The sequence below is a fragment of the Streptomyces silvae genome, from assembly GCF_016745505.1.
Lineage (GTDB): Bacteria > Actinomycetota > Actinomycetes > Streptomycetales > Streptomycetaceae > Streptomyces > Streptomyces silvae.
Genome location: NZ_JAERUC010000027.1, coordinates 1 through 56724, shown reverse-complemented (window position 1 = coordinate 56724; position 56724 = coordinate 1). Strand labels below are relative to the sequence as shown.

The following is a 56724-nucleotide window of genomic DNA, read 5'->3' as shown; positions in this document are numbered from 1 at the left end:
AGCGTGCGCCGCGTCCCTCCGCTCGGCCAGATGGCGCAACCCTGCGACGAGCCCCCGTGCGGTCGTGCCGACCGCCTCGCGCAAGGGCACATGGTGCAGCCCTCGGTCCGGCCCGAGGAGCGTGCGGGGCAAGGTCAGGGAGGCGAGCGCCGAGAGAAGGTACAGGATCGCGCCCAGCAGGACCACGGCCGCGTCGGATCCGTCCGTCAGCAGCCGGATGCCCAGGGCCAGTCCGCCGCCCGCGGTCGCGGCCAGCGTGCCGGCCGTCGGGGAGAGGGAGTTGGCGAGGACGAGCTGCTCGGTCTCGACGACGCGAGGGAGGGCTGCTGAGAGCCCGGCCAGGACGAACCGGTTGACGGCGGTGACACAGAGCGCGGAGACGTAGAAGAGCCAGTCCGGAACGGAGCTCAGGAGCAGCAGGGCCGTGCAGCAGGCCAGCGCGGCCCGCAGCAGATTCCCGTACAGGAAGACCTGGCGGCGGGGCCAGCGGTCGAGCAGGACTCCCGCGAAGGGGCCGATCAGCGAGTACGGGAGCAGTAGCACGGCCATGGCCGAAGCGATGGCACCTGCCGTGGTCTGGTTCTCCGGGGAGAAGACGACGTACGTGGCGAGCGCGACCTGATAGACACCGTCGGCCGACTGGGAGAGCAGTCGTACGGCAAGCAGGCGACGGAAGTTCCGAAGGCGCAGGAGTACGCCCAGATCACGCACGACAGGCATGTGTGCAAGGGTCACACAAGTGGGGGGCCTCCGGGCGGATTGCCCGGGGACCCCCCACATGAACAAGCGTCAGCAGCGACCGCTGAGTCAGCGCTCGACGTCGCCGGCGATGAACTTCTCGACGTTCTCGCGGGCCTCGTCGTCGAAGTACTGGACCGGCGGGGACTTCATGAAGTACGAGGAGGCCGAGAGGATCGGGCCGCCGATGCCGCGGTCCTTGGCGATCTTCGCGGCGCGCACGGCGTCGATGATGACACCGGCGGAGTTCGGGGAGTCCCAGACCTCGAGCTTGTACTCCAGGTTCAGCGGAACGTCACCGAAGGCACGGCCCTCGAGGCGCACGTACGCCCACTTGCGGTCGTCCAGCCAGGCCACGTAGTCCGAGGGGCCGATGTGGACGTTGTCCGCACCGAGCTCACGGTCGCGGATCTGCGAGGTGACGGCCTGCGTCTTCGAGATCTTCTTGGACTCCAGGCGCTCACGCTCGAGCATGTTCTTGAAGTCCATGTTGCCGCCGACGTTCAGCTGCATGGTGCGGTCCAGGATGACACCCCGGTCCTCGAAGAGCTTCGCCATCACGCGGTGCGTGATGGTGGCGCCCACCTGGGACTTGATGTCGTCGCCGACGATCGGGACACCGGCCTCGGTGAACTTGTCGGCCCACTCCTTGGTGCCGGCGATGAAGACCGGGAGGGCGTTGACGAACGCGACCTTGGCGTCGATGGCGCACTGCGCGTAGAACTTCGCAGCCACCTCGGAACCCACGGGGAGGTAGCAGACGAGAACGTCGACCTGCTTGTCCTTGAGGACCTGGACGATGTCGACCGGGGCGTCGGCGGACTCCTCGATCGTCTCGCGGTAGTACTTGCCCAGGCCGTCGTGGGTGTGACCGCGCTGAACGGTCACGCCCGTGTTCGGCACGTCGGCGATCTTGATGGTGTTGTTCTCGCTGGCGCCGATGGCGTCCGCGAGGTCGAGGCCGACCTTCTTCGCGTCGACGTCGAAGGCCGCGACGAACTCGACGTCGCTCACGTGGTACTCGCCGAACTGGACGTGCATCAGACCGGGCACCTTGCCGGCCGGATCTGCGTCCTTGTAGTACTCGACGCCCTGCACCAGCGAGGCGGCGCAGTTGCCCACGCCGACGATGGCTACGCGAACCGAACCCATGCCGATTGCTCCCTGTGTGTTCTCGGTGTTCCCCGATGACGCCTTGCGGATCTGCGGGGATATCACTTGGTGTCGTCGGACGGATCCGGCCGGGTGTCGTCCCGGTGCCGGGGCAGGCCGCCCGTCTCTCCTGATGTGTCGTGCTGAGTGGAGCTCTCGGGCGAGGATCGTCGCTGATCCCGTCCCGACCGCTCGCTCTCGATGAGCTCGTTCAGCCAGCGCACTTCGCGCTCCACGGACTCCATGCCGTGTCGCTGCAGCTCAAGCGTGTAGTCGTCGAGTCGTTCACGGGTGCGGGCGAGAGAGGCGCGCATCTTTTCGAGGCGCTCCTCCAGCCTGCTGCGGCGGCCTTCGAGGACGCGCATCCGCACCTCGCGCTCCGTCTGCCCGAAGAAGGCGAAACGAGCGGCGAAATGCTCGTCCTCCCAGGAGTCCGGACCGGTGTGCGAGAGCAGCTCCTCGAAGTGCTCCTTACCTTCTGCCGTCAACCTGTAGACGATCTTGGCGCGGCGGCCGGCCAGGGAGGACGCGGGAGCGACCCCACGTCCCGTGGCAGGGGGCAGCGCCGGAACGCTTCCCGGTTCCTCGATCAACCAGCCGTTCGCGACCAGCGTCTTGAGGCAGGGGTAGAGGGTGCCGTAGCTGAAGGCGCGGAAGATCCCCAGCGAGGTGTTGAGGCGCTTGCGCAGCTCGTACCCGTGCATGGGGGACTCGCGGAGCAGTCCGAGGACGGCGAATTCGAGGATGCCGGAGCGTCTGCTCACCTTCGCCTCCTCTTCCGTCCGGTGCTTCCGTGGGCCGTTGGACCCACCTTATGCCGTGCTGATGTATCGACTCGATACATCAGCACGATAGATCGGCTCGCGATGTACGACAAGGGGAGGCTTAGTGAGCGGCGTCACATCCCGGATTCATAGGGAGTGACTTGCGTAATTTGGGGTGAAGTTCGGTCCCCGGAGGTTTTTGACCGTGCGTAGTCTGTGCGGCATGCAGACCACCGGGAACCGTGAGACGACGCCGAGCGTCCGTTATCGCGGACTGCCGGATGTACTGCGGGTGAGCCTTCCGCAGGGCTTGTCCGTAATTCGGGGGGACCGGATCTCAACTGCCGCTTCCAGGCGCTCTCGCCTGCCCGAGGAGTAGTCGTTCGATGAGCGAGCACCGTCGCAAAGCGCCGCAACCGCAAGGTGGCGGGCGCGCAGCGGCCAGACGAGCCGCCCAGCAGCCTTCTGGACGCCGCACCGATGCGTCACGCAGAGCAACGCAAGGATCACCTTCCGGAGCGCACGGCGAGGAGCCGTCGTACGGCGGCCGCGCCGAGGCCCGTCGAGCCGCCCAGCGGGGCGGCGGGGGCCGACGGCGGGGCGCCGGCGACGGCCCCGGTCACGAGGGCCGCGGCCGCGGCCGCGGCGACGCCGGCAAGAAGCGCTTCATCGACTACCCGCGGGCCGGTAAGTACGGCTTCCGCCGCTGGGTGCCGTCGTGGAAGCTGGTCTCCGGTCTGTGCCTGGGCTTCCTGGGTCTGATGATGGGTGCGGCCGGCATCGCGTACGCGCTGGTCGTGCCGCCCGAGGTCAACAAACTCGCCACCGCGCAGAACAACGTCTACTACTGGGCCGACAACACTCAGATGGTCGCCACGGGCGGTTCCGTCAACCGTCAGTCGATCGAGTACGCCCAGATCCCCGAAGCGATGCGGAACGCAGTCATCTCGGCCGAGAACAAGTCGTTCGAGCACGACCGGGGCATCGACCCCATGGGCATCGCCCGAGCCTTCTACAACATGGCCCGGGGCGGTGAGACCCAGGGCGGCTCCACGATCACCCAGCAGTACGTGAAGAACTCCATGCTGTCCCAGGACCAGACCCTGAGCCGTAAGTTCAAGGAACTCTTCATCACGCTCAAGGTCGGCGAGACGGTGGGCAAGAAGAAGGTCATGGAGGGGTACCTCAACGTCTCCTACTACGGCCGGGGGGCGTCGGGCCTCCAGGCTGCGGCGCGTGCCTACTACAACAAGGACGCCACCGACCTGGACGAGAGCGAGTGCGCCTTCCTGGCCACGCTGCTCAAGGGGGCGAGCTACTACGACCCCGCAGGAGCTCCCGACATCGACCCGGTGAAGGCCTCCGCCAAGGAGAACACCAGGCGGGCCAAGGAACGCTGGGCCTGGATCCTCGACGAGGAGGTCAAGGACGGGCGGCTGAGCGCGGCCAAGCGTGCCACGTTCACCGAGTTCCCCATGCCTCAGAAGCCGAAGAAGGACGCCAAGCTGGGGGGCCAGACCGGGTACCTGGTCGACCTCGCGACGAAGTACTTCCTGGCGCACAACGACCAAGGCGTCACCGAGAAGGAGCTCTCCCGGGGCGGCTACGAGATCCACACGACCTTCGACAAGAACAAGGTCACCCAGCTCGAGTACTCGATCAAGAAGGTCTACAAGGCCAAGATCGACGAGAAGAAGCGCCCCGACAAGGACACGCACGTCCAGTTCGGCGGCGCGTCGGTGGACACCAAGACGGGTGCCATCCTCGCCACGTACGGCGGTCAGGACGCGACCAAGCACTACACCAACAACGCCGACGCTACCGGTGCGCAGGTCGGTTCGACGTTCAAGCCGTTCGTGCTGGCGGCCGCCATGCAGTACGGGAAGCGTGACCCCGAAGGCGGCCCCGACCAGAGCGAGTCGGAGCGTACGCCGGTCTCCCCGAAGAGCATCTACAACGGCGACAACGAGCTGAAGATCAACCAGTACAACGGCGACGTCTGGATGAACGACGACGGCAAGGAGTGGCTCCAGACCAATGACGGAGACCACAGCTACGGAGACATCACCCTCCGGTACGCCATGCAGGAGTCGGCGAACTCCCCGTACGTCCAGCTCGGCATGGACGTCGGCACCGACAAGGTGAAGCAGGCCGCCATGGACGCGGGACTGCGCGACGACGACTACATGGCGAACGCGAAGGTCCCCTCGTTCTCCATCGGTACGTCCTCTCCGAGCGCCATCCGTATGGCCGGCGCGTACTCCACCTTCGCCACCAGCGGCAAGCAGCGGGAGCCCTTCTCGGTCACCGAGGTCAAGCACAAGGGCGACGTCATCTACCGGCACAAGACGGAGACCAAGTCCGCCTTCCCCAGTGTCGTCGCCGACAACGTCACCGACGTGCTGAAGAACGTCGTCGAGCACGGCACGGGTACGCCCGCACAGCTGCCGGGCCGCGATGCTGCCGGTAAGACGGGTACCACGGACGGCAACAAGTCGGCGTGGTTCGTCGGGTACACCCCGCAGATCTCGACCGCCGTCAGCATGTTCCGGATGGACGACGACGAGACGCAGAAGAACCGCAAGTTCCTGGAGATGTACGGCACGGGCGGGGAGAAGTCGATCCACGGTGCCTCGTTCCCGGCGCAGATCTGGCACGACTACATGTCCGATGCGATGAAGGGCATGAAGGTCGTCAACTTCCCGAAGCCGGAGCCGTACGGCGACACCGTCTTCGGCGGCGGCGCGGTCAGCCCCAGCCCGACGCCGAGCCCGACGCCTTCGCCCTCGGAGTCCAGCGAGGAGCCGACGCCGTCCGCCACCCCGTCGTCCCCGTCCCCCTCGCCGAGCGACACGTGTGCGCCGCTCGACTGGGAGTGCAAGAACAACCAGAACGGCGGGAACACCAGCGGTAACGACAACGGGGGGACAACGGACGGGACCACCGACGGTGGTGGCGGGACGGACGCCGGCGCCACGAACGGCGGTGCGGACACCGGGACGACCGACGGGACGACCGACGGAACGACCGAGGGCGAGGAGAACGGCCGCGGCGGGATCTTCGGCGGCGGCGGATAGCACCACCCGGGGCGCGTGAGTCGCACCACGCGCACCACGCGCACCACGCGCCCTCCGGACGCCCCCGAGGGGCCCGCCGGGCACGCGTACGAGGGCCGTCGGCACCTGACAGGTGCCGACGGCCCTTTCGTGTGTCCCGGACGCGGCCCACGCCCGCACACAGCGCCGTACGGCAGGATGTGCGGCATGCCAAGCGCAGAAGACACGAGCGTGCACCAGGAGCCGTCCGTCGTACCGCCCACGCGACAGGACGAGATCGCCGCGGCCGGCAGCGAACTGATCGGCGGGCCCGCGGGCCGTTGGGCGCGTTTCGGGACGGGGCCCCTCACGCCGGTGCGCGTCATCGCGCTGGTGGCCATCGGGATGTTCGCGCTCGGCATGGTGCAGAAGATCCCCTGCTACGACTGGGCCTGGTTCCGCGGAACGAGTTCGCAGTACACGCACGCGTGCTACTCCGACATCCCGCACCTCTACGTCGGGCGCGGCTTCGCCGACGGCCTCGTGCCGTACGTCGACCGGCTCACCGGGGACATGGCGTACCTGGAGTACCCCGTCCTGACCGGACTCTTCATGCAGATCGCGTCCTGGCTGACGCTGACCCCGTCCTCGGACCCGGCCCAGCAGCGCGAGCAGATGTACTGGATGGTCAACGCGGGCATGCTGATGATCTGCGCCGTGATCCTCGCGGTGTGTGTCGCCCGTACGCACCGGCGCCGCCCCTGGGACGGCCTGCTGGTGGCGCTCGCCCCCGCCCTCGCGCTCACCGCGACGATCAACTGGGATCTGCTCGCCGTCGCGCTGACGGCCGCGGCGATGCTCATGTGGTCGCGCGGCAGGAACCTCGCCTTCGGCATCCTCATCGGCCTCGCGACCGCCGCCAAGCTCTACCCCGTACTGCTCCTCGGGCCCCTGCTGGTGCTGTGCTGGCGGGCCGGGAAGTGGCGGGAGTACGGATCGGCGGTCCTCGGAGCGGCGGCGGCCTGGCTGGTGGTGAACCTGCCGGTGATGCTGTACGCCCCCGAGGGGTGGAAGAAGTTCTACACGTTCAGCCAGGAACGGCAGATCGACTACGGCTCGTTCTGGCTGATCATCACGCAGCGCACCGGCCGGCCCATCGACGTCTCCACGGTGAACACGGCCTCGGTGCTGCTGATGGTCGTGCTGTGCGCCGGGATCGCCGGGCTGGCCCTCACCGCCAGGCACCGGCCGCGCTTCGCCCAGCTGGCGTTCCTCGTGGTGGCCGCGTTCATCCTGACGAACAAGGTCTACTCACCGCAGTACGTGCTCTGGCTGATCCCTCTGGCCGCGCTGGCCAGGCCCCGGTGGCGGGACTTCCTCGTCTGGCAGGCCTGCGAGGTCATGTACTTCCTGGGGATCTGGTTCTACCTCGCGTACACGACGAGCGGCGACAAGCACCAGGGGCTGCCGCAGGAGGGCTACCAGGTCGCGATCGCCCTGCACCTCGCTGGAACGCTCTACCTGTGCGCCCTGATCGTCAGGGACATCCTGCGGCCGGACCGGGATCCCGTGCGGCAGGAAGGGTCGGACGATCCTTCGGGCGGAGTCCTGGACGGGGCGCCGGACCGTACGGCGCTCCTGCAGGTGCATCCCCATCCGGCCGGGCACGCGGCACCCGCGGTCGAAGGACCGCGGGTGGAGTGGGGAACCGCCGGACGAGCCGCCTCCGACTGAGGGGGACGGCGGCGCCCACCGGCCCGCGCCCACCGGCCCGTGAGGGCCCGCGAAGGCCCTCTGAAGGCCGGTCCTACCGGTCCACGAGGCGGTCGAACTGGGTGGTGGTGTGGCGCAGGTGGGCCACCAGTTCGTCGCCGACCCTCGGCTCCTGGGAGTCCGAGGGCACGAACAGGATCGACACCTGCATGTGCGGCGGCTCCGCGAACCAGCGCTGCTTCCCCGCCCAGACGAACGGCGACAGATTGCGGTTGACCGTGGCCAGCCCGGCGCGCGCGACGCCCTTGGCCCGCGGCATCACCCCGTGCAGGGCCTTCGGCGCCTCCAGCCCGACACCGTGGGAGGTCCCGCCGGCGACGACCACCAGCCATCCGTCCGACGCGGCCTTCTGCTGGCGGTAGCCGAACCGGTCGCCCTTGACCACGCGCGTGACGTCGAGCACCGCACCGCGGTACTCCGTCGCCTCGTGGTCGCCGAGCCAGAGCCGTGTGCCTATCCGCGCGCGGAACCGGGTCTGCGGGAACTGCTGCCGCAGTCGCGCCAGCTCCTCGGCCCGCAGATGGCTGACGAACATGGTGTGCAGCGGCAGCCGGGCGGCGCGCAGACGGTCCATCCAGGCGATGACCTCCTCCACAGCGTCCGACCCGTCCGTGCGGTCGAGCGGCAGGTGCAGTGCAAAACCTTCGAGGCGTACGTCCTCGATGGCGGCGTGCAGCTGGCCGAGCTCCTCCTCCTTCACGCCGTGGCGCTTCATCGAGCTCATGCACTCGATGACCACGCGCGCGCCCACCAGGGCGTGCACGCCGTCCACGGAGGACACGGAGCGGATGACGCGGTCGGGCAGCGGCACGGGCTCCTCGCCCCTGCGGAAGGGCGTGAGCACCAGCAGGTCGCCGCTGAACCAGTCCTTGATGCGGGCGGCCTCGTACGTGGTCCCGACGGCCAGGGTGTCGGACCCGAAACGGATCGCCTCGTCGGCCAGGCGCTCGTGTCCGAAGCCGTAGCCGTTGCCCTTGCAGACGGGGACAAGACCAGGGAACTGGTCCAGGACGGACTTCTGGTGCGCCCGCCAGCGCGCGGTGTCGACGTAGAGGGAGAGCGCCATGGCCGGCCCGGAACCTTTCTGGTGGCTGCGGTGTAAACGAGGGTGGAGAGCTGTCGGTCGGTGGTCGGGATGCGGTCAGCGGCGCGACATGTACATATCGAGCGCCTTGTGCAGCAGCTTGTTGAGGGGGAAGTCCCACTCGCCGACGTACTCGACGGCCTCGCCGCCGGTGCCGACCTTGAACTGGATCAGACCGAAGAGGTGGTCGGTCTCGTCCAGCGAGTCACTGATGCCGCGCAGGTCGTAGACGGTCGCGCCCATCGCGTACGAGTCGCGGAGCATCCGCCACTGCATGGCGTTGGAGGGGCGGACCTCGCGCCCGATGTTGTCCGAGGCGCCGTAGGAGTACCAGACGTGCCCGCCGACGACGAGCATCGTGGCGGCCGAGAGGTTCACCCCGTTGTGCCGCGCGAAGTACAACCGCATGCGGTTGGGGTCCTCGGAGTTGAGCACCGACCACATGCGCTGGAAGTACGAGAGGGGGCGCGGGCGGAAGTGGTCGCGCACGGCGGTGATCTCGTACAGACGCTGCCATTCGGCGAGGTCCTCGTAGCCGCCCTGGACGACCTCGACGCCGGCCTTGTCGGCCTTCTTGATGTTGCGGCGCCAGAGCTGGTTGAAGCCCTTGAGGACGTCTTCGAGGGAGCGGTTGGCCAGCGGGACCTGGAAGACGTAGCGCGGCTGGACGTCACCGAAGCCGGCGCCGCCGTCCTCGCCCTGCTGCCAGCCCATCTTCCGCAGCCGGTCCGAGACCTCGAAGGCACGCGGCTCGATGTGGCTGGCCTCGACGTCACGCAGCCGCTTCACGTCGGGGTCCTGGATCCCCGACTTGATGGCGGCCGAGTCCCAGCGGCGGATGACCACGGGAGGGCCCATCTTCACCGAGAAGGCGCCCTGCTGCTTCAGGTGGGCGAGCATCGGCTGGAGCCACTCGTCGAGATTCGGGGCGTACCAGTTGATGACCGGGCCCTCGGGGAGGTAGGCGAGGTAGCGCTTGATCTTGGGCAGCTGGCGGTAGAGCACCAGCCCGGCGCCGACCATCTCGCCGTTCTTGTCGAACCATCCCAGGTTCTCCGAGCGCCATTCGGTTTTCACATCAGCCCACGCCGGGACCTGGCAGTGACTGGCCGAGGGCAGACTCTGGATGTACGCCAGATGCTGTTCTCGGCTGATGGTCCTCAGGGTCAGGCTCATGCGGGGCGCTCCTCGGCAGGTGTGTCCCCATCGGTCAGGGGCTCCGGCTCTCGCGCCGAAGCCTACTGTGACCGAGGGGCGCCCGGTCCGGCCCGTCAGGACCGGACCGGGCGCCACCCGCGCGGGATTGCCCGGCCGTACGCCGTGCGGGCCGGCCGGCCGCGGCTCTGCCGGTCAGGTGATGACGCCGCCGAAGAGGCCGCCGTGCGCCATGCCGAGGTAGAAGCCGACGGCGGAGGCGCCGATCCCCATGATCAGGCCGAAACGCTCCCAGGTGGTCCTGGAGATGTACTGCCCGTACAGGCCGGTCAGGATCCCTGCCAGCCCGGCCCACGAGCTGATCAGATGCAGGCTGTGGAACATCGCCGTGACGAACGCGAGGACGCCGAGGACCCCCGTCACCACCATCAGCGCTTCCTGCAGCGGATGGGGCCTGCCGTCCGTGGCGAAGAGAGAACCGGTGGCCGGGCGGGGATGGGCCACGCGGCTGGGGGCGGGACGGCTTCCGGCAGATCGGACTGTCTGTGCCATGAAGTACCTCCTGGCGGGAAGGGCGGTGCGATGTAGCGCCTCTCACACCGCATCTGTCTTGATTGTGCGCCCTGAACACCGGATTTCAACCGGGAGCCCGTCTGCGGGTAGTCTGTACGGTCTGCACCGGTGTCTGCCTTGAGCCAGCACTGCAGCTCCCCTCGACTCTCGAAGACGGGCGTTGTCAGTGGCGGCTGTTTTACTCGGAGACACTGATGCTTACGCATCACGACCCTCCTGCCACGGAACGACCGTGGCCGCTGAGTCCAAAGGAGGTGGGTTCCACATGCGTCACTACGAGGTGATGGTCATCCTCGACCCCGATCTCGAGGAGCGAGCAGTCTCCCCGTTGATCGAGAACTTCCTTTCCGTCGTCCGTGAGGGCAACGGAAAGGTCGAGAAGGTCGACACCTGGGGCCGTCGTCGTCTCTCTTACGAGATCAAGAAGAAGCCTGAGGGCATCTACTCGGTCATCGACCTGCAGGCCGAGCCTGCAGTCGTCAAGGAGCTCGACCGACAGATGAACCTGAACGAGTCGGTCCTCCGGACCAAGGTCCTCCGTCCCGAGACCCACTGAGCATCTAGCTCAGCGGTCATCGGGTTCGAGTAGCAAGCAGCCAGAAGCAATCCCCGCCGAGAGGTTCACCCATGGCAGGCGAGACCGTCATCACGGTCGTCGGCAATCTCGTCGACGACCCCGAGCTGCGCTTCACCCCGTCCGGTGCGGCGGTCGCGAAGTTCCGTGTCGCGTCCACTCCCCGCATCTTCGACCGGCAGACCAATGAGTGGAAGGACGGCGAAGGCCTGTTCCTCACCTGCTCGGTCTGGCGTCAGGCGGCGGAGAACGTCGCGGAGTCGCTTCAGCGAGGCATGCGCGTCGTCGTGCAGGGCCGGCTGAAGCAGCGGTCCTACGAGGACCGTGAGGGCGTCAAGCGCACGGTCTACGAGCTGGACGTCGAGGAAGTCGGCCCCAGCCTGAAGAACGCCACGGCCAAGGTCACCAAGACCACGGGTCGCGGTGGCCAGGGCGGTGGCCAGGGTGGATACGGCGGCGGCCAGCAGGGCGGCGGCAACTGGGGCGGCGGTCCCGGTGCCGGTGGCCAGCAGGGCGGCGGCGGTGCTCCCGCCGACGACCCGTGGGCGACCAACGCTCCGGCCGGCGGCCAGCAGGGCGGGGGCCAGCAGGGCGGCGGGGGCGGCTGGGGCGGAAGCTCCGGTGGCTCCGGCGGTTCCGGCGGCGGCTACTCGGACGAGCCTCCCTTCTAGGGCTGCTCGTACCCCACTTCTTGATCACACAGGAGAAACACCATGGCGAAGCCGCCTGTGCGCAAGCCTAAGAAGAAGGTCTGCGCGTTCTGCAAGGACAAGACCCAGTACGTGGACTACAAGGACACGAACATGCTGCGGAAGTTCATTTCCGACCGTGGCAAGATCCGTGCCCGCCGCGTCACCGGCAACTGCACGCAGCACCAGCGTGACGTCGCCACGGCAGTCAAGAACAGCCGTGAGATGGCGCTGCTGCCCTACACGTCCACCGCGCGATAAGGGAAGGGTGACCGAATCATGAAGATCATCCTCACCCACGAGGTCACTGGCCTCGGTGCCGCCGGCGACGTCGTGGACGTCAAGGACGGGTACGCCCGTAACTACCTGGTTCCGCGTGGCTTCGCCATTCGCTGGACCAAGGGCGGCGAGAAGGACGTGGCGCAGATCCGCCGCGCCCGCAAGATCCACGAGATCGCGACGATCGAGCAGGCCAACGAGATCAAGGCCAAGCTCGAGGCCGTCAAGGTCCGTCTGGCTGTTCGCTCCGGCGACGCCGGCCGCCTTTTCGGTTCCGTCACCCCGGCTGACATCGCCTCGGCGATCAAGTCTGCCGGTGGTCCGGACGTCGACAAGCGTCGCGTCGAGCTCGGCTCGCCGATCAAGACGCTCGGCGGACACCAGGTGTCCGTCCGTCTGCACCCCGAGGTTGCCGCGAAGCTCGGTATCGAGGTCGTTGCTGCCTAAGGGCGCAGCTCAGCAGAGCTAGGTGAAGGGCCGCACCCCCTGGGTGCGGCCCTTCGTCGTTTCACGTGAAACCGAGCAGCGACCGGTCCTCGGACGGGTGGGCTTGCGCGTGCCTCAGCGCGTCGCTCCGGTCACGACCCATCGGCCGGACCGTGCGCGCAGCCACAGCGTCACCAGCCTGACGGTCATCATCAGCGTCATCGCTCCCCAGAGCGCAGTGAGCCCTCCGCCGAAGCTGGGGACGAGGAGCGCGACCGGGGCGAACACGGCGAGGGTCACGACCATCGCCCAGGCGAGATAGCGACCGTCCCCTGCTCCCATGAGTACGCCGTCGAGGACGAAGACCACTCCTGAGATCGGCTGGGAGAGCGCGACGACCAGAAGCGCCGGCAGCAGGGTGTCCTTGACGGATGCGTCGCTCGTGAACAGCGGGACGAACAGGGGCCTGGCGAGCAGGATGACCGCTCCGAGAACGACTCCCGACGCGATCCCCCACTGGACCATCCGACGGCATGCCTCGCGGGCCCCCTTGGCGTCGTTCGCCCCCAGGTAGCGGCCGATGATCGCCTGACCGGCGATGGCGATGGCGTCGAGTGCGAAGGCCGTAAGACTCCAGAGGGACAGGATGATCTGGTGCGCGGCGACATCCGTGTCGCCGAGCCTGGCGGCCACGGCGGTCGCGATCATCAGGACCGCCCTCAGTGAAAGCGTCCGGATCAGCAGAGGTACGCCCGCCTGCGCGCTGGCCCGGATACCGGCGGCGTCAGGCCGTAGGGAGGCCCCGTGCCGGCGGGCCCCGCGGACCACGACGATCAGGTAGACGAGAGCCATCCCCACCTGGGCGATGACGGTTCCCCAGGCGGATCCGGCGATGCCGAGCCCGGCGCCGTAGACCAGTCCGGCGTTGAGTGCGCCGTTGGCAGCGAATCCGCCGATGGCGACGTAGAGCGGAGTCCGGGTGTCCTGCAGTCCGCGCAGGACGCCCGTTGCCGCGAGCACCACGAGCATGGCGGGGATGCCGAGGCTGGAGATCCGCAGATACGTGGTGGCGTACGGCGCCGCGGTGTCGGAGGCCCCGAAGACGTCCACCAGCCACGGCGCCAAGGGGAGCGTGGCAGCGACGACGGCGGCACCGATCAGGAGGGCGAGCCAGATGCCGTCCATTCCCTGGCGGATGGCGGCGGCCAGGTCCCCCGCGCCGACCTGTCGGGCGACCGCGGCCGTGGTGGCGTAGGCGAGGAAGACGAAGACGCTCACCGCGGTCGTCAGCAAGGCGGCGGCGACCGCCAGGCCGGCCAGTTGCGGAGTGCCGAGATGGCCGACGATGGCACTGTCGACCATGACGAAGAGGGGCTCGGCAACGAGCGCGCCGAAGGCCGGGACGGCGAGCGCGATGATCTCGCGGTCGTGCCGGCGGCGGGAGGGCGGCTGTGCTGTGTGCGCCTGGGTCATGGGGGTCAATCTAATCTTCCACAGGTAAGAGATGCAATGCGCCTAGGGTCCTTACCTGGCGCGGGTTTCCCGCTCCACCGGAAGACCGTTTCCGGTGATCTTGGGCTGAGGGCAAAAGTTTTTCTCCCCCACAGCCGGTGGATTGAGAAGTGGCAGGTCAGAGGCCTCTTCGTAGGGGGCGTATGAGTTTGTCCACAGTGCTGTCCCCCGGTCCGTGCACAGGATCGGACGGGTTCTCCACAGCATCTGGTCCGTCGTCCACATGCCCTGTGGATAACCAGATTGGCTGACGGTGCGGACCGGCCTACCGTGGTGCGGCGCCCGCACTCCGTTCCGGCATGGAAGTCCGCAGAACTTGACGCGCCGGAAACGGAGTCGGGCGTCTTGTTTGTCGGTGCCGTGCCGTAAGAAAGAGTGGCACGGCTAGGTCCGCGAAGCGGACGGGAGGAGGTGGCCCGGTGAGCATTCCCGAGCCTTTGGACGATCCCTGGGCCGATGTCGGTCCCAGTGACCGTCTGCCCGTTTCCCGTCAGCGTCGCGGAGAGGGCAAGGGGCGCGAGGAACAGCACGAGAGGGGCAGGGAGAGCGGCTGGGACGGCGGCTCGTCCGGCTTCGAGCGGGTGCCTCCGCAGGACCTCGACGCCGAGCAGTCCGTCCTCGGCGGCATGCTGCTCTCCAAGGACGCCATCGCGGACGTCGTGGAGATCATCAAGGGCCACGACTTCTACCGCCCGGCCCACGAGACCGTCTATACGGCGATCCTCGACCTCTACGCCAAGGGGGAGCCGGCCGACCCGATCACGGTGGCGGCCGAGCTGGTCAAGCGCGGCGAGATCACCAAGGTCGGCGGAGCCCCGTATCTGCACACGCTGGTGCAGTCCGTGCCGACCGCGGCCAACGCCTCGTACTACGCGGAGATCGTCCACGAGCGGGCCGTGCTCCGGCGCCTCGTCGAGGCCGGCACGAAGATCACGCAGATGGGATACGCGGCCGACGGCGACGTCGACGAGATCGTCAACTCGGCGCAGGCCGAGATCTACGCCGTCACGGAGCAGCGCACCAGCGAGGACTACCTGCCGCTGGGCGACATCATGGAGGGCGCTCTCGACGAGATCGAGGCCATCGGGTCCCGCAGCGGCGAGATGACCGGTGTGCCGACCGGGTTCACCGACCTCGACGCGCTGACCAACGGGCTGCACCCCGGCCAGATGATCGTCATCGCGGCCCGCCCCGCCATGGGTAAGTCCACCCTCGCCCTGGACTTCGCCCGGGCCTGCTCGATCAAGAGCAATCTGCCGAGCGTGATCTTCTCCCTGGAGATGGGGCGCAACGAGATCGCGATGCGTCTGCTGTCCGCCGAGGCCCGGGTGGCCCTCCACCACATGCGCTCCGGCACCATGACCGACGAGGACTGGACGCGGCTCGCCCGCCGGATGCCCGACGTGTCGGCCGCGCCGCTCTACATCGACGATTCGCCGAACCTCTCGATGATGGAGATCCGGGCGAAGTGCCGGCGCCTCAAGCAGCGCAACGACCTGAAGCTCGTGGTCATCGACTATCTGCAGCTGATGCAGTCCGGTGGTGCCAAACGGGCCGAGAGCCGCCAGCAGGAGGTCTCGGACATGTCCCGAAACCTCAAGCTGCTCGCGAAGGAGCTGGAGCTCCCGGTCATCGCGCTGTCCCAGCTGAACCGTGGACCCGAACAGCGCACGGACAAGAAGCCGATGGTCTCCGACCTGCGTGAGTCCGGCTCCATCGAGCAGGACGCCGACATGGTGATCCTGCTGCACCGTGAGGACGCGTACGAGAAGGAGTCACCGCGCGCGGGCGAGGCGGACCTGATCGTGGCGAAGCACCGTAACGGTCCGACGGCGACGATCACCGTGGCGTTCCAGGGCCACTACTCCCGCTTCGTGGACATGGCTCAGACCTGACGTTCTGAGCTGCGGGGCCAACTGCGGGGGAGAGCCGCAGGAAACTTCGGCTCGCCGGGCCGTGCGGCCGTGCCGGGAGCGGGTCAGATCACCAGGACCCGGCGTCCCCGCGTGTGGCCTGCGTGGCTGTCGATGTGGGCCGCCGCGGCCTCGGCGAGCGTGTACGACTTCTCCACCGGGATGTGGAGCTCGCCCCGCGCGATGAGGCCGGCGGCTTCGGCGAGCGCGTCCGGCATGCTCCCGGCCACGCCGGAGAACCGGACGCCGAACTCCGGCGCGCCGAGATCGGCGATGGAGAGCACCTTCCGGGGGTCCCCGGTCAGTTCGACGAGTTCGCGGATCACGCCGGAGCCGGCCAGGTCGAGGGCCGCATCGACACGGCCGAGCTGCCGCACCCGCTCCGTCCAGCCCTCGCCGTAGGTCGTGGCGGTGGCGCCCAGGCCGCGCAGGTAGTCCTGGTTCGCGGCTCCGGCGGTACCGATCACCGCGATGCCCTGGTGGCGGGCGATCTGCAGCACCGCTGATCCGACCCCGCCGGACGCGCCGCTGACCAGGAGCGTCTGCCCGGGCCGCACCCCGACCTCGCGGATGACGCGCAGCGCCGTCTCCACCACCGAGGGGTACCCGGCCGCCTCTTCGAACGTCAGCCCCTCGGGCATGCGGGCCCAGGCCGACAGCACGGCGAACTCGGCGTACGTGGCCGCCCCTTCGCCGAAGACACGGTCGCCGGTCGCGACGCCTTCGACGTCTTCGCCGACCTCGTCCACCACCCCGGCCGCGTCCTGCCCGACGCCGGAAGGAAGGACGGTCGGATGGGCGCCGAGGATCTGGCCTTCGCGGATCCTCCAGTCGACAGGGTTCACGCCCGCTGCCCGCACCGTGATGCGTATCCGGCCGCGGCCCGCGTGGGGCTCCTCGGCGTCGACGAGGCGCAGGACGTCCGGACCGCCGAACTCGGCGAAGCTCACTTTTCTCATGCGGCGACGTTAACACTAGCGGTTAGTGTTTTGAAACGGTTGTGTTTTTGTATTTGATAGTCTCAGTGCATGACCGTGCCGACGACCGGGCGCCGTGAGCGCAAGAAGGCTGCGACCCGCCAGAAGATCGCTGACACCGCGCTGCGGCTCTTCCTGGAACACGGGTACGACGCGGTGGGCATCCGGGACGTGGCCGCCGAGGCCGACGTGGCCGTCACCACGCTCTTCTCCCACTTCGCCTCGAAAGAGGCCCTGGTCTTCGAGCGCGACGACGACTTCGAGCAGCGCCTCACCCGTGCGGTCACCGACCGGGCACCGGACGAGCCGCTCATCCCCGCCCTGCGCCGCGAGATCCACGCCCTGGTGCGCCATTGTGTGGCCGACGACGCCGCCCCGATCTGGGGGATGATCGTCGCGTCCCCCGCTCTGCGGGAGTACGAGGAGTCGATGCGGCTGCGCCACGCGCAGTCGTTGGCCGAGGCTCTCATCGCCGCCCCCGGCCTGTCCCGGAGCGCGACGGCCTGCCGCACGATCGCGAGGTTCGTGATCGACGCGTACGCACTGGCACGCGAGGCGGGCGACCCGCAGGCCGCGGTGGACGAGATCTTCGAGATGATCGAGGCGGCCTGGAAGGCCGCAGGCCAGGCCCCGAACGGTCCTCGGAACGGCCGGAGCGGGGCGGGCGGCTGAGCCGGCGCGGGGATCAGGGAGGGCCGTGCCGCCCACCTGCCTCGTGCGGCCGGGCGGACCCGGGGGTCAGCCCAGGTCCGCGGCCTTGTCCGCGCGTCGGGCGAAGACGTCTTCACGACGGGCTTCCATCTGCCGCAGCGCTTCCTTGCGGTCCCGCCCGGAGAGACGGTCCAGGTACGTGTGCCCCGCGAGGTGATCGGTTTCGTGCTGGAGGCACCGGGCGAAGTAGCCCTGTCCCTCGACGACGAGCGGCCGGCCGTCCTTGTCGAACCCGCGGACGACGGCGCGATCGGTACGGGGGACCGCCATCATGGCGCCGGGCACGGACAGGCAGCCCTCGGCGTCGTCGACGAGCCGGCGGCTGCCCGGGTCGGGCAGGTCCAGCACCGGATTGATGATGTGGCCCACGTGCCGGACCCCGTCGTCGTCCGGACAGTCGTACACGAACAGCCTCAGGCCGACGCCGACCTGATTGGCGGCCAGGCCGGCCCCGTCGGCCACGTACATCGTCAGGAACATGTCGTCGATCAGCGTGGACAGCTCGGCGGAGTCGAATGCGGTGACCTCCCGGCACGGGCGGCGCAGGACTTCCTCTCCCACGACCGTGACCCGGCGCACCGACCCCCGCCGGGCTTCGGGCGACAGATCCGGATACGAGTCGACGGGCCGGCCCTGCACATGGACCCGCCGGTCGACGGGACGGGACCGCTCGTGGCGCACGGACATGGCCATCTCCTCTTCTGCGTATGCCAGGGAGTGCTGCTTGCCGAGAAAGGGTGCGTGTCGAGAACTTCTGCTTGCCCAGAGCTTTGCAAAGTAGCAGACTTTGCAAAGTGACTGAAGATGACCTCACCACCCCGCACGGCCGGGCAGACCGCAGCGGCTCCGGTGCAGAGCTGCGCGAGCACGAGGTCCGTACGGCCCTCCTGGACCTGCTCGCCGAAGTCGGGACGCTCACGGCGACGGAAGCCGCTGCCCGCCTGGGCTACAGCTCCGGGCTCTGCTCCTTTCATCTGCGGCAGCTCGCGCGCCATGGACACATCGAGGAGGCGCCCCACAGCGGGGGCCGCGCCCGCCCCTGGCGTCTGAGCCGGCGTGACCCGGCTGCCGGTGAACCGGCCGCCGCTGGGGCTACGGAGGAGCAGTTCGGCGACCTGGCCCGAGGCCTGGAGGACGAGAGCTGGCAGCGATGGCTGGGGCAGCGGGACGAGGCGCCGCCGGAGTGGCGCCATGACGAAGCGTTCAGCGCTGTCGCCTACCTGACGCCCGAGGAGATGGGCCAGGTCGCGGAGGTGGTGCGACGGGCGCTCGCTCCCTACCAGGACCGCGAGCAGCGCCCCCTGGCCCGGCCCGACGGGGCCCGGCCGGTGGCTCTCATCACCCGGCTGTTCCCCCTGCTGCCCCATACGGCTGACGAGGCGGAACGCGACTGAGCAGCTTCGGCAGGCCTCCTGTGCGGCCAAATGGGTTCGTCAGGCCCCCGATACGGGAGTCATGCTGGGGCATGACTTCTTCCGACATCCTGCTCCCCGGTACCCGGCGCGCTCTGCTGCACCGTGTCGCCACCGCGCAGTCCGAAGGCCGGACCCCTTCCCTCGTCGCCTCGGTGCGGCGGGACGGGCAGATCGCCTGGAGCGGTGCCCGTAGCTGTGTGGACGGCCATGAGCCCGACGGTGATACGCAGTACAGGATCGGCTCCCTCACCAAGACGTTCACCGCCGTGCTGGTGATGCGCCTGCGTGACGAGGGCCTGCTGGATCTGGACGACCCTCTGGAGAAGCATCTTCCGGGGACCGACGCCGGGCAGGTGACCGTCTTCCAACTGTTGGGCCACAGCGGCGGCCTGGGGGCCGAGACCCCTGGTCCCTGGTGGGAGAGGACGCCCGGCACCACGCGCCCCGAGCTGTCGGATGTGCTCGGCGAGCGGCCCGCGATCCATCCGTCCGGCCACCGGCACCACTACTCGAACCCCGGTTACACACTGCTCGGTTCGCTCGTGGAGAAGCTGCGCGGCGACTCCTGGGCCGAGGTGCTGCGCCGGGAGATCCTCGAACCGCTGGGGATGGACCGTACGACTCCGCAGGCGAGCGCGCCACATGCGGGCGGCTGGGCCGTTCATCCGTGGGCGGACGTCATGCTGCCCGAGCCGGCCGAGGACCTCGGACTGATGGCACCGGCCGGTCAGCTCTGGTCGACGACCACCGACCTGCTCCGCTTCGCGGCCTTTCTGGCGCAGGGCGACGAGCGGGTGCTCCGCGCTTCCTCGGTCGAGGAGATGCGCGTTCCCGCTGCTCCGGCCGAAGCGGGTGACTGGGCCGGGACGTACGGCCTCGGCCTTCAGGCTGTCCGGCGCGGAAACCGTACGCTCCTCGGGCACACGGGATCGCTCCCCGGCTTCCTGGCCACGCTGTGGTTCAGCGTCGAGGACGATGTCGCGGCCGTGGTGCTCTCCAATGCCACCTCGGGCCCCCTGGTCGGTGCGGTCGCCGCCGATCTCCTCCAGATCGTCGCCGACGCCGAGCCGAGGATCCCGGAGCCCTGGCGCCCGCTGCCCGAGGTCGACGAGGAGCTGCTGGCGCTGACCGGGCCCTGGTACTGGGGCACGCAGGTCCACGCCCTGAAGCTGCTCGCGGGCGGGGGGCTGGAGCTCCAGCCGCTGCGGGGCGCCGGCCGCGCCGCACGGTTCCAGGCGCGCCCCGACGGAACCTGGACCGGCCTCAACGGCTACTACGCGGGGGAGACGCTCCGGGTCGTACGCGCCGATGACGGCACGGTGGACCATCTCGACCTGGGCTCGTTCGTCTTCACACGGGAGCCGTACGACCGGAGTGCGGCCATTCCGGGTGGCGTGGACGAGGACGGCTGGCGAGGACTCGCCCTTTGATGAGGGAGGGCCGGCGTTTCACGTGAAACACGCTCACGCCGTCAGCTCGCGCTCCAGAGGCGTACGGAAGCGTGGAGTGATCCGGGCGTCGCCCACCCAGGCCGACAGCCGGGCAGCCTCCGCCTCGATGAGCTGTGAGGCCTCCCTGCCCACATCGGACAGCAGCCGCCACACCGGCTCGCCGTCCGCGCGCTGAGCCCAGCCCCCGACGACCGTGCCGTTCCACCACACCGTCGGCCCGATGTTGCCGGCCCGGTCGAAAAGGGCGGCACGGTGATCGACGGGCAGGTGGAAGCCGCGGTCGGCCCAGCCCATGGCGCTCGGATCGAGACCGGGCAGCAGGGCCGCCCAGGGCTCCGGAGCGGGTTCGTCGGCGAGGTCGCCCGGGGCGACCCAGCCGACGGCCCCGCTGTCGAGGAGGACCTCCTCGGCACCGGCGGCGGCCAGGGCCGTACGCGTCTCCCGGACGCCCCAGCCCGTCCACCACTTCAGATCGCCCTCGGTGCCAGGGCCGTAGGACCGGAGCCAGCGTCCGGCCAGCTCCGCCCGCGCCTGGGCAGGGTCCGACGGGGGCCATGGCTCGGCTGCCGTCCAGCGGAACTGGCTGGAGGTCCATGAACCGCGCGGCCGGTCCCGCCGGATGCGCCCGTCGGCGGCCAGTACCCGGATCACCCGGGAGGCGATCCCCTGCACCGTCTCCTGCCTCGTCCCGGGGAAGACGGTGATCTTCGTGCGCAGCGCGGGTACGGCGGCCGACAGCTCGCTCCCCGTGGCCCGGCCCCGAGCGGTCAGAGCGGCGAGCGTCTGTGTCTCGGTATCGGCGAGCCAGTGCTCGTCCAGCCCCTGGCCGTCCTCCTTCAGATGCTTGAGGAGCTTCCTGCGCTCCTTGGCCGCCACGGCCCGCGCGCTCGACGCGTCGACGGCGGGTGCGACCTCCGTGGACACGGTGAACAGGGTGTTCCGCATGGAGAGCAGCCGCACCAGCGACACGTCCTCGTAGAGCGCCCGCTCCACCGCTCCGGCTCCGGGTTCGGTCAGCCGCGCGCAGACGGAGAGGAAGACCGTGGCGGCATCGGTCGCGTGCAGGGCGACGAGGGCGTCGGCCACCGTGACGGCGGACGCGGCCCGTGCGGACGGGGCCAGCAGATGGCGCCGGCCGAGTCTGACCCGGCGCTGCTCATCGTGGACGCGGTGCACGTGATGCCTCCCGGAGTGCGGAGTACGGGGCTGGGCGGAACGCGCGCGTTCAGAGAGCGAGCTTGAAGCCCACGTGGCTCGCGGTGAAGCCGAGGCGCTCGTAGAAGCGGTGGGCGTCCGTACGGGTGGCGTCCGACGTCAGCTGCACCAACTGGCAGCCCTGGCGCCGGGATTCGTCGACCGCCCACTGGATCAGCTGGGTCCCGAGGCCGCTGCCGCGCTCATCCGCGTGGACGCGGACGCCCTCGACGATGGAACGGGTCGCACCACGCCGGGACAGCCCCGGCACGATCGTCAGCTGGAGGGTGCCCACGACCTTGCCCTGGCGCACCGCCACGGTCAGATGCTGATTCGGGTCGTCGACGAGCCGCCGGAACGCGGCGAGGTACGGGTCGAGATCGTCCGGGGACTCACGCTGCGCGCCCAGCGGGTCGTCGGCGAGCATGGCCACGATGGCGGGGATGTCCGCGGAAACGGCGGGACGTATGTCGAGATCGCTCATGATCGGCAGACTACGCAACCCACCGGCTCAGGCGGGGACCTTCAGTGCCTCGACCGTCCGGACCAGCGGGGCGAGCTCCGGGTTCTCGGCGGCCTCGTCGAGAGCGGCGCGGAGCGCGGTGTCGTTGGTCGGCCTGGCCTCGCTCAGCAGCGTGAGACCCGCTTCGGTGACGTCCGTGTAGATGCCCCGCCGGTCCGTGTCACAGAGGTACCGGGTGAGCAGCCCGCGGTCCTCGAGCCGGGTGACCAGCCGGGTGGTGGCGCTCTGGCTCAGCACCACGGCGTCCGCCACCTGCTTCATCTGCAGGTGGCCGCCCGTGCCGCTGTGCTGGCGGCTGAGGACATCGAGCAGGGAGAACTCGCGCGCGCTGAGACTGTGGTGGGACTGCAGGGCCCGTTCGATGCGGGCCTCGATCTTCCCGTGGAGCAGGGAGAGGGCACACCAGCTCTGGGCGAGGGCCGTCAGTGCGGGGTCTGTCGCTGTCATGTTCTCTCCTCCGTACGGGAGCTGCTTCCCTCCAGGATAGGGCACGTGCGCAATAGCCCGCGCTTGCAATTAACAGGCGTCTGCAATTATTGTGGACGCTCGTAAGACGCAGGCGCACACTTCAGGGAAGGTGGCATCCATGCCGCTCGCGCTCCTCGCCCTCGCCATCGGGGCATTCGGTATCGGCACCACCGAGTTCGTGATCATGGGATTGCTTCCCGATGTCGCGGCTGACTTCCAGGTCTCGATCCCGACCGCAGGCTTTCTGGTCACGGGCTACGCCTTGGGCGTGGTTCTCGGTGCCCCGCTCATGACGATCCTCGGCACCCGCGTGACCAGGAAGCGGATGCTGATGCTCCTCATGGGGCTGTTCATCGTGGGGAACGTTGTCTCCGCGCTCGCCCCCGTCTTCGGCGTGATGCTGGCCGGACGGGTGATCGCCTCGCTCGCCCATGGCGCCTTCTTCGGCATCGGGTCGGTCGTGGCGGCGGACCTGGTCGCTCCGGAGAAGAAGGCCGGTGCCATCGCCATGATGTTCACCGGGCTCACCGTCGCCAACGTCGTGGGCGTTCCTCTGGGCACCTTCATCGGTCAGAGCCTCGGCTGGCGCGTGACGTTCTTCGTCGTCGCGGGGCTCGGCGTCCTGGGGCTCCTCGGCGTGGCGAAGCTCGTTCCTGAGCAGCCGAAGCCCCAGGGTGTGCGGATCCGCCACGAACTGGCCGCGTTCCGCAATGTCCAGGTGCTGCTCGCCATGGCCATGACGGTGCTGGGCTTTGGCGGCGTGTTCGCGGCGATCACCTACATCACCCCGATGATGACGGAGACGGCCGGCTTCGCGGCATCGTCCGTCACCTGGCTGCTGGTCCTCTTCGGACTCGGCATGGTCGGAGGGAATCTGCTCGGGGGGAAGTTCGCCGACCGTCATCTCATGCCGATGCTGTACGTGGCGCTCGGCGCCCTCGCCGTGGTCCTGGCCCTGTTCACGCTGACCGCGCACAACAAGATCGCCGCCGCTGTGACCATCGTCCTCATCGGGGCCCTCGGCTTCGCGACCGTACCGCCGCTCCAGAAGCGTGTGCTCGACCAGGCGGCGGGTGCGCCCACCCTGGCCTCGGCCGTCAACATCGGGGCTTTCAACCTCGGCAACGCGCTCTCGGCGTGGCTGGGCGGCCTCGTCATCGCGGCGGGCTTCGGCTACACCGCACCCAACTGGGTCGGCGCCGTACTCGCGGCCTCGGCGCTGGTGCTGGCGGTGCTCTCCGGCGCGATCGAGCGCCGGGCGGTCACGGCTGGGCGGCCGACTGCCGCACAGGCCGCTGAGCCTGCCGCAGCCGTCGGCCCCGGCGAGTCGGTCCCCACGGCTTCAGCACCGATATCGCGGTGATGAAGAGGTACGTGGCCGTGGCCACCGAGGGTGCGATCACCAGATCGATGTCGGTCGCACCCCGGGCCGCAGCTTCGTCGACGCCGGGGCGGAGCGAGAAGACCGACAGCCCTGTGGTGATCAGGGTCAGCCAGAACTTCGTCCAGACCCAGCGGTGCCGGGCCAGGCCCCATGAGGTGCCGAGCGCCAGCATCAGACCGCTGAGCAGCGAGAGCAGGGCGACCGGTACGACGAGCCAGTCCCCGAAGACCTTCATGGAGCGGGTGGCCGCCTGAGCCATCGAGGCGTCGTGGGTGAGGAACGCGGTGAGGCCGAGAGCCAGCAGCCCTACGGTGAGGCCCAGCCAGCTCACGGACACCGCCACATGGACGACGAGGATGCTGCGGCGCACAGGACGCTTGAGTGGTTTCACGTGAAACACGGTGCCAAGCGCGAGGCGGGCGGTCATCTGACAGCGGGAGTATCCCCGGCTACGCGCCTCGGCGTATCTCCCGCTCTCATGTCCGTGCGTTCTCCGGGCCCGGCTCCCCGGGGCTCAGCCCAGATCGGAGGCGTGCAGCGCGCGTACGCCCTCGATATTGGCGTCCAGATAGTGCCGCAGTGACAGGGGCACGAGATGCACGGCCGCGATTCCGACGCGGCTGAAGGGCACCCGGACGATCTCGTACTCCCCGCAGGGTTCGTCGATCTCGGGGCCGTGCCGGCGCGACGGGTCCATCGATGCCAGGTGGCAGACGAAGAAGTGCTGCACCTTCACGCCTTTGACGCCGCCGCCCGCGATGTGTTCGACGGTGTCGACGAAGCAGGGCACGATATCGACGATCTTGGCGCCGAGCTCCTCGTCGATCTCGCGGTGCAGCGCGTCGACGACGGTGGCGTCCTCCGGCTCGACGCCCCCACCGGGCGTGAGCCAGTACGGGTCGACACCGGGCTTGGTGCGCTTGATCAGGATGAGGTCGTCGCCGTCGAGCAGGACGGCGCGTGCTGTGCGCTTGACCACCGGGCGTTCGGTCATGGCAAGAGAGTGGCCCAGGAAAGCCGGTCTGAAACTCCTGTCGGCCGACCGGTCACCAGTCCACGGCAGCGCGCACCAGCCACTCGTGCGCCCGCGCGATGTGCGGAAGGCCGAGTGTGCCGGTCCTCGCGACCAGGAAATACGTGCGCAGCGGTGGGATCGGAGGGTCCAGGAGAGCCACGACCTCGCCCCGCTCCAGCGCGCCCTCGCAGAGATAGCGCGGCAGCACGGCCAGGCCGGCACCCGCTGCCGCGCACTCCAGAACCGCGCGGAGGTCCGGTGCGATCACGGCGGCGGACGCGGCGGGGCGGCTGTCGAAGACCGTCGCCCAGTAGCGGGCGACCAGCGGAAGGCTCTCGTGCACCTCGACCACCGGCAGCTGTTCCAGGAGGACCGAACCCTTGTGCCGCAGCGCCCCGGGGCCCAGTCGCCCCGCCCAGCGAGGTGCGGCGATCAGGACGTGCTCCTCGTCGCAGAGGGTGGTCGACGTCAGCAGCCCGCCCCGCGGGCGGGCGGTGGTGATGGCCAGATCATGATGTCCGGCGGACAGCCCGTCGAGGGCGTCCTCGGTCTTCGCGAGGAAGCTGCTGCGCAGCGCGAGCCCCTGGGAGATCAATGGGGTCAGTGCGGGCAACGCGCGCAGCGAGGTGAACTCCGGGGGACCGGCCAGGTGCAGTGTCCTCGTCCCCGACTCCTCGTCGAGCCCCACCTCGACGATGTCGACCAGTGCGTCCAGGTGGGGGGCGGCCCGGTGGGCGAGCTCGTCGCCGACGGTGGTCGGGGTCACCCCGCGGGCCCTGCGCAGGAAGAGCGGCCGGCCCAGTTGCCGCTCCAGGGTCCGTATCTGCGAGGTGACGGCGGGCTGGGACAGGCCGAGCAGGGCGGCGGCCCGGGTGAACGATCCGGCCCGGTGCACCGTGACGAACGTGCGCAGCAGGGCCAGGTCCATGGTTCGCCCCCTCCCCCTCGCGGACGCCGCGCCGTCCCGCACCGCCCCTCGCAACCGCCCCAACTATAAATATGTCGATAGGTCGCTGTCGCTACTGTGATTGGACACTGACGCACAGTCAACTAGCCTTGTCCAGGCGGTTCTCGGCGCAGGAACCGGGGCGGTCCGAGTCACGAGGGGGGAGGCTCGGGCCGCTCGTCCCGGGCGGGACCGGTCCGGTGGACGGGGACGCCCGTCCCGGACCGGTCCTGCCAGGACCGAAGGGGAGGGCTCAGCGGGCGGCGGCCGCGTCCAGTGCGCGTTCCACGTCCGCCAGCAGGTCCTCGGGGTCTTCGGCGCCGACGGAGAAGCGGACGAAGCCCTCCGGCACCGCGTCCCCGCCCCAGCGCGCCCGGCGCTCAGCGGTGGACCGCACGCCGCCGAAGCTCGTCGCGTCGTCGACCAGGCGCAGCCCGCCCAGGAAGCGCTCGGCGGTGTCCTTGTCCGCCAGCACGAACGACACCACGGAGCCGAAGCGCCGCATCTGCCGGACGGCCGTCGGGTACGAGGGGTCGCCGGGCAGCCCCGGGTACCGGAGCCCCGCCACGTCCGCCCGCTTGGACAGGGCCTCGGCCAGCGCCAGCGCGGTCGTGCACTGGCGGTCGATCCGGAGCTGCAGGGTCGCCAGCGAGCGGTGCGCGAGCCAGGCCTCCATGGGGCCGGGAATGGCACCGACCACCTTGCGCCAGCGGCGCACACCGGCGCCGAGCTCAGGATCCAGGCAGCTGACGTGGCCGAGCAGGATGTCCCCGTGCCCGGTCATGCCCTTGGTGTCGCTGGCCACCGAGAAGTCCGCTCCCAGTTCGAGGGGGCGCTGGCCGATCGGGGTGGCCAGGGTGTTGTCGACCGCGACCAGGACGCCCTTGGCGTGCGCCGCCTCCACGAGCCTGCGGATGTCACAGACGTCGAGGCCGGGGTTGGAGGGGGTCTCGATCCACAGCAGCTTCGCCCCGTCGAGCAGGGCGAGCTGGGCGTCCCCGCCGGTCGGGGCGGTCCGGACCTCGACGCCGTACGCCTCCAGCTGCTCCCGCACCAGAGGGAGGGCCTGGTAGCCGTCGTCGGGCAGGACCACGGCGTCGCCGGTGCGCGCCTGGGAGAGGAGTACGGCCGAGATGGCGGCCATCCCCGAGGCGAAGACCGTGGTCTCCACCTGCTCCCCCGGCGCCTCCAGCTCGCCGATGGCGCGCTCCAGGTGGGTCCAGGTCGGGTTGGTCTCCCGCCCGTACGTATAGGGGCCGACCGGCTCGCCGGACAGATGGAAGTGCGCGGCGAAGACCGGTCCGGGAAGGGTGGGCTCGTACTGCTCGGGTTCGGGCAGTCCCGCCCGTACGGCCCGTGTCCCGTCGCCCATGGTGCTCATGTCGTCTCCTCGTCTCTCCCCGGTGTGTACCGGTCCGCTCCGCACTGTGTCATCGAGGGACGGATCAGTCCTCGTCGGGGAGCACCACATTGAGCGCCCAGGACACGACGGAGATGATGAGGCCGCCCAGGACCGCCGTCCAGAAGCCCTCGACGTGGAAGCTCACATCGATGACGCCTGCCAGCCAGGAGGTCAGCATCAGCATCAGGGCGTTCACCACCAGGGTGATCAGCCCGAGCGTGAGGATGAACAGGGGGAGGGTGAGCAGCTTCACCACCGGCTTGACGATGAAGTTCACCAGACCGAACAGCAGCGCCACCACGATCAGCGTGAGCACCTTGCGCCCGGTGCTGTCACCGGTGAGCGTGATGTCCTGGAGCAACCAGATGGCCACCGCCAGCGCACCCGCGTTGGCGATCGTCTTGACTACGAAATTCTTCATGTGTCTGATCGTGGCAGACATGATCGGTGGGGAACACCGGCGGTACGGACGAGCACGGGTGCGAGGGGCGGACGGGCGATGAAGGCATTCAGACTGGACGAGCTGGAGGCGGAACGTGCCGCCAACGACGGTGCGTATCTGCAGTTCGTCCGGGAACGCAACATGTCCGTCGGCCTCTACGCCCTGGACGCCGGCGCTCTCGATCCCCAGCAGCCGCACCAGCAGGACGAGGTGTACTTCGTCGTGAGCGGCCGTGCCTCGATCACGGTCGGCACGGAGACCACCCAGGTCGGGCGGGGGAGCGTCGTCTACGTGCCGGCGGGGGCCGCCCACAAGTTCCACCACATCACCGAGGACCTCAGGGTGATGGTGGTCTTCTCCCCGCCGGAGGGCTGACCGGTCCCCGGGCAGGGTTTCCACCGGTATCGGGCTCCCTCGGGTCCCGGGGTTCCCTAGGGGATCGCTCAGGGGACTTCAAGGGCTCCCGGGCCCCCGTCGGCCTTCCCGCGCCTCTAGCATCGAAGCAGGTACTCACAGAGACGAGGTAACGGCGATGGCGGTGCGGGAGATTTTCGCGGGGATGCCCTGGTGGGTGAAGTGGGTCGCGGTGCCGCTCATCGCGATCGTCGTGTTCGGCGGCCTGATCGCGAGCGTGGTCGGGTTCGTCATCGGACTGCTGTTCAAGGCGCTGGTGTTCGTCGTCCTCGTGGGTGGCCTGATCTTCGTCGTACGGAAGTTCATGTCGTCGTCCGAGCGCAGCGACTGGTAGCGCAACCGGGCGGACGCCAGGGCCCGTGGTGCCCGGAGTCCGCTCGACGGGCCGCCGATCCGGCGGTTAGCCCAGCTGAGCTAAGTCGCGGTCGAAACCTCACTCGTGACAGAACGTGCCGATACAGTGGCGTACCGCTGCCGCCAGCTGGGAAATGACGGTCCGTCACCATCCTGCCCAGTGGTTTGTGCGACCGTCCGGTCTCCGGACCCCAGGCTCGCGGCGGGCCCGTGGGGGCGGCCCCCGCGGGAGGGCTGAAAGCCCGTCACCATGCCTGGGGGTGACCTGTGACCACGGCATCGAGTACCGCTGTCCCGACGTTGATCGGTTCGGTTCAGCGGGCGTTGAGACTTATGGAGGCTGTGGGCACCCATCGGGACGGGGCGCCGGCCAAGCAGCTCGCCCGGGAGGCCGGACTTCCCCTTCCCACCGCCTATCACCTGTTGCGGACCCTGACCCATGAGGGATATCTCCGCAGGGAGAACGGCGTCTTCCTCTTCGGGGCCGCGGCCGAGCGCCTGGGCGGAGGCCCCGCGACGCCGCGTCCCGGTGTGATCGTCGAATCGCTCGCCCACTGGGCCGACGTCATCGGCGCCCCCGTGTACTGCGCCCTGTACAAGGACGGCGAGATCGAGATGGTCGCCGTCGCCGACACCCCCGCCATTCCCGCGGTCCGCGAGTGGGCCTCCTTCCGTGAGACGGGCCATGCCCACGCGCTCGGACAGTGCCTCCTCGGGCAGCTCGATGAGCGTGCCCGCGAGGATCACCTGGACCGGCATCCCGTCCGTCCGCTGACGCGTTACTCCGTGAGGGACCGTCAGGCACTGCTCAACCGGCTGAGAGCGATGAAGCGTACGGAACCCGTCGTCGAACGGCAGGAGTACGCCCTGGGGACGGTCTGCGCGGCCATTCCGATCACTGTCGGTTCCGCCGTCGCGGCGATGGCCGTATCCCTCCCCCTGCACCAAGAAGAACGGTTGCTCCCCGCAGTCGAACAACTACGCTGTGAAGTGACCGCTCTCTTGCGCTCGTTCGTGTTCTCTATCAGTATCTGAAAAATCACTCCTTGTGATCTGCTATCGCGTGCATCACGATGGCGTCAATAGGGCCATGGGGGATCATTCCTGGCCAGTTTCATCTACTGCGGGGTTGAACGATGCGCGAGTCGGTTCAAGCAGAGGTCATGATGAGCTTCCTCGTCTCCGAGGAGCTCTCCTTCCGTATTCCGGTGGAGCTCCGGTACGAGGTCAGTGATCCGTATGCGATCCGGATGACCTTCCACCTGCCGGGTGACGCCCCCGTCACCTGGGCATTCGGCCGTGAGCTGCTGCTCGACGGCCTCAACAGCCCCAGCGGTGACGGCGATGTGCACATCGGCCCGATCGAGCCCGAGGGGCTGTCGGACGTGCACATCCGGCTCCAGGTCGGCGCGGACCGTGCGCTCTTCAGGGCCGGCACCGCGCCTCTTGTGGCCTTTCTCGACCGGACGGACAAGCTGGTTCCGCTGGGGCAGGAGCACACGCTGGGTGACTTCGACGGCAATCTGGAAGAGGCGCTGGGCCGCATCCTCGCCAAGGAACAGAACGCCGGCTGAAGAGGAAGCTCCGGCTGAACACCGATCACCGGGAGCCCGGGTCCATGTGTCCGGTGCCCCGGTTCACGCCTTGCGGCGGCGTCCCCTCCCGGTCCGTGCGGGTGCAGGAGCTCCGGCTTCCGCGCCGAGCCCCGTGCGGTCCGCGGAGACCACCAGGGCCGCGAGCGCCGTCGTCACCGGCACCGAGGCGACCAGCCCGATCGATCCGACCAGCGTGCGGACGATCTCCTCGGCCACCAGCTCGCTGTTGGCCACCGTGCCCACGCTGCTCTGTGCGATCGAGAACAGCAGCAGCAGGGGAAGCGCCGCGCCCGCGTAGGCGAGGACGAGGGTGTTGACGACCGAGGCGATGTGGTCGCGCCCGATGCGGATACCCGCCCGGTAGAGCTGTCGTGCGCTCATCGTCGGGTCGGCCTGGTGCAGCTCCCAGACCGCTGACGTCTGGGTCACGGTCACATCGTCGAGCACACCCAGCGAACCGATGATCACACCGGCCAGCAACAGGCCGCTCATGTCGATGTCCGGGTACAGCCCATGGATCAGGCCGGTGTTGTCGTCCGTGTTCCCCGACAGGCTGGCCCAGCCGATGAAGAGCGAGCCCAGCAGCCCGATCAGCAGGAGCGAGATCAGTGTGCCGATGACGGCCACGGAGGTGCGGGCCGTCAGCCCGTGGCAGGTGTAGAGAGCGATCAGCATGATGGCGCTTGCCCCGATCACCGCCACGACCAGGGGATTCGATCCCTGAAGGATCGCCGGCAGGATGAACAACGTCAGTACGGCGAAGGAGACGGCGAGAGCGATCAGCGCCATCAGCCCGCGCAGCCTTCCCACCACGACGACCGCGAGGGCGAAGATCCCGGCGAGCAGTGCCATCGGGAACGAGCGGTCCACGTCGGTCACCGAATACTGCAGGTCCCGGGGTGCGTCGGGGGCGTACGCCACGACCACGCCCTGCCCCTCGCGCAGTTGCCGCGGGGCGTCCGGCTGGACGACCTCGACGAACGTACGGCCCTTGTCGTCGCCCGTGGTCACCTCGACCGTGGCCTTCTTGCACTGCCCCGTCTGCTCGTTGACGGCCTCCCGACCCGACGGCGTCGAGGTGTCACCGGTCGGCGGCACCTGCGAGGCGTTGACATCCGCGCAGTCGACCGACACGACCTTCGTGACCCGTCCGTCCTGGGTCTGCCGGTCGAAGCCGACACCGGTCCGCTCGTGGGCGGGGGCGCCGCCGGGCCAGAACGCCACGAGGCCCACCAGGACCGCGGTGGCGAAGGGGATCAGGACGGCCGCGATGACCTTGCGGAGATGCTTCGACACGGGCGCGGCCGGCCCGTGGCTGTGGGTGTGGCCGTGCGCATGGCTCTGCGTGCTGCCTGATGCGGGGCCGTGGGGTTCGGGGGCGCTTCCGGGGGACGTCACCCGCCGATCATCCCAAGAACGGGGGAGGCCCTCTGGCCAGCACGCCAGAACGGGGGTTAGCGTGGAGCCACATCTGTACACGCGGGAGCTCGGAGCACCGGGCTGAGAGGGCGCTGACCTCCGTACATCCGTACGGGAAACGCTGCGCCGACCGCCGAACCTGTTACCGGGTAATGCCGGCGTAGGGAGTAGGTCTCATGACCACAGCGGACGCACGCACGCCTGCCTCGAAGCGGAATGCGCGGAATGCGCACCTCGCGACGGACGCCTCGGACACCGCCGCCACCGGCGGCGCGGGGAACGACGAGGCCGGGAAGTCCATCGGCTGGCACAAGGGGTACGTCCAGGGCTCGCGCCCGGATCTCCGGGTGCCGGTCCGTCAGGTGCACCTCACCAACGGCAAGGACGTGACGCTGTACGACACGTCCGGGCCGTACACCGACCCCACCACCGACACCGACGTACGCCGGGGGCTCGCCCCGCTCCGCGAGAACTGGATCATCGCCCGCGGGGACACCGAGGAGTACGCGGGCCGTCCCGCGCGCCCCGAGGACGACGGGCTCAAGCACACCTCGCCCCGGGGCGGTCTGCGCAATCTGGACGCGGTCTTCCCGGGGCGCCCGCGGCAGCCCCGCCGCAGCCGCGACGGCCGGCCCGTCACCCAGCTCGCGTACGCCCGCCGCGGCGAGATCACCCCGGAGATGGAGTACGTCGCGATCCGGGAGAACGTCGCACCCGAGGTCGTGCGCGAGGAGATCGCCGCGGGCAGGGCCGTCCTGCCGGCCAACGTCAACCACCCGGAGATCGAGCCGATGATCATCGGCAAGCGTTTCCTGGTGAAGGTCAACGCCAACATCGGCAACTCCGCGGTCACCTCCTCCATCGAGGAGGAGGTGGACAAGATGACCTGGGCCACCAAGTGGGGCGCCGACACGGTCATGGACCTCTCCACCGGCCGCAACATCCACACCACCCGCGAGTGGGTCCTGCGCAACTCCCCCGTGCCGATCGGCACCGTCCCGCTCTACCAGGCCCTGGAGAAGGTCGACGGCCGGGCTGAGGAGCTGACCTGGGAGATCTACAAGGACACGGTCGTCGAGCAGGCCGAGCAGGGCGTCGACTACATGACGGTGCACGCCGGGGTCAGGCTGCCGTACGTCCCGCTGACGGCCCGTCGCAAGACCGGGATCGTCTCGCGGGGCGGTTCCATCATGGCGGCCTGGTGCCTGGCCCACCACAAGGAGTCGTTCCTGTACGAGCACTTCGAGGAGCTCTGCGAGATCCTCGCGGCGTACGACGTGACGTACTCGCTCGGTGACGGGCTGCGCCCCGGATCCATCGCCGACGCCAACGACGAGGCGCAGTTCGCCGAGCTCAGGACGCTCGGCGAGCTCAACACCGTCGCCAAGCGGTTCGGTGTGCAGACGATGATCGAGGGCCCGGGGCATGTCCCGATGCACAAGATCAAGGAGAACATCGACCTCCAGCAGGAGATCTGCGAGGAGGCGCCGTTCTACACGCTGGGCCCCCTGACCACGGACGTCGCGCCCGCGTACGACCACATCACCTCGGGCATCGGCGCGGCGATGATCGCCTGGTGGGGGACGGCGATGCTCTGCTACGTCACGCCCAAGGAGCACCTGGGGCTGCCCAACCGCGACGACGTGAAGACCGGGGTCATCACGTACAAGATCGCGGCGCACGCGGCGGACCTCGCCAAGGGACACCCCGGGGCGCAGGAGTGGGACGACGCCCTGTCGGACGCCCGGTTCGAGTTCCGCTGGGAGGACCAGTTCAACCTGGCGCTCGACCCCGACACCGCGCGGGAGTTCCATGACGAGACGCTGCCGGCCGAGCCGGCGAAGACGGCGCACTTCTGCTCGATGTGCGGGCCCAAGTTCTGCTCGATGAAGATCAGCCACGACATCCGGCGTGAGCACGGGGCCGAACAGGCCGAGATCGAGGCGGGGATGGCCGAGAAGTCCAGGGAGTTCGCGGCGAGCGGCAACCGCGTGTATCTGCCTCTGGCGGACTGACGGGGCGGCCGTGGCGGGGGCCCCAGGAGTCTCCCGCCACGGCCGGGTCCTCGCCACGGGGCCGGTGTGGTCCTCGACCCGGCGTCGTCCGGTCAGGTCTGTCCGGTCGCCATATCGTGCTGATGAAGCATGAGGAGTACCGCCCCGATCACTCCGGCTGATGCTCCGGGCCGCCGAAGTCCGGACTGGTGAAGTCGGGGCTGGTGAAAGTCGGGCGGGGACCGGCCGAGGGGCCGTCCTCCGGGCCGGAGAAGTCCGGCCTGCTGTAGCCGATCTTCGGGATGCGGTTGGCCGACCGGTGCGGCGTGCGTGAGGCGGGGCCCGCGGTCGGGTCGGCCAGCGCGTCGCGGAGGAAGGGCAGGATGCCGCGCTCCAGCAGGGCGTGGCGCCAGGCCTCCCGGGCGCGTGCCACGTCCTCCGGCAGCTCCTCCTCCTCGTCCACGGCCGGGAGCGCGGTGGCTCCGTTGCGCAGGGCGGTGACGAGGAGTCCCACCGCGGCGACGAGGATGGCCGCGGCCGCGACGGCCGCGAAGAACCACCCGGCGGCGACCATGGTCCCGGCGAAGGCCGGGGCGGGGCTGAGCGCCTTCAGGGGGTAGCCGACCACCAGGAATATCAGCGCGGCCGTGCCCGCCAGGACGGGTGCCAGCACGGCGATCACCGCGAGGGTGCCCGCGCCCGTGGGATCGGCCTCGTCCGTGGTGGACCCGAGGACGGATGTCTCGGCGTCCGGTTCCCCCGGTCCGCGCAGCTCGCCGCGGACCTTGACGTAGTGGTCGTACTCGGTGGCCGCCGCGGCGGTGATCAGGGGCGTGGCGTTGAGGGCCATCGTCCGCAGCTGTTCCGCGTTGAGACGGTCGCCGACCCCGTCCAGATCCGGTCGTTCGTGAGCATGACGCAGCGCGTCGGCAAGGATCCGCTCGTACTCGGGGCGGTCCTCGGCCAGCAGGTGCGGAGCGCTTTTCATGTGCATCCCCCGATGCTCCGTAGGGCCTGACCGACCGTACGGGCCGGGCGATCGGGCGGAAACGGAGGAGAGCCTGCGACTGGTACGCCGATGGTAGAGCGCCTACGGCACGGGGTGACAGGGTGTTTCCGGAAATAGGCCCAGCCGCTGACGGTGTCGGGTCGTGATGCGTCTTCCCCGTCGACCGTCAGTCATGCAGGGGGAGTTGCACCACCAACAGCTTTCCGGCCATGGTCACCCCGCCGTCCATGGCGATGGCGAGCCCCTCGGCGTAGACGTGCGGACCGTCCACCACGGGCCGTGCCACGTCCTCACCCTCCTCGGAGCCGACCTCGCCGAGCAGGTACGGAATGGGGCTGTGACCGTGGACGACGCGCTGTCCGCCGTACGTCGCCATCAGGTCCCGGACGGCCTGGGCGCCGCCCTCGTCACGGAAGGCGAACCGCTTGGTGAGCTTGCGGAAGAGGTCCCAGCACTCGTCGGCGTCGTTCCGCGTCAGAATGGCGTGCACCGTGTCGTTGACGTCCTCGATGGTCGAGCCGTAGTCGAGGTAGGCGGTCGTGTCGGAGTGCATCAGCAGATGCCCGTCCTCCTCGACGACCGCGTCGAGCCGGGCCATCCACTGGAGATGGACGTCCTGGAGCCGCTCCATGTCCGTCTTCTGGCCGCCGTTGAGCAGCCAGGCGGCCTGGAAGGTCGCGGTTCCCGCACCGGAGTTCACCGGGGTGTCGCCGAACCTCTTGGCACCGAGCAGCAGCAGCTCGTGGTTGCCCATGAGCGCCTTGCAGTACCCGCCGGCGGCCGCGGCCTCGGCGGAGAGGCGCATGACGAGGTCGATGACGCCGATGCCGTCAGGACCGCGGTCGGTGAAGTCGCCGAGGAACCAGAGCCTGGCGTTGCCGGCCGCCCACCGGCCGTCGGCGTCGACGAGGCCCTGCTCGCGCAGGGCGGCCAGGAGCTCGTCCAGGTAGCCGTGGACGTCGCCGACGACGTACAGCGGGCCGCGGCCCGTCCCGGCGGCGGGCCGGGGCTCCGGTACGGCCTCCACCTGGACGGTGTCGCCGCGGTTGATCACGGGAAGATCGCGCTCGGTGGGGGTGTACCCCTCCGGCGGTTCGCCGCCCGGTGCGACGTTGCCGGGGTGCGGCAAGGGCGCGGGCATCGGCACCTGCGCATACGGCGGTACGCGGAAGTCACGCAACGTCGCTGTCCGCACCACGGGTTCCTGACCGGCCCCCTGAGTCATCGACCCCTCCACCACCGTCGCGCCTCCGTACACCTGACGGGCCCTGCCTGGTAGAGGTGGTCCGCGGTGTCGTGCGCCCATCATAGGAATGCGGATCGTGCTGTGTGACGCACCAGGGGTGGTGAATCCGTGCGAGCATCCGGTTCATCGGCCGTTTGGTCCGGATTAATCCGATCAGTCCCCGGCCGGTGATCGCGGAGCGCTGACCGTGGTGCGTGGCGGACGCCGTTGCGAGGACGTCCGGACGATGAGCTCCGTCGGTATCACCTGCTCCACCGGGCCGTCGTGTTCGACCCCTTCGATGGCGTCGATGAGGAGCTGGACGACCGCCGTGCCGATTCTGCGCGGCTTCAGCGAGAGCGTGGTGATGGGCGGCTCGGTGGACGCGTACACCGTGGACTCGCTGCAGCAGACCAGCAGGAGGTCCTCGGGGACCCGCAGGCCGTAGCGCCGGGCGGCGGCGAGCAGATCCGTGCCGTTGGGGTCGAAGAGCCCGTAGACGGCGTCGGGGCGGTCGGGACGGGCCAGGAGGCGGTCGGCCGCGACCGCGCCCGCACAGGGATCGTGGGCCGGGTAGGACTCGTAGACCGGATCCTGGCCGACCCGCTCGCACCAGTGGAGGTAGGCGGTGGTCGAGAGCCGTGTGTACGTGTCGGTGGTGGTGCCGGTGAGCAGCCCGATCCGGCGTGCTCCGGCGGCCGCGAGGTGGTCCAGGAGGTCGAGGACGGCCGCCCGGTGATCGTTGTCGACCCAGGCCGTGACCGGGAGCGTGCCGGCCGGGCGCCCGTCGGAGACGACGGGCAGACCCTGGCGCACGAGTTCGGTGACCACCGGGTCCTGGTCGGAGGGGTCGATGACGACCGTTCCGTCCAGCGCGACGTTGGACCACACGTCGTGCCGGGAGGTGGCCGGGAGGATCACGAGGGCGTAGCCACGGGCGAGCGCGGCCGAGGTGGCGGCTCTCGCCATCTCCGCGAAGTACGCGAACTCGGTGAAGGTGAAAGGTTCATCCCCGTACGTGGTCACGGTCAGGCCGATGAGCCCCGACTTGCCGGTACGGAGGGTTCGGGCCGCCGCGGACGGGCGGTAACCCAGCCGTTCGGCGACCTCGCGGACATGGCGGCGGGTGGCATCCGGGAGCCTGCCCTTGCCGTTGAGGGCGTCGGACACGGTCGTGATGGAGACCCCGGCCGCCGCGGCGACGTCCCGGATCCCCGCCCGTCCTGGCCGGCCCTTGCGGCGGGGCGTCTCTGTCCGGCTTACCTGGTGCTTCCCTGCTGCTGTCATGGCGAGCCGATAGTAGGGCTCTGACGCATGGTCAGGCCGGTCGCATATGCCTACGTTGACAGGCACGTTTCTGCATGATCATAAACTGTTAAATGCCTTGTGATGCAAGGGCGTTGAGCCTTCTGAGGATGATGTGTCATGCATGGGCGCGCAGGAACCTGCTGAATGGTCCATGTCTCGAAGAGGTCTCAACTCACCTGTTCGAGGGATGCGCGCCACGGAGTGAGCGACCGGCGCGCGGCGGAATGCGCGGCGCTCCCCCTCTCGGAGCCTCCCGGAGCCGTGCGCGGCGGGCGTTTCCCGTCGGGGCGGGCGATTTCGGGGGCCTGGCCGTTCGCACAGGTGCCCAATCCTCATAAGGTGAGCAGTATTGAACTGTACGGACGGTCGAGGAGGACCTGCGGTGAGCGAGACGAGCCCCAAGCTGCGCGCCGAGCTGGACGGCGTCCCTGCGTATGTGCCGGGCAAGCCGGCGTCCGCGGACGGACCGGTGGCCTTCAAGCTGTCCTCCAACGAGAACCCGTATCCCCCGCTGCCCGGTGTCATGGAGTCCGCGCTGGCCGCGGCCGCGAGCTTCAACAGGTACCCGGACATGGCCTGCACCGGCCTGATGAACGAGCTGGCGGAGCGGTTCGCCGTGCCGGTCTCCCACCTGGCCACCGGTACGGGCTCGGTCGGTGTCGCCCAGCAGCTGCTCCAGGCCACCTCGGGCCCGGGTGACGAGGTCATCTACGCCTGGCGCTCGTTCGAGGCGTACCCGATCATCACGCAGGTCAGCGGCGCCACGTCGGTCAAGGTCCCGCTGACCGCCGGCGAGGTGCACGACCTCGACGCCATGGCCGGGGCGGTGACCGACCGGACGCGGATGATCTTCGTCTGCAATCCCAACAACCCGACCGGCACGGTGGTGCGCCGGGCCGAGCTCGAGCGGTTCCTCGACCGCGTCCCGAGCGATGTCCTGGTCGTGCTCGACGAGGCGTACAAGGAGTTCATCCGGGACGCCGACGTGCCGGACGGCATCGAGATCTACCGTGAGCGGCCCAATGTCGCGGTGCTGCGGACCTTCTCCAAGGCGTACGGCCTCGCGGGTCTGCGGGTCGGTTTCGCGGTGGCGCACGAGCCCGTGGCGGCGGCGCTGCGCAAGACGGCCGTGCCGTTCGGGGTCAGCCAGGTCGCACAGGACGCCGCGGTCGCCTCGCTGCGCGCCGAGGACGAGCTGCTGGGCCGGGTCGGATCGCTGGTCGGCGAGCGGTCCCGGGTGTACGACGGGCTCGTGCGGCAGGGCTGGACCGTTCCGGAGTCCCAGGCGAACTTCGTCTGGCTGCGGCTCGGGGACCGTACGCTCGAATTCGCCGGGGTCTGCGAGCGGGCGGGTGTGGTCGTCCGGCCGTTCGCCGGCGAGGGGGTGCGGGTCACGATCGGGGAGTCCGAGGCCAATGATGTGTTCCTGAAGGTGGCGGAGTCCTTCCGCCAGGAGCTGTAGCGGCGCGGCTGCTCCCGGACCTCCGGCGGCCCCGGACCTCGACGACCGAGGTCCGGGGCCGCCGTGTGTCCCGCGCGGCGGGCTCGCCGCCCGGGGCCGCTGTGTGTTCCGCGCGGCGGGCTCGCCGCGACCTGCTCGGCCACCGCGTTTTCCGTGCTCCGTGGGCTGCCGGCCGTGCCCGGTGACCTGTCCGTTTTCGGGTGGCTCCGGCCGGGTCGGCCGGAAAGCACCCCCCACTCGATGGCCTCGAAGACATGTGCGCCATAATTGCTTGTGAATGTGAACGCGTTCACAAGCGCATCCCGTTTCCTCCCGTGATCGGGTGGTTCGACGGGCGGCCCGTGGGTGTGATCGCGGCGACGTAAGGAGAAGAGTCGTGGACCTGGCTCTGGCACCAGAGACCCTGGCGCGCTGGCAGTTCGGCATCACCACCGTCTACCACTTCCTGTTCGTCCCCCTGACGATCTCGCTTGCCGCGCTCACCGCCGGCCTGCAGACCGCCTGGGTGCGCACGGACAACGAGAAGTACCTCAGGGCCACCAAGTTCTGGGGCAAGCTTTTCCTGATCAACATCGCCATGGGTGTGGTCACCGGCATCGTCCAGGAGTTCCAGTTCGGCATGAACTGGTCCGACTACTCGCGGTTCGTCGGTGACGTCTTCGGCGCCCCGCTCGCCTTCGAGGCGCTGATCGCGTTCTTCTTCGAGTCCACCTTCATCGGCCTGTGGATCTTCGGCTGGGACAAGCTGCCGAAGAAGATCCACCTCGCCTGCATCTGGATGGTGTCCATCGGCACCATCCTCTCGACGTTCTTCATCCTGGCCGCCAACTCCTGGATGCAGCACCCGGTCGGCTACCGGATCAACGAGGAACGCGGCCGTGCCGAGCTGACCGACTTCTGGCACGTGCTCACGCAGAACACCGCGCTCGCCCAGTTCTTTCACACGATCACCGCGGCCTTCCTCGTGGGCGGCGCCTTCATGGTCGGTATCGCCGCCTTCCACCTGGCGCGCAAGAAGCACATCCGGGTGATGCGGACCTCACTGCGGCTCGGACTGGTCACCGTGGTGATCGCCGGTCTGCTGACCGCCGTCAGCGGTGACGTCCTCGGCAAGGTGATGTTCAAGCAGCAGCCCATGAAGATGGCGGCGGCCGAGGCCCTGTGGGAGGGCGAGGACGGAGCGCCCTTCTCGCTCTTCGCGGTCGGCGACGTCGCCAAGGGGCACAACACCGTGGAGATCTCGATCCCCGGCGTGCTGTCCTTCCTCGCGGACGACACCTTCACCTCGTACATCCCCGGCATCAACGACATCAACAAGGCGGAGCAGGAGAAGTACGGCCCGGGCGACTACCGGCCCAACATCCCGGTCGCGTTCTGGAGCTTCCGCTGGATGATCGGCTTCGGCATGGCCTCCTTCGGCCTCGGCATCCTGGGGCTCTGGCTGACCCGGAGAAAGTTCATGCTCCCGGAGTCGATGCGCACCGGCGAGGACGACGTACCGAACCTGGTGCTCTTCAAGAACAAGGCCCTGAGCCCGAAGCTGGCCAAGCTCTACTGGATCACCGCGCTCTGGACCATGCTCTTCCCCCTGATCGCCAACTCCTGGGGCTGGATCTTCACCGAGATGGGGCGACAGCCCTGGGTGGTGTACGGCGTCTTCCAGACCCGCGACGCGGTATCCCCGGGGGTCTCGCAGGGGGAGGTCCTCACCTCCATGATCGGCTTCACGGCGCTCTACGCGGTGCTCGCCGTCATCGAGGTCAAGCTCCTCCTGAAGTACGTCAAGGCCGGGCCGCCCGAGCTCACCGAGGCCGACCTCAACCCGCCCACCCGGATCGGCGGTCACGACCAGGACGCCGACCGGCCGATGGCCTTCTCCTACTGAGATCAAGCGGAGCTGAGAGATGGAACTCCACGACGTCTGGTTCGTGCTCATCGCCGTCCTGTGGACCGGCTACTTCTTCCTGGAGGGATTCGACTTCGGTATCGGGGTCCTCACCAAGCTGCTGGCCCGCGACCGCAAGGAGCGCCGGGTCCTGATCAACACGATCGGGCCGGTCTGGGACGGGAACGAGGTGTGGCTGCTCAGTGCGGGCGGCGCGACCTTCGCGGCCTTCCCGGAGTGGTACGCCACCTTGTTCTCCGGGTTCTACCTGCCCCTGCTGCTCATCCTGATCTGCCTGATCGTGCGCGGGGTGGCCTTCGAGTACCGGGCGAAGCGGCCCGAGGAGCGGTGGCAGACCAACTGGGAGCACGCGATCTTCTGGACCTCGCTGATCCCGGCCGTCCTCTGGGGCGTGGCCTTCGGGAACATCGTCCGCGGCGTGAAGATCGACGCCGACATGGAGTACGTCGGCAACCTCTGGGACCTGCTGAACCCGTACGCCATTCTGGGCGGGCTGGTCACGCTGTTCCTCTTCACCTTCCACGGCTCGGTGTTCGCCGCGCTGAAGACCGTCGGGGACATCAGGGCGCGTGCCCGGTGGCTGGCCCTCAAGCTCGGTCTGGCCACCGCCGTGCTCGCACTGGGCTTCCTGGCCTGGACCCAGGCGGACAACGGCAACGGCTGGAGCCTGGCGGCGATGATCACGGCCGTGGTGTCGCTGGTCGTGGCCATCGGTGCCATCGCCGCCGGACGCGAGGGCTGGTCGTTCGCGTTCTCCGGGGTGACCATCACGGCGGCCGTCGCCATGCTCTTCCTGACGCTCTTCCCGAACGTGATGCCGTCCTCGCTGAACGACGCCTGGAACCTGACGGTCTCCAACGCCTCGTCCAGCCCGTACACCCTCAAGATCATGACCTGGTGCGCCGGGATCGTGACCCCCGTGGTGCTGCTCTACCAGGGCTGGACGTACTGGGTGTTCCGTAAGCGCATCGGTACGCACCACATCGCCGACGCGCACTGAACGAGCGAATGACATGAGTTCACTGGGGAGCTGTTTCACGTGAAACCGATCGACCCGCGCCTGCTCCGGTACGCCAGGGCCACCCGGTTCTTCCTTGCGGCCGTGGTGGCGCTGGGCCTGGTCGGGGCGGGCCTGGTCATCGCCCAGGCCATGCTCGTCGCCGAAGTGGTGGTGGGCGGGTTCGAGGACGGCCTGACCGTTTCCGGGCTCCGCACACCGCTGCTCCTGCTCGCCGCTGTCGCGCTGGGACGGGCGCTCGTGGCGTGGCTGACCGAACTGGCCGCGTACCGGGCGAGTTCCGCGGTCAAGTCCGAGCTGCGTGGCCAGCTCATGGAACGGGCCTCGGACCTGGGGCCGGACTGGCTGAGCGGGCAGCGCACCGGTTCGCTGATCGCTCTGGCCACCCGGGGCGTCGACGCCCTCGACGACTACTTCTCGCGCTATCTCCCGCAGCTCGGCCTCGCGGTCGTCGTACCGGTGGCGGTGCTGGCCCGGATCGTCACCGAGGACTGGGTCTCGGCGGCGATCATCGTGGTGACGCTGCCGCTGATCCCGCTCTTCATGATCCTGATCGGCTGGGCCACCCAGTCCCGGATGGACCGTCAGTGGAAGCTGCTGTCCCGCCTCTCCGGGCACTTCCTGGACGTGGTCGCCGGACTGCCGACGCTGAAGGTCTTCGGGCGGGCCAAGGCGCAGGCGGAGTCGATCCGCGCCATCACCTCGCAGTACCGCCGGGCCACGCTGAAGACGCTCCGGATCGCCTTCCTCTCCTCCTTCGCCCTGGAACTGCTGGCGACCCTCTCGGTGGCCCTGGTCGCGGTGACGATCGGGATGCGGCTCGTCCACGGCGAGCTCGATCTCTACACCGGCCTGGTGGTTCTCATCCTGGCGCCGGAGGCCTATCTGCCGATCCGCCAGGTCGGCGCGCAGTACCACGCGGCCGCGGAAGGACTCTCGGCCGCGGAGGAGATCTTCGCGGTGCTGGAGACCGAGCCTCCGGCCGGCGGATCCCAGGACGTACCGCCGTCCCTCCGGCTGGAGCTGGACGGGGTGACGGTCCGGCACGAGGGCAGGACCGAGCCTTCGCTGGACGCTGCCTCGCTCGTGGTCGAGCAGGGGGAGACCGTCGCCCTGGTCGGCCCCAGCGGGATCGGCAAGTCCACGCTCCTCGGTGTGGTGCTGGGGTTCACCGCGCCCGACGAGGGGCGGGTCAGGGTCGGCGGGGCGGATCTGTCCTCCCTCTCCCCCGAACGCTGGCGTGAGCAGATCGCCTGGGTGCCCCAGCGCCCCCATCTCTTCGCCGGGACGATCGCGGAGAACGTGCGCCTGGCCCGCCCGGACGCGGACGACGCGGCGGTCATGGCAGCGCTGCGCGAGGCAGGCGCGTACGACTTCGTGGCCGCGCTGCCGGACGGCACGGGTACGGAGCTGGGTGAGGACGGCGCCGGACTCTCCGCCGGGCAGCGTCAGCGGCTGGCGCTGGCGCGTGCCTTCCTCGCCGACCGGCCTCTGCTGCTGCTCGACGAGCCGACGGCGAGCCTGGACGGCGAGACGGAGGCGGGCATCGTCGACGCGGTCCGGAGGCTGGCGGCGGGGCGCACGGTGCTGCTGGTCGTGCACCGGCCGGCGCTGCTCACGGTCGCCGACCGGGTGGTGACGCTGGAACCCGCACCGACCGGGCGGCAGGGTGCGGACGACGGGGCGGCCCAGGGCACGCCGGTGGGGACCGAGTCCGGTGCTCGGGACGATGACGGGCGTCCGCCCGTGGGGGAGCCCGTGCTGTCCCCCGTGCTCTTCAGGGACACGGCCCCCAGGGCCGGGGGCCGGGTGCTGGCCCGGGTGCGGGAGGCCGCGGGGTCCCAGCACGGGAAGCTCGGCCTGGCACTGCTGCTGGGCAGCCTCGCCGTGGGGTCGTCGGTCGGCCTGATGGCCGTCTCCGGCTGGCTGATCTCGCGCGCCTCCGAGCAGCCCCCGATCCTGTATCTGATGGTCGCGGTCACCGCGACCCGGGCCTTCGGCATGGGCCGGGCCGTCTTCCGCTACGCCGAGCGGCTGGTGTCCCACGACGCCGTGCTCAGGATGCTCGCCGATCTCAGGGTGGCGGTCTACCGCGGCCTGGAGCGGATCGCGCCCGCCGGTCTCCGGAACGCACGGCGCGGCGACCTGCTGTCCCGGCTGGTCTCCGACGTGGACGCCTTGCAGGACTACTGGCTGCGCTGGCTGCTGCCTGCCGCGACCGCGCTCCTGGTCGGGACCGGGGCTGCCGCCTTCACCGGCTGGTTGCTGCCGGAGGCGGGCGCGGTCCTGGCCGCGGGGCTGCTCCTCGCGGGGGTGGGCGTGCCGTGGCTGAGCGGGGTCTGCGCACGTCGGGCCGAGCGCCGGCTGGCACCCGCCCGGGCCGCCCTGGCCGTACGTGTCGCCGATCTGCTCGGCGGGACCGCCGAGCTGGCCGTCGCGGGTGCACTGCCGGCCCGCAAGGAGGAGGTGCGTGCGGCGGACGGCGTCCTGACGCGGATCGCCTCGCGCGCGGCGACCGCGACCGCGCTGGGCGGCGGGCTGACCGCCCTGGTCTGCGGGCTGACCGTCGTGGGCGCTGCGATCGTGGCACTGCCCGCCGTGGCGGACGGGAGGCTGGCCGGGGTCGAACTCGCCGTGGTCGTCCTCACGCCCCTGGCGGCGTTCGAGGCCGTGACGGGACTCCCGCTCGCGGTGCAGTACCGCCAACGGGTCCGGCGGAGCGCGGAGCGGGTCTACGAGGTGCTGGACGCCCCGGTACCGGTCGTGGAGCCGGTGGAGCCCGCCGAGGCGCCCGCGTCGCCCTTCCCGCTCGACGTACGAGGGCTGTCGGCCCGGTACGAGGGCGCGGACCGCGATGCTCTGCACTCCGTCGACCTGACGCTCCACCCCGGGAAGCGGGTCGCCGTCGTCGGCCCGTCCGGTTCGGGAAAGACCACGCTCGCCCAGGTCCTGCTCTGCTTCCTGGACGCCCGGGAGGGGACGTACGGTCTCGGCGGTGTCGAAGCGGCGTCGCTGGACGGCGACACGGTCCGGACCTTCGTGGGACTGTGCGCCCAGGACGCCCACGTCTTCGACAGCTCCATCCGCGAGAACCTGCGGCTCGCCCGCACGGACGCGACGGACGGACAGCTGCGGGACGCCCTGGCCGCCGCCCGGCTGCTGGACTGGGCCGAGGCGCTGCCCGACGGTCTCGACACGCTGGTGGGTGAACACGGGGCGCGGCTGTCGGGCGGCCAGCGACAGCGGCTGGCGCTGGCCCGCGCGCTGCTCGCCGACTTCCCCGTACTCGTGCTCGACGAGCCCGCGGAACACCTGGACCTGGCGACGGCGGACGCGCTGACCGAGGATCTGCTGGCCGCCACCCAGGGACGTACGACCGTGCTGATCACCCATCGGCTGGCGGGGATCGAGGCGGTCGACGAGGTCCTGGTACTGGACGGGGGCCGGGTGGTGCAGCAGGGGCCGTACGCCGCCCTGGCCACGGAGGACGGGCCGCTGCGCAGGATGCTCGCACGCGAACAGGAGCCGGTGGGCTCGGAGCCGGAGCGGATGCGGCGGGTGGAGGCGGTGGCGGCAGGGGCCTGAGCGCGGCGAGGCGGCACCGATCCCGACTTTCCGGACCATTCCGTACTTACTACGCTCAGGTCATGGCAGAGCAGGAGCCGAAGGACCCGGAAAGCTCTCCCGGCGACGCGCAGCAGCGCAACGGGCCCCTGCGGGGGCTCTCGGCGGAGCTGACCGCACGGGTTCCGCAGCTGCTGGAGGCGACCAGGTCCGTCGGCACGGGGCTCGGACTGCACTCCACCCTGGAGCGCATCTGCGAGACCGCGGCCGAACTCGCCCACGCCCGCTACGCGGCCATCGGCGTCGTCGAGCGGCCCGGTGAGAGCCTCTGCGACTTCATCACCCATGGAGTGCCCGACGACGTCGCCCGGGCCATCGGCCGGCCGCCCGACGGGCACACGGGTCTGCTGGGCGCGCTGATCGAGGACGGTGTGCCCATCAGCCTGGAGGATCTGGCGGCGGATCCCCGCTTCGCCGGATTCCCGGCCGCCCACCCGAAGATGCGCACGTTCCTGGGGGTCCCGATCCGGGTCCAGGGCAAGATCTTCGGCAACCTCTATGTGGCGGAGAAGCGCGGCGGGGATGCGTTCGGCGACGACGAACTGCACATGCTGCGCGTGCTGGCCACGGAGGCGGGGATCGCCATCGGTCACGCGCGGACGTACGACGCCGCGCGACAGCGCGAACAGTGGATCGACGGATCGGTGGCCGTCACCACCGCCCTGCTCTCCGCCGGGGACGCCGACGAGGCGCTCGGCGTCGTCGCCGAGCAGGCGCGCCGCCTCGCCGACGCGGCCGCCGGGATCGTGCTGCTGCCGGCCGCCGAGGGAGGTCTGGAGATCGTCGCCATCGCAGGGGACAAGCCGTCCGCGTCGCTCGGGGTGATCATCCCGCCGCAGAGCCCCGTGGTGGCGGCGCTCCTGAGGGGTGAGGAGGTCTTTCTGGAGGACTCCGCGACCGACCCCCGCATGCTGACCAGGCTGGCCGACCGGTTCGGCCCGCACATGCTGCTCCCCCTGCGCAGCGGCGGCCGGGTGCTCGGGGCGCTGTCCATCCCGCGGGTCCGGGGCGGCCGGCCGTTCACACGGGCGGAGCGGACGCTGGCCACCCACTTCGCCGCGCAGGCCGCCCTGGCGCTGAAGCTGGCCGAGGCCCAGCGCGACCGGGAGAGGCTCGCCGTCTACGAGGACCGCGACCGTATCGCCCGGGACCTCCACGACCTCGTCATCCAGCGGCTCTTCGCCACGGGGATCATGCTGGAGGGCGCTCAGCGGCGCTCCCCGGTCCCTGCCGTCCAGGCCGGGATCGGGCGGGCCGTGGACGAACTGGACGTGACCATCCAGGAGATCCGTACGGCCATCTTCGCGCTCCAGCAGGAACCGGCCGAGGCGCCGTCGGGCCTGCGGACCCGGGTGATGCGGGAGATCAACATGGCCGCGGTGCCCCTGGGGTTCATGCCCTCGCACCGGTTCCTGGGCCCCGTCGACTCGCTGGTGGGGGAGCTCGCGGGCAAGAACCTCATCGCGGCCCTGCGTGAGGCCCTGTCCAACACGTTCCGTCACGCGAGGGCCTCGCGCGTCGAGGTGACGGTGGACGCGACCGCCGTGCTGCCGGACGGGCGTGACGCGGTACGGCTGACGGTCGCGGACGACGGGGTGGGGATCCCGGACGGCGGCAGGCGCAGCGGCCTGCGCAACCTGGCGCGGCGCGCGGAGTCGCTGGGCGGTGCGAGCTGGTTCGGGCCGGGGGCCGGTGAGGGGGACAGCGGCACGACGGTGACCTGGCAGGTCCCGCTCTGACGTACGTTCCGGCGAGGATCCGGCTCTCGGTCCGGCTCAGCGTGCTGCGAGGATCCGCTCTCGGTCCGGCTCAGCGTGCTGCGAGGATCCGCTCGATGACGACCGCGACGCCGTCCTCGTCGTTGGTGAGGGTCACACCGGACGCGGCGGCGACGGCGGCCGGGTGGGCGTTGCCCATGGCGAACGAGGCGCCGGCCCAGCTCAGCATCTCCACATCGTTGGGCATGTCCCCGAACGCGACCACCTCGCCCGCGGCGATGCCGCGTTCCGCACAGCAGGCGGCGAGCGTACGGGCCTTGGAGACGCCGAGCCCGCTGATCTCCAGCAGCGCGGTGGGGCTGGACCGGGTGAACGACGCCCGGTCCCCCGCCAGCTCGCGCGCCAGTGTGAGGAAGGCGTCCGGGGCCAGTTCGGGGTGGTGGGCGAGGACCTTCAGGACCGGCGTGCCGGTGCCCGGGACCTCCTCGTGGAGCAGCTTCTCCGCGATGGCGACCGTGGCGCCCGGGTCCATGTGGAACGGGGGGTAGGCCGGTTCGTAGTGGATGCCGGTGGCGAGCTCGACGGCGAACGACACCCCTGGGGCGGACTCACGCAGGATGTCGACCACGGCCAGGGCGATCCCCCGGTCCAGCGGGTGGACGTCGATCAGCGTCCCGTCGTGGAGATCGACGACCGCGGCCCCGTTCGCGCAGATCGCCATGCCGTGGCCCTGCACATGGGGGCTGACGACCTCCATCCAGCGGGCGGGCCTCCCGGTGACGAAGAAGACCTCGATCCCCGCCTCCTCGGCGGCTGCCAGGGCGGCGGTCGTACGGTCGGACAGGGTCTTGTCGTCCCGTAGGAGGGTGCCGTCCAGATCGGTGGCGATCAGCCGGGTCACGGCAGGCAGAGGCGAGTCGGTAGCTGAGGTCACCCGCCCATTCTCCCGTACGGAGTCGCACGGGCGTGCAGAGGGGCGCACATCTGAGAGCGCGAGTCCGTGAGCTGCGGAACATGACTCCGGCATATGCCATCGGCTCGCAAAGGGTGATCTCCCAGGCCGGAGGGCCGGAGCCCCCTTCCCTCCGGCTCTGCGGCGGGGCCGAGCGGTCAGCCGAGCTGTGCCAGAGCCTCGGTGGCGATCCGCTCGAACAGCTCGGTCTCCATGGCGAAGTCGGAGTCCGGCACCGGCCAGTGGACGACGATCTCGGTGAATCCGAGGTCGAAGTGCGTGCCCGCGAAGTCCACGAACGCGTCGAGGGACCTCAGCGGCCGGCCCGGGGTGAAGCCGGTCAGCAGGATCTTGTCCAGCTCCGAGACGTCCCGGCCGGTCTCCCCGCAGGCCGCACCGAGCCGGCTGATCTGCCCGCGCACGGCTGCGACGGACTGCTCGGGGGTGCCGGTCTCGTACAGCTTCGGATCACCGGTGGTCACCCACGCCTGGCCGTACCGTGCCGCGAGCCTCAGCCCGCGCGGGCCGGTGGCGGCGACCGCGAAGGGCAGCCGGGGGCGCTGCACGCAGCCGGGAATGTTCCGGGCCTCGTTCGCGGCGTAGAAACGGCCCTCCTGCGTGACGGAGGGCTCCCGGAGCAGCCGGTCGAGCAGGGGGACGAACTCGTCGAAGTGGTCGGCGCGTTCACGCGGTGTCCACGGCTCCTCGTCGCTCCCGCGCAGCGTGGTCGCGTCGAAGCCGTTGCCACCGGCGCCGATGCCGAGGGTGATCCGGCCGTCGGAGACGTCGTCGAGGGTGATGAGGTCCTTGGCGAGGGTCACCGGATGCCGGAAGTTGGGGGAGGTGACGAGCGTGCCCAGGCGCAGCCGCTCGGTGGCCGCGGCGGCCGCCGTCAGGGTCGGGACGGCGCCGAACCACGGGCCGTCGCGGAAGGTCCGCCAGGACAGGTGGTCGTAGGTGTACGCCGCGTGGAATCCCAGCTCCTCGGCGCGTACCCAGAGGGAGCGCCCGCCGTCGTTCCAGCGGCGGATGGGCAGGATCACGGTGCTCAGTCGACGGGAGGAGGTCATGGCCACGACTCTACGGCGATGGCTACGGGGCTCCGTAGGACGCCGTTGGCGGGGCGACCGCGGAGGAGCTTCAGGGGGCGGGGCCGCCGTGCGTGGCGCCTCACTCCCGCAGGCGCAGGAAGGCCGGCGGTACGGCGTCCGTGAGCCACACCCCGTTCGCGCTGACGTGGAAGAGGTGGCCGGCCCGGTGCATCGCTCCCGCGTCCACGGCGAGGACGACCGGGGTGCCGCGCCGCGCGCCGACACGGACCGCGGTCTCACGGTCGGGCGAGAGGTGGACATGGTGGCGGTCCATGGGCCGGAGCCCTTCGGCGCGGATGGCGTCGAGCACCCGCGCAACCGTGCCGTGGTAGAGGTACGCCGGTGGCTCGGCCGGTGGCAGGCCGAGATCGACGGTGACGGAGTGGCCCTGATTCGCGCGGATGCGATCGCCGTCCAGAGTGAACCGCTGCTTGTCGTTGACCGTGACGACGTGGTCGAGGTCGTCGCGGGTGAGGGTGAAACCGTGCCGGGTGCAGGCCCGCAGCAGTTCGTCGACGGCCACCCAGCCGTGCTCGTCGAGGCTGATTCCGATCCGGTCCGGCTCATGCCGCAGATGCTTCGACAGGTACTTGGACACCGTGACGGTGCGTCGTTCGTCCATCCCGTCAGAGTGCCTTCGCCCTTCCACCCGACGCACCTCGATTTCACCCGGCGTTCGCTGCGTCCATTGGTGTGAACAGGTTTGATCCACAGCCAACTCGGGTTATCCACAGGCAGTTTGGCGTTTCTGTGGACAAGTGCTGTCCCTTATAAGGCATTTGCTCAACTTGTCTGAGTTTGCTTGGGTTTTACATCCACAGGGCATGTCAAGGCTTGTCAATCGAGCGCGAATCCAACAGACATGGGCAACTGCCCTGTCACTTAGCGCATGTTGGGGTAACCAGCTGCCACACCAACGGCGTTGCAACTCCGGCGGTCCGAACTCGCCCCACCCGTCACAGCGGTGGCTTCACCCGCGCGAGACCCCTAAGGAGCCGAGGACTGACCAATGACAGCAGCCGGGCCCCACGTGCTTCCGGTGTCACCGGCACCACGGCCTTGTTGTGCACCACCGCGCCGAGAATCGCCCGAGCCACCTTCTCCGCAGGGTAGTTGCGCAGGGAGTAGAGCCGCGCCGTCCGCTTCCGGAGGCGGGATTCCTCCGCCTCGTCGACCCCGGCGAAGTGCGCGGAGCCGGTGATGCCGGTGTTGACGACTCCCGGGCAGATGGCGCTGACCCCGATCGACTTCTCGGCCAGTTCGGCGCGGAGGCATTCGCTGAGCATCAGCACCGCCGCCTTGGAGGTGCTGTACGCGGGCAGCACACGTGAGGGCTGATAAGCCGCCGCCGAGGCGACGTTGACGATGTGGCCGCCCTGCCCGCGCTCGGCCATCTGCCTGCCGAAGATCCGGCAGCCGTGGATGACACCCCAGAGATTCACGTCGAGGACCTTCTTCCAGTCCTCGCTCGTGGTGTCGAGAAAAGCACCGGAGAGTCCGATGCCCGCATTGTTCACCAGGACGTCCACGACGCCGTGTTCGGCTGCGACCTTCTCCCCGAGCTTCTCCATCGCCTGCTCGTCCCCGACATCCACCACCTCTCCCCACGCGGCCGGCGCTCCGGCGCGCAGGGCGGCCTCCGCCGTCCGGGCAACGCCCTCGGCGTCCCGGTCCACGGCGATCACCCGTGCTCCGGCCTCGGCGAAGGCGAGCGCTGTCGCGCGCCCGATGCCCGAGGCGGCGCCTGTCACCAGGACCAACTGCCCTCCGAAACGGTCCGCATGGGCGCCCGACGCCGCCGACGGCACTGCGGAGCCGAGCGCACCAGCCGAGCCGACGGACCCGTTCGCGCCGCCGGACTCCAAGCCGCCGGGCTCCACGCTTCCGGACTGCACCCTGTCGGCGAACTCGCCGATCCAGGAGGCCAGCTGGTCCGGCCTGGTGCGCGGGACCCAGTGCTTCGCGGGCAGCGTGCGACGCACCAACCGGGGTGCCCAGGTGTCCAGTTCGTCGTAGAGGGACGGCGAGAGGAAGGCGTCACCGGTCGGCGTGATCAGCTGCACCGGCACATGCGCGTACGCATCCGGACGCGGCCGGCGCAGGCGGGAGCGGATGTTGTCGCGGTAGAGCCAGGCCCCGTGGGACGCGTCCCGGGGGAGCGACGCCGTCGGATAGCCGTCCGCGGGAACCTTCTCCATCCGCTGCAGAATCCGCGGCCACTGCCTGCCGAGCGCCCCGCGCCAGGCCATCTCGGGCAGGGCCGGAGTGTGGAGCGCGTACACGTACCAGGACTTGGCGCCCTGGCCGAGCAACTGCCCCACCCCACGCGGGTCCGGGTGGGACATCCGCCGCTTGATCCAGTGCCCGAAGTGGTCGAGGGAAGGGCCGGACATCGACGTGAACGAGGCGATACGGCCCTGGGTCCGCTCCACCGTCGCGAACTCCCAGGACTGGACCGAACCCCAGTCGTGGCCGACCACATGGACGGGCCGGTCCGGGCTCACGGCATCCGCGACGGCCAGGAAGTCATCGGTCAGCTTCTCCAGCGTGAAGCCTCCGCGCAGCGGCTTGGGCGCCGTCGACCTGCCGTGGCCCCGGACGTCGTAGAGGACCACGTGCCACCGCTCGGCCAGCCGCCCCGCGACCTCGGACCAGACCTCCTTGCTGTCCGGATAGCCGTGCACCAGCACGATCGTCGGCTGTGCTGGATCGCCCAGCTCGGCGACACACAGCTCGATACCGCCCGTACGAACCCAGCGCTCACGCGCGTCTCGCAGCTCCACGCCGCCTCCTCGTCCAGTGCCGGCGTTGCGGTACGCGTCCGTAACGTGACACCGCTGAATGTGGCAACCGACGTACGACCGCGTCAAGGGGTGCCCCGGACCTGTGGACAACTGCGTGTGGACAAACCTGGTGCACAAACCTGTGCGGACAAACCTGCGGGAGAACCGTGTGCGGACAAACGTGTGCGGACAACCGTGTGTGGACGACCCCCTTCGGGAGGGGCCCCTACGGGTCCGTACGCCTGGAGGCTGACGCGGATACAGCCGTCAGGTCTGACGACTCCTGTGGCGCGCGCCACTACCGTCGATGACGTGACTGTGATCGCAACCGAAAGCCTGAGCAAGCGGTTCCCGAGGGTGACCGCGCTTGACCGGCTCTCCTTGGACATCGGACCGGGCGTGACCGGTCTGGTGGGTTCCAACGGAGCCGGCAAGTCCACACTGATCAAGATCCTGCTGGGTCTGTCCCCCGCCACCGAAGGCCGGGCCGCGGTGCTCGGGCTCGACGTGGCGACCGAGGGCGCCGCCATCCGGGAGCGGGTCGGGTACATGCCCGAGCACGACTGCCTGCCCCCGGACGTCTCGGCGACCGAGTTCGTGGTCCACATGGCGCGGATGTCCGGGCTGCCGCCCACCGCGGCGCGCGAGCGCACCGCGGACACCCTGCGCCACGTCGGGCTGTACGAGGAGCGCTACCGCCCCATCGGCGGCTACTCGACCGGTATGAAGCAGCGGGTGAAGCTGGCCCAGGCCCTGGTCCACGACCCGAAACTGGTCCTTCTCGACGAGCCGACCAACGGCCTGGACCCCGTCGGCCGGGACGAGATGCTCGGCCTGATCCGCCGTGTCCACACCGACTTCGGCATCTCGGTGCTGGTCACCTCGCACCTCCTCGGAGAGCTGGAGCGGACCTGTGACCACGTCGTCGTCATCGACGGCGGCGCGCTGCTGCGGTCCAGCTCCACCAGCGACTTCACGCAGATCACCACGACGCTGGCCGTCGAGGTGACCGACAGCGACACCCACCCCGACGGCACGGACGCCCTGCGCCGCGCCCTCACCGGAGCCGGGGTCAAGCTCGTCGGGCACGACGGCCTCGACGCCGCGGGGCTGCCGGGCGCCGGCCACATCCTTCTGGTGGAGGCGACGGGCGAGGAGACGTACGACGTCGTCCGTGACAGCGTCGCCGGCCTCGGGCTGGGGCTCATCCGGATGGAACAGCGGCGCCACCACATCGCCGAGGTCTTCCGTACCGAAGAGGCACCCCGGGCGGCCGTCGCCGCGACCGCGGGCGCCGGACAGCAGAAGGGGAGCGGTCGCGATGAGCACTGAGACCGGGACCGTGGCCGGGAACGACACCTCCCGGATCCACAACATCGGATACCGCTCCTACGACGGCGTCCGGCTGGGCCGGGCCTACGCCCGCAGGTCGCTGTACTCGCAGACCCTGCGGGGCTCGTTCGGACTCGGCAGGTCCGCCAAGTCCAAGGTGCTGCCGATGCTGCTCTGCGGGGTGATGTGCCTGGTGTCGCTCATCCTCGTCGCGGTCGCCATCGCCACACCCGGCATGACGAAACTCCCCATCAAGTACACGGACTTCGCGATCTACCTGCAGGCCGTGATCGGGCTCTTCATCGCCTCCCAGGCGCCGCAGGCCGTGTCGAGGGACCTCCGCTTCAAGAGCGTGCCGCTGTACTTCTCGCGGCCGATCGAACGCGTCGACTACGTCCTCGCCAAGTTCGCGGCGATGACGTCGGCCCTGCTGATCCTGACCGGGCTTCCCCTGGTCATCCTCTTCGTGGGTGCGCTGCTGGCCAAGTTCGACTTCGCCGATCAGGCCAAGGGCTTCGGACAGGGGATGGTCTCGGTGGCGCTGCTCTCCGTGCTGTTCGCCGGGCTCGGACTGGTGGTCGCCGCGCTGACACCGCGCAGGGGCTTCGGTGTCGCCGCCGTGATCGCCGTGCTGACCATCACCTACGGCGCGGTCTCCACGGTCCAGGCCATCGCCTGGCAGACGGATTCGGCCGGTGCCATCACCTGGCTGGGACTGTTCTCGCCGATCACGCTGATCGACGGGGTGCAGACCGCGTTCCTCGGCGCCACCTCCGCCTTCCCCGGCGGTGACGGGCCCGGAGCCGCCGCCGGCGTGGTCTATCTGCTCGTTGTTCTCGCGCTCGTCGCCGGCTCGTACGCCGTACTGATGCGCCGCTACCGGAGGGTCGGGCTGTGACCACCATCGAGATCGACCACACCTCCCGCTGGTTCGGCAATGTGGTCGCCGTCAACGACGTCAGCATGACCGTGGGCCCCGGAGTCACCGGACTGCTCGGGCCCAACGGTGCCGGGAAGTCCACGCTGATCAACATGATGGCCGGGTTCCTCGCGCCGTCGACCGGCACGGTGACGCTCGACGGCACACAGATCTGGCGCAACGAGTCGGTCTACAAGGCGATCGGGATCGTGCCGGAGCGGGAGGGGATGTACGACTTCCTGACCGGCCGCGAGTTCGTCGTCGCCAACGCCGAGCTGCACGGACTGGGCGACGCGGCCGCGCACAAGGCGCTGGCCACGGTCGAGATGGAGTACGCGCAGGACCGCAAGATCTCGACGTACAGCAAGGGCATGCGCCAGCGCGTGAAGATGGCGTCCGCGCTGGTCCACGACCCGTCGGTGCTGCTCCTGGACGAGCCCTTCAACGGCATGGACCCGCGCCAGCGGATGCAGCTCATGGAGCTGCTGCGCCGGATGGGGGCGGAGGGCCGTACCGTGCTCTTCTCCTCCCACATCCTCGAAGAGGTCGAGCAGCTGGCCTCGCACATCGAGGTCATCGTGGCCGGCCGTCACGCCGCGTCGGGCGACTTCCGGAAGATCCGCCGACTGATGACGGACCGGCCGCACCGCTATCTCGTCCGGTCCAGCGACGACCGCGCGCTCGCCGCCGCGCTCATCGCCGATCCGTCGACGGCGGGGATCGAGGTCGACACCACCGAGGGAGCCCTGCTGATCCAGGCCGTCGACTTCGGACGGTTCACCGTGCTGCTGCCGAAGGTCGCGCGCGAACACGGCATCCGGCTGCTCACCGTCTCCCCGTCCGACGAGTCCCTCGAATCGGTCTTTTCCTATCTCGTAGCGGCCTGAGTAGTGGCCTGAAAGGAGCTGTGAAGCGTCATGTACGACCCCACAGTCGCCCGGCTCACCTACCGGGCCCTGCTCGGCCGGCGCCGGGCCGCCATCCTGTTCGTCCTGCCGGTCTTCCTGGTGGCCATCGCCGTGGCGGTACGGGCGTTCGCCGGAGCCGATGACGGTGTCGCCTCCGGCGTGCTGGGCGGTTTCGCCATCGCCACGATGGTCCCGCTCATCGGTGTCATCGCGGGCACCGGCGCCATCGGCCCGGAGATCGACGACGGCTCGATCGTCTACCTGCTCGCCAAGCCGGTGAAGCGGCCCACGATCATCTTCACCAAGCTCATCGTCGCCGTCGCCGTGACGATGCTGTTCTCGGCGCTGCCCACGTTCGTCGCGGGTCTGATCCTCAACGGCAACGGCGGACAGATCGCCGTGGCCTACACGATCGCCGCACTGGTCGCCTCGATCGCGTACAGCGCGCTCTTCCTGCTGCTCGGCACGGTCAGCCGGCACGCGGTCGTCTTCGGCCTGGTGTACGCGCTGGTGTGGGAGGCGCTCTTCGGCAGCCTGGTGCCGGGGGCCAGGACGCTCAGCGTGCAGCAGTGGTCCCTCTCGGTCGCCGAGAAGGTCGCCGGGGAGGGCGCGGTCACCTCGGACGTCGGCCTGCCCCTCGCGACCGTCCTGCTGATCGGCGTGACGGTCGTGGCCACCTGGTACGCGGGCCAGAAGCTGCGGGCGCTGAAGCTCGCCGGCGAGGAGTGAGACCGGCCCCGCCGCACCCCCCCCCGCAACCCCCGCCCCTCGGGCGGGGGTTGTTCCGTGCTCAGGGTGGGCGGGTCGCGTGACTGTACGTTTTTCGGCTCGTTGTACAGGGTGCGTGGAGGCAACTGGAATCTGTGGCGTCGAGCTTTCGTGAATTCGGGGAATGCCGGCAGGGGTGAGGCGAGCGCCCGCCCGACCGGTCATCGAGTGAGTGGCAACCGTGAGCGACCTCCGCCCTCGCAGCCCGGGGACAGGGCTGTCCTTGCCATTCCCACGCACGAGAGGCACACCCATGCCCACGGAAGTCGCCCTGCTCGAATCCCAAGCCCTCCGGGTCGAGCAGATGGGGCGCGTCGAAGTCCTCGACAAGGTCAAGAGCCTTGTCATGCTCCCGGACGGAATTCACCTTCGCACAGAGGAGGTGGCCCGGTACTTCGAAGTATCCACAGAGGTCATCAAGAAGCTGACCCAGCGCCATCGCGCCGAGGTGGAGGAGAACGGTCTCAGGCTGGTGCGCGGCGCTGAGCTGCGCGCCTTCCATAGGGACATGATGTCCCTATGGAAGGGTGAGGGGCCGGAAAGTTATCCACAGGCGCCCACTCAGCTCACGCTCTACACCCGTAGGACCGTGCTCAACGTCGCCATGCTTCTTCGCGACAGCGACATCGCGCGCAGCGTCCGCACGCACCTGCTCGACGCGGAGGAGGAGCTCAGGGCCTCCTATGTCTCGCTCGACCGGCGCGTCACCCGCATCGAGGGCTGCCTCGCCGATGTGGGAAGCGCGCTCCAGGAGCTCGGCCCCGTGCTCGGCCGGATGTCGCAGCGGCTCGACTCCCTCGACCGGAAGCTCGATGTGACGTACCAGGTCGTCGGTGCGATCAGCCTCCGGCTCACCGATGTCTCGCAGGACGTCATCCGGCTCGATGCCCGCATGGATGACCTCGCGCACCGGCTGAGGGATCTGGGCCGCCGCAGGAGCGGCTGACGTACGGCCGGGGGCAACCGGATAAATGGGTGGTCCCCGGACGGCGGTCTCGGGCACAGTGAGGGGGACGCCGCCGGAAGGGCGCCGTTCGTACAGACCGGGAGAGGAGCGCGGCGATGACCAGGAGTCCGAGTCCGTCGTGTTCCCGACAGGGTGGTCCGCAGCCGGCACCGCGGTAGCTTCATCAGCTGCCCGCGCAGTCGCCGCGGCAGGACCCCCGGGTGGCCCTCCGCGCGTCCCGCGCGCCGGCCACCTCCCGGAGGATTGGCCGAGTGGTAAGGCAGCGGCTTGCTAAGCCGTCGTCGGGGCGCGAGCCCCGCGCGCGTTCGATCCGCGCATCCTCCGCCGAAGCCGAAGCCGAAGCCGAAGCCGAAGCCGAAGCCG

51 protein-coding genes and 1 tRNA gene (1 of these 52 only partly in view) are annotated in these 56724 nt (G+C 69.6%); 27 read left to right on the top strand and 25 right to left on the bottom strand.

All coding sequences use genetic code 11. The features are described from left to right. The 3 genes from JKV81_RS04315 to JKV81_RS04305 all read right to left on the bottom strand — a co-directional run. Positions 1 to 720, bottom strand: partial view of an MFS transporter gene (locus JKV81_RS04315; protein ID WP_129264602.1) — the 5' portion only. It extends 570 nt beyond the left edge of the window; the window shows 720 of its 1290 coding nt (coding positions 1–720); the start codon lies at positions 718 to 720; its stop codon lies beyond the left edge, outside the window. 87 nt (positions 721 to 807) lie between these two features. Continuing rightward, on the bottom strand, positions 808 to 1890 hold the full coding sequence (locus JKV81_RS04310; RefSeq protein WP_099173259.1) for an inositol-3-phosphate synthase: 1083 nt from the start codon (positions 1888 to 1890) through the stop codon (positions 808 to 810). 62 nt (positions 1891 to 1952) lie between these two features. Beyond that, on the bottom strand, positions 1953 to 2654 hold the full coding sequence (locus JKV81_RS04305; protein ID WP_099173258.1) for a PadR family transcriptional regulator: 702 nt from the start codon (positions 2652 to 2654) through the stop codon (positions 1953 to 1955). A gap of 386 nt (positions 2655 to 3040) precedes the next feature. On the opposite strand from JKV81_RS04305, the gene JKV81_RS04300 reads away from it, so the two are divergent. Both JKV81_RS04300 and JKV81_RS04295 read left to right on the top strand, forming a co-directional pair. Next, complete coding sequence (locus tag JKV81_RS04300; protein ID WP_202074948.1) at positions 3041 to 5731, top strand: transglycosylase domain-containing protein; 2691 nt, start codon at positions 3041 to 3043, stop codon at positions 5729 to 5731. A gap of 186 nt (positions 5732 to 5917) precedes the next feature. Next, complete coding sequence (locus tag JKV81_RS04295; RefSeq protein WP_372444064.1) at positions 5918 to 7423, top strand: glycosyltransferase family 87 protein; 1506 nt, start codon at positions 5918 to 5920, stop codon at positions 7421 to 7423. Positions 7424 to 7496: 73 nt separating this feature from the next. On the opposite strand, the gene JKV81_RS04290 is transcribed toward JKV81_RS04295, so the two are convergent. The 3 genes from JKV81_RS04290 to JKV81_RS04280 all read right to left on the bottom strand — a co-directional run bounded on the left by JKV81_RS04290 (position 7497) and on the right by JKV81_RS04280 (position 10253). Continuing rightward, positions 7497 to 8528: an alanine racemase gene (locus JKV81_RS04290; protein WP_124277901.1), complete on the bottom strand. Its 1032-nt coding sequence runs from the start codon at positions 8526 to 8528 to the stop codon at positions 7497 to 7499. 75 nt (positions 8529 to 8603) lie between these two features. Next, positions 8604 to 9722, bottom strand: coding sequence for a lipid II:glycine glycyltransferase FemX (locus JKV81_RS04285; RefSeq protein WP_033296787.1), 1119 nt, complete (start codon positions 9720 to 9722; stop codon positions 8604 to 8606). Between the two features lie 174 nt (positions 9723 to 9896). Beyond that, complete coding sequence (locus tag JKV81_RS04280) at positions 9897 to 10253, bottom strand: hypothetical protein (RefSeq protein ID WP_129264606.1); 357 nt, start codon at positions 10251 to 10253, stop codon at positions 9897 to 9899. Positions 10254 to 10539: 286 nt separating this feature from the next. On the opposite strand from JKV81_RS04280, the gene rpsF reads away from it, so the two are divergent. The 4 genes from rpsF to rplI all read left to right on the top strand — a co-directional run bounded on the left by rpsF (position 10540) and on the right by rplI (position 12263). Continuing rightward, complete coding sequence (rpsF, locus tag JKV81_RS04275) at positions 10540 to 10830, top strand: 30S ribosomal protein S6 (protein ID WP_006604399.1); 291 nt, start codon at positions 10540 to 10542, stop codon at positions 10828 to 10830. A gap of 71 nt (positions 10831 to 10901) precedes the next feature. After that, complete coding sequence (locus JKV81_RS04270) at positions 10902 to 11519, top strand: single-stranded DNA-binding protein (protein ID WP_099173253.1); 618 nt, start codon at positions 10902 to 10904, stop codon at positions 11517 to 11519. Between the two features lie 42 nt (positions 11520 to 11561). Continuing rightward, a complete protein-coding gene (rpsR, locus tag JKV81_RS04265) occupies positions 11562 to 11798 on the top strand; it encodes a 30S ribosomal protein S18 (RefSeq protein WP_003967857.1) in 237 nt (78 codons plus the stop codon). Between the two features lie 18 nt (positions 11799 to 11816). Continuing rightward, complete coding sequence (rplI, locus tag JKV81_RS04260) at positions 11817 to 12263, top strand: 50S ribosomal protein L9 (RefSeq protein WP_014155197.1); 447 nt, start codon at positions 11817 to 11819, stop codon at positions 12261 to 12263. 114 nt (positions 12264 to 12377) lie between these two features. Here rplI and JKV81_RS04255 read toward each other — a convergent pair whose 3' ends face one another. Further along, entirely contained in the window at positions 12378 to 13715 is a 1338-nt protein-coding gene (locus JKV81_RS04255; protein WP_129264607.1) for an MATE family efflux transporter, read from the bottom strand. Positions 13716 to 14191: 476 nt separating this feature from the next. Here JKV81_RS04255 and dnaB point away from each other — a divergent pair, with 476 nt between their 5' ends. Next, the gene (dnaB, locus tag JKV81_RS04250) at positions 14192 to 15649 is read left to right on the top strand and encodes a replicative DNA helicase (RefSeq protein WP_187282001.1); all 1458 of its coding nucleotides are present in this window, start codon (positions 14192 to 14194) and stop codon (positions 15647 to 15649) included. Positions 15650 to 15732: 83 nt separating this feature from the next. Here the strand turns inward: dnaB and JKV81_RS04245 are convergent, their stop codons facing one another. Further along, entirely contained in the window at positions 15733 to 16626 is an 894-nt protein-coding gene (locus JKV81_RS04245) for an NADP-dependent oxidoreductase (protein ID WP_202074946.1), read from the bottom strand. 69 nt (positions 16627 to 16695) lie between these two features. Here JKV81_RS04245 and JKV81_RS04240 point away from each other — a divergent pair, with 69 nt between their 5' ends. Further along, positions 16696 to 17316, top strand: coding sequence for a TetR/AcrR family transcriptional regulator (locus JKV81_RS04240; protein WP_202074945.1), 621 nt, complete (start codon positions 16696 to 16698; stop codon positions 17314 to 17316). Between the two features lie 66 nt (positions 17317 to 17382). Here JKV81_RS04240 and def read toward each other — a convergent pair whose 3' ends face one another. Then, entirely contained in the window at positions 17383 to 18042 is a 660-nt protein-coding gene (gene def, locus JKV81_RS04235) for a peptide deformylase (RefSeq protein ID WP_202074944.1), read from the bottom strand. A gap of 107 nt (positions 18043 to 18149) precedes the next feature. Here def and JKV81_RS04230 point away from each other — a divergent pair, with 107 nt between their 5' ends. Beyond that, positions 18150 to 18749, top strand: a complete 600-nt coding sequence (locus JKV81_RS04230) for a winged helix-turn-helix domain-containing protein (RefSeq protein WP_202074943.1) — start codon at positions 18150 to 18152, stop codon at positions 18747 to 18749. Between the two features lie 71 nt (positions 18750 to 18820). Beyond that, positions 18821 to 20200, top strand: coding sequence for a serine hydrolase domain-containing protein (locus JKV81_RS04225; protein ID WP_202074942.1), 1380 nt, complete (start codon positions 18821 to 18823; stop codon positions 20198 to 20200). 33 nt (positions 20201 to 20233) lie between these two features. Here JKV81_RS04225 and JKV81_RS04220 read toward each other — a convergent pair whose 3' ends face one another. From JKV81_RS04220 to JKV81_RS04210, 3 genes are read right to left on the bottom strand one after another with little or no spacing between them, the layout of a single operon-like run. Next, positions 20234 to 21397, bottom strand: coding sequence for a winged helix DNA-binding domain-containing protein (locus JKV81_RS04220; RefSeq protein ID WP_202074941.1), 1164 nt, complete (start codon positions 21395 to 21397; stop codon positions 20234 to 20236). Between the two features lie 49 nt (positions 21398 to 21446). Further along, a complete protein-coding gene (locus JKV81_RS04215) occupies positions 21447 to 21899 on the bottom strand; it encodes a GNAT family N-acetyltransferase (protein WP_099173243.1) in 453 nt (150 codons plus the stop codon). Positions 21900 to 21926: 27 nt separating this feature from the next. Beyond that, a complete protein-coding gene (locus JKV81_RS04210; RefSeq protein WP_099173242.1) occupies positions 21927 to 22385 on the bottom strand; it encodes a MarR family winged helix-turn-helix transcriptional regulator in 459 nt (152 codons plus the stop codon). A 139-nt stretch (positions 22386 to 22524) separates the two neighbouring features. Here JKV81_RS04210 and JKV81_RS04205 point away from each other — a divergent pair, with 139 nt between their 5' ends. Beyond that, a complete protein-coding gene (locus JKV81_RS04205) occupies positions 22525 to 23769 on the top strand; it encodes an MFS transporter (RefSeq protein WP_129264614.1) in 1245 nt (414 codons plus the stop codon). Here JKV81_RS04205 and JKV81_RS04200 read toward each other — a convergent pair. The 5 genes from JKV81_RS04200 to JKV81_RS04180 all read right to left on the bottom strand — a co-directional run bounded on the left by JKV81_RS04200 (position 23669) and on the right by JKV81_RS04180 (position 27574). After that, entirely contained in the window at positions 23669 to 24181 is a 513-nt protein-coding gene (locus JKV81_RS04200; protein WP_129264615.1) for a DUF2269 domain-containing protein, read from the bottom strand. The genes JKV81_RS04205 and JKV81_RS04200 overlap by 101 nt on opposite strands. A 123-nt stretch (positions 24182 to 24304) precedes the next feature. Further along, the gene (locus tag JKV81_RS04195; RefSeq protein ID WP_129264616.1) at positions 24305 to 24784 is read right to left on the bottom strand and encodes an NUDIX domain-containing protein; all 480 of its coding nucleotides are present in this window, start codon (positions 24782 to 24784) and stop codon (positions 24305 to 24307) included. A 52-nt stretch (positions 24785 to 24836) separates the two neighbouring features. Further along, positions 24837 to 25733, bottom strand: a complete 897-nt coding sequence (locus tag JKV81_RS04190; protein WP_129264617.1) for a LysR family transcriptional regulator — start codon at positions 25731 to 25733, stop codon at positions 24837 to 24839. Positions 25734 to 26004: 271 nt separating this feature from the next. Continuing rightward, entirely contained in the window at positions 26005 to 27132 is a 1128-nt protein-coding gene (locus JKV81_RS04185; RefSeq protein WP_129264618.1) for a cystathionine gamma-lyase, read from the bottom strand. Between the two features lie 64 nt (positions 27133 to 27196). Then, positions 27197 to 27574: a phage holin family protein gene (locus JKV81_RS04180; RefSeq protein ID WP_099173236.1), complete on the bottom strand. Its 378-nt coding sequence runs from the start codon at positions 27572 to 27574 to the stop codon at positions 27197 to 27199. Positions 27575 to 27652: 78 nt separating this feature from the next. On the opposite strand from JKV81_RS04180, the gene JKV81_RS04175 reads away from it, so the two are divergent. The 4 genes from JKV81_RS04175 to JKV81_RS04160 all read left to right on the top strand — a co-directional run bounded on the left by JKV81_RS04175 (position 27653) and on the right by JKV81_RS04160 (position 29937). Then, a complete protein-coding gene (locus JKV81_RS04175; RefSeq protein ID WP_099173235.1) occupies positions 27653 to 27970 on the top strand; it encodes a cupin domain-containing protein in 318 nt (105 codons plus the stop codon). A 163-nt stretch (positions 27971 to 28133) separates the two neighbouring features. Continuing rightward, positions 28134 to 28343 carry a DUF5326 family protein gene (locus JKV81_RS04170; RefSeq protein ID WP_099173639.1) on the top strand — a complete coding sequence of 70 codons (210 nt, stop codon included), beginning with the start codon at positions 28134 to 28136 and terminating at the stop codon, positions 28341 to 28343. 287 nt (positions 28344 to 28630) lie between these two features. After that, the gene (locus JKV81_RS04165) at positions 28631 to 29398 is read left to right on the top strand and encodes an IclR family transcriptional regulator (RefSeq protein WP_202074940.1); all 768 of its coding nucleotides are present in this window, start codon (positions 28631 to 28633) and stop codon (positions 29396 to 29398) included. Positions 29399 to 29499: 101 nt separating this feature from the next. Then, positions 29500 to 29937: an SsgA family sporulation/cell division regulator gene (locus tag JKV81_RS04160; RefSeq protein WP_030123081.1), complete on the top strand. Its 438-nt coding sequence runs from the start codon at positions 29500 to 29502 to the stop codon at positions 29935 to 29937. Between the two features lie 63 nt (positions 29938 to 30000). Here JKV81_RS04160 and JKV81_RS04155 read toward each other — a convergent pair whose 3' ends face one another. After that, a complete protein-coding gene (locus JKV81_RS04155; RefSeq protein WP_129264619.1) occupies positions 30001 to 31356 on the bottom strand; it encodes a YibE/F family protein in 1356 nt (451 codons plus the stop codon). Between the two features lie 197 nt (positions 31357 to 31553). On the opposite strand from JKV81_RS04155, the gene thiC reads away from it, so the two are divergent. Next, positions 31554 to 33392: a phosphomethylpyrimidine synthase ThiC gene (thiC, locus tag JKV81_RS04150; protein ID WP_202074939.1), complete on the top strand. Its 1839-nt coding sequence runs from the start codon at positions 31554 to 31556 to the stop codon at positions 33390 to 33392. A gap of 148 nt (positions 33393 to 33540) precedes the next feature. On the opposite strand, the gene JKV81_RS04145 is transcribed toward thiC, so the two are convergent. The 3 genes from JKV81_RS04145 to JKV81_RS04135 all read right to left on the bottom strand — a co-directional run bounded on the left by JKV81_RS04145 (position 33541) and on the right by JKV81_RS04135 (position 36892). Then, a complete protein-coding gene (locus JKV81_RS04145; protein ID WP_202074938.1) occupies positions 33541 to 34365 on the bottom strand; it encodes a hypothetical protein in 825 nt (274 codons plus the stop codon). A gap of 181 nt (positions 34366 to 34546) precedes the next feature. Continuing rightward, positions 34547 to 35605: a metallophosphoesterase gene (locus JKV81_RS04140; RefSeq protein ID WP_202074937.1), complete on the bottom strand. Its 1059-nt coding sequence runs from the start codon at positions 35603 to 35605 to the stop codon at positions 34547 to 34549. Between the two features lie 174 nt (positions 35606 to 35779). Then, positions 35780 to 36892, bottom strand: a complete 1113-nt coding sequence (locus JKV81_RS04135) for a LacI family DNA-binding transcriptional regulator (protein ID WP_202074936.1) — start codon at positions 36890 to 36892, stop codon at positions 35780 to 35782. 403 nt (positions 36893 to 37295) lie between these two features. Between JKV81_RS04135 and hisC the strand changes: the two genes are divergently transcribed. The 5 genes from hisC to JKV81_RS04110 all read left to right on the top strand — a co-directional run bounded on the left by hisC (position 37296) and on the right by JKV81_RS04110 (position 46662). Beyond that, complete coding sequence (gene hisC / locus JKV81_RS04130; RefSeq protein ID WP_202074935.1) at positions 37296 to 38375, top strand: histidinol-phosphate transaminase; 1080 nt, start codon at positions 37296 to 37298, stop codon at positions 38373 to 38375. A gap of 376 nt (positions 38376 to 38751) precedes the next feature. Next, entirely contained in the window at positions 38752 to 40260 is a 1509-nt protein-coding gene (locus JKV81_RS04125; protein WP_129264625.1) for a cytochrome ubiquinol oxidase subunit I, read from the top strand. Between the two features lie 19 nt (positions 40261 to 40279). Beyond that, complete coding sequence (cydB, locus tag JKV81_RS04120; RefSeq protein WP_202074934.1) at positions 40280 to 41281, top strand: cytochrome d ubiquinol oxidase subunit II; 1002 nt, start codon at positions 40280 to 40282, stop codon at positions 41279 to 41281. A gap of 39 nt (positions 41282 to 41320) precedes the next feature. Continuing rightward, positions 41321 to 44884 (top strand): thiol reductant ABC exporter subunit CydD, encoded by a 3564-nt coding sequence (gene cydD / locus JKV81_RS04115; protein WP_202074933.1) that lies wholly within the window; start codon positions 41321 to 41323, stop codon positions 44882 to 44884. A 62-nt stretch (positions 44885 to 44946) separates the two neighbouring features. Then, the gene (locus JKV81_RS04110) at positions 44947 to 46662 is read left to right on the top strand and encodes a sensor histidine kinase (RefSeq protein ID WP_202074932.1); all 1716 of its coding nucleotides are present in this window, start codon (positions 44947 to 44949) and stop codon (positions 46660 to 46662) included. Between the two features lie 70 nt (positions 46663 to 46732). On the opposite strand, the gene JKV81_RS04105 is transcribed toward JKV81_RS04110, so the two are convergent. From JKV81_RS04105 to JKV81_RS04090, 4 genes are all read right to left on the bottom strand, one after another. After that, entirely contained in the window at positions 46733 to 47575 is an 843-nt protein-coding gene (locus tag JKV81_RS04105; protein ID WP_129264629.1) for a Cof-type HAD-IIB family hydrolase, read from the bottom strand. Between the two features lie 176 nt (positions 47576 to 47751). Continuing rightward, entirely contained in the window at positions 47752 to 48663 is a 912-nt protein-coding gene (locus tag JKV81_RS04100; RefSeq protein WP_202074931.1) for an LLM class flavin-dependent oxidoreductase, read from the bottom strand. A gap of 100 nt (positions 48664 to 48763) precedes the next feature. After that, positions 48764 to 49306, bottom strand: a complete 543-nt coding sequence (locus JKV81_RS04095; RefSeq protein WP_202074930.1) for an RNA 2'-phosphotransferase — start codon at positions 49304 to 49306, stop codon at positions 48764 to 48766. Positions 49307 to 49640: 334 nt separating this feature from the next. Further along, complete coding sequence (locus JKV81_RS04090; RefSeq protein ID WP_202074929.1) at positions 49641 to 51467, bottom strand: SDR family oxidoreductase; 1827 nt, start codon at positions 51465 to 51467, stop codon at positions 49641 to 49643. 318 nt (positions 51468 to 51785) lie between these two features. Here JKV81_RS04090 and JKV81_RS04085 point away from each other — a divergent pair, with 318 nt between their 5' ends. The 6 genes from JKV81_RS04085 to JKV81_RS04060 all read left to right on the top strand — a co-directional run bounded on the left by JKV81_RS04085 (position 51786) and on the right by JKV81_RS04060 (position 56685). Further along, the gene (locus tag JKV81_RS04085) at positions 51786 to 52799 is read left to right on the top strand and encodes an ABC transporter ATP-binding protein (protein ID WP_202074955.1); all 1014 of its coding nucleotides are present in this window, start codon (positions 51786 to 51788) and stop codon (positions 52797 to 52799) included. Next, positions 52789 to 53697, top strand: a complete 909-nt coding sequence (locus JKV81_RS04080; protein ID WP_124277931.1) for an ABC transporter permease — start codon at positions 52789 to 52791, stop codon at positions 53695 to 53697. The genes JKV81_RS04085 and JKV81_RS04080 overlap by 11 nt, the downstream gene beginning before the upstream one ends. Further along, entirely contained in the window at positions 53694 to 54605 is a 912-nt protein-coding gene (locus JKV81_RS04075) for an ABC transporter ATP-binding protein (RefSeq protein ID WP_124277932.1), read from the top strand. Before JKV81_RS04080 ends, JKV81_RS04075 begins: the two co-directional genes overlap by 4 nt. A 30-nt stretch (positions 54606 to 54635) precedes the next feature. Then, positions 54636 to 55355 (top strand): ABC transporter permease, encoded by a 720-nt coding sequence (locus JKV81_RS04070; protein WP_202074928.1) that lies wholly within the window; start codon positions 54636 to 54638, stop codon positions 55353 to 55355. 292 nt (positions 55356 to 55647) lie between these two features. Then, the gene (locus tag JKV81_RS04065; RefSeq protein WP_099173216.1) at positions 55648 to 56340 is read left to right on the top strand and encodes a hypothetical protein; all 693 of its coding nucleotides are present in this window, start codon (positions 55648 to 55650) and stop codon (positions 56338 to 56340) included. A 258-nt stretch (positions 56341 to 56598) separates the two neighbouring features. Beyond that, positions 56599 to 56685 (top strand) — tRNA-Ser (locus JKV81_RS04060). The last annotated feature ends 39 nt before the right edge of the window (positions 56686 to 56724 follow it).

Excerpts from the sequence above, each read along its gene's own strand:
- JKV81_RS04195 (WP_129264616.1), bottom strand. The coding sequence starts at position 24,784 with ATGACCGAACGCCCGGTGGTCAAGCGCACAGCACGCGCCGTCCTGCTC.
- JKV81_RS04145 (WP_202074938.1), bottom strand. The coding sequence starts at position 34,365 with ATGCACATGAAAAGCGCTCCGCACCTGCTGGCCGAGGACCGCCCCGAG.
- JKV81_RS04310 (WP_099173259.1), bottom strand. The coding sequence starts at position 1,890 with ATGGGTTCGGTTCGCGTAGCCATCGTCGGCGTGGGCAACTGCGCCGCC.
- JKV81_RS04190 (WP_129264617.1), bottom strand. The coding sequence starts at position 25,733 with ATGGACCTGGCCCTGCTGCGCACGTTCGTCACGGTGCACCGGGCCGGA.
- JKV81_RS04135 (WP_202074936.1), bottom strand. The coding sequence starts at position 36,892 with ATGACAGCAGCAGGGAAGCACCAGGTAAGCCGGACAGAGACGCCCCGC.
- cydB (WP_202074934.1), top strand. The coding sequence starts at position 40,280 with ATGGAACTCCACGACGTCTGGTTCGTGCTCATCGCCGTCCTGTGGACC.
- JKV81_RS04255 (WP_129264607.1), bottom strand. The coding sequence starts at position 13,715 with ATGACCCAGGCGCACACAGCACAGCCGCCCTCCCGCCGCCGGCACGAC.
- JKV81_RS04070 (WP_202074928.1), top strand. The coding sequence starts at position 54,636 with ATGTACGACCCCACAGTCGCCCGGCTCACCTACCGGGCCCTGCTCGGC.
- JKV81_RS04210 (WP_099173242.1), bottom strand. The coding sequence starts at position 22,385 with ATGACAGCGACAGACCCCGCACTGACGGCCCTCGCCCAGAGCTGGTGT.
- JKV81_RS04100 (WP_202074931.1), bottom strand. The coding sequence starts at position 48,663 with ATGACCTCCTCCCGTCGACTGAGCACCGTGATCCTGCCCATCCGCCGC.
- JKV81_RS04180 (WP_099173236.1), bottom strand. The coding sequence starts at position 27,574 with ATGAAGAATTTCGTAGTCAAGACGATCGCCAACGCGGGTGCGCTGGCG.
- JKV81_RS04280 (WP_129264606.1), bottom strand. The coding sequence starts at position 10,253 with ATGGCACAGACAGTCCGATCTGCCGGAAGCCGTCCCGCCCCCAGCCGC.
- JKV81_RS04240 (WP_202074945.1), top strand. The coding sequence starts at position 16,696 with ATGACCGTGCCGACGACCGGGCGCCGTGAGCGCAAGAAGGCTGCGACC.
- rpsR (WP_003967857.1), top strand. The coding sequence starts at position 11,562 with ATGGCGAAGCCGCCTGTGCGCAAGCCTAAGAAGAAGGTCTGCGCGTTC.
- JKV81_RS04245 (WP_202074946.1), bottom strand. The coding sequence starts at position 16,626 with ATGAGAAAAGTGAGCTTCGCCGAGTTCGGCGGTCCGGACGTCCTGCGC.
- JKV81_RS04215 (WP_099173243.1), bottom strand. The coding sequence starts at position 21,899 with ATGAGCGATCTCGACATACGTCCCGCCGTTTCCGCGGACATCCCCGCC.
- def (WP_202074944.1), bottom strand. The coding sequence starts at position 18,042 with ATGTCCGTGCGCCACGAGCGGTCCCGTCCCGTCGACCGGCGGGTCCAT.
- rpsF (WP_006604399.1), top strand. The coding sequence starts at position 10,540 with ATGCGTCACTACGAGGTGATGGTCATCCTCGACCCCGATCTCGAGGAG.
- JKV81_RS04160 (WP_030123081.1), top strand. The coding sequence starts at position 29,500 with ATGCGCGAGTCGGTTCAAGCAGAGGTCATGATGAGCTTCCTCGTCTCC.
- JKV81_RS04225 (WP_202074942.1), top strand. The coding sequence starts at position 18,821 with ATGACTTCTTCCGACATCCTGCTCCCCGGTACCCGGCGCGCTCTGCTG.
- JKV81_RS04205 (WP_129264614.1), top strand. The coding sequence starts at position 22,525 with ATGCCGCTCGCGCTCCTCGCCCTCGCCATCGGGGCATTCGGTATCGGC.
- thiC (WP_202074939.1), top strand. The coding sequence starts at position 31,554 with ATGACCACAGCGGACGCACGCACGCCTGCCTCGAAGCGGAATGCGCGG.
- JKV81_RS04300 (WP_202074948.1), top strand. The coding sequence starts at position 3,041 with ATGAGCGAGCACCGTCGCAAAGCGCCGCAACCGCAAGGTGGCGGGCGC.
- JKV81_RS04175 (WP_099173235.1), top strand. The coding sequence starts at position 27,653 with ATGAAGGCATTCAGACTGGACGAGCTGGAGGCGGAACGTGCCGCCAAC.
- JKV81_RS04095 (WP_202074930.1), bottom strand. The coding sequence starts at position 49,306 with ATGGACGAACGACGCACCGTCACGGTGTCCAAGTACCTGTCGAAGCAT.
- JKV81_RS04065 (WP_099173216.1), top strand. The coding sequence starts at position 55,648 with ATGCCCACGGAAGTCGCCCTGCTCGAATCCCAAGCCCTCCGGGTCGAG.
- JKV81_RS04185 (WP_129264618.1), bottom strand. The coding sequence starts at position 27,132 with ATGAGCACCATGGGCGACGGGACACGGGCCGTACGGGCGGGACTGCCC.
- JKV81_RS04285 (WP_033296787.1), bottom strand. The coding sequence starts at position 9,722 with ATGAGCCTGACCCTGAGGACCATCAGCCGAGAACAGCATCTGGCGTAC.
- JKV81_RS04110 (WP_202074932.1), top strand. The coding sequence starts at position 44,947 with ATGGCAGAGCAGGAGCCGAAGGACCCGGAAAGCTCTCCCGGCGACGCG.
- JKV81_RS04080 (WP_124277931.1), top strand. The coding sequence starts at position 52,789 with ATGAGCACTGAGACCGGGACCGTGGCCGGGAACGACACCTCCCGGATC.
- JKV81_RS04290 (WP_124277901.1), bottom strand. The coding sequence starts at position 8,528 with ATGGCGCTCTCCCTCTACGTCGACACCGCGCGCTGGCGGGCGCACCAG.
- JKV81_RS04295 (WP_372444064.1), top strand. The coding sequence starts at position 5,918 with ATGCCAAGCGCAGAAGACACGAGCGTGCACCAGGAGCCGTCCGTCGTA.
- JKV81_RS04140 (WP_202074937.1), bottom strand. The coding sequence starts at position 35,605 with ATGACTCAGGGGGCCGGTCAGGAACCCGTGGTGCGGACAGCGACGTTG.
- rplI (WP_014155197.1), top strand. The coding sequence starts at position 11,817 with ATGAAGATCATCCTCACCCACGAGGTCACTGGCCTCGGTGCCGCCGGC.
- JKV81_RS04270 (WP_099173253.1), top strand. The coding sequence starts at position 10,902 with ATGGCAGGCGAGACCGTCATCACGGTCGTCGGCAATCTCGTCGACGAC.